A 57,671-nucleotide genomic window follows, 5' to 3' on the forward strand; every position below is an offset into this window, starting at 1 on the left:
GAGACCCAGATCGAGTTCGTGGCGCGCCACCTGGTCGACGATCGTCGCCGTGTTGTGCACTTTCAGATGCAGGCTGCTCTCGGGATGACGGGTGAGGAAGTCGGCAACGATCAGCGTCGCCAGGTAGTTGCCGATGGTCAGCGTCGCACCGATCTGCAGCTTGCCGTAGCCGGCGTGGCCTTCAAGACTGCTTTCGATCGCCGCCGCGCGCTCGATCAGCTCGACGGCCTGCGGCAACAGCGCCTGCCCGAGCTCATTCAGGCGCAGGGCCTTGCCGAAGCGGTCGAAGAGCTGCGTGTCGTACTGCCGCTCGAGTTCGCCGAGCGCCGTGCTGGTCGCTGACTGCGACAGCGACAGCTCCTCGGCGGCACGCGAAACGCTCTCGTGCCGAGCCACCGCCACAAAAACCCCGATCTGCCGCAAAGTGAATCGCATATCTACAGTTTAGATATAGTTTATTGAGAAAATCTGTTTTACAAATATAACACAGGGAAATACCATGAGCTCATCAACCGCACACTGGGGTCAAGAACGATGAGCACCTTTTCCGCCCAACAAGTCCTTTCGGTCCATCACTGGAACGACACGCTGTTCAGTTTTCGCACCACGCGCGACCCCGGCTTGCGCTTCATCAATGGTCAATTCGTGATGATCGGCCTGCCGCAGGAAGAGCGGCGCCCGCTGACCCGCGCCTACAGCATCGCCAGCGCCAACCATGACGAATACCTCGAGTTCCTGAGCATCAAGGTGCCCAATGGCCCGCTGACCTCGAAGCTGCAGCACCTGGCGATCGGCGACGAGATCGTCGTCAGCCGCAAGCCGACCGGCACCTTGGTGCTGCGCGATCTGCGCCCCGGCAAGAACCTCTACCTGCTATCGACCGGCACCGGTCTGGCGCCATTCATCAGTCTTATCCAGGACCCGGAAACCTATGAGCGTTTCGAGAAAGTGGTGCTGATCCACGGCGTTCGCTGGCAGCGCGATCTGGCCTACGGCGACTTCATCGAGAAGGAGTTGCCGCAGCACGAGTTCTTCGCCGATCTGGTGCGCGACAAGCTGATCTACTACCCGACGGTGACCCGCGAAGCGTTTCGCAATCAGGGCCGGATCACCGACCTGGTCAATAGTGGCCGCCTGTTTTCCGACATCGGCCTGCCGCCTTTCGACCCCGCACGCGACCGCGCCATGCTTTGCGGCAGCCCGGCAATGCTCAAGGATTGTTGCCAGTTGCTCGATAGCCGCGGATTCGAAGTCTCGCCGCACATTGGCGCCCAGGGCGACTATGTGATCGAGCGGGCTTTTGTGGAGAAGTAATCGCGGCAAGAACAAGGCCCCCTCTCCCCAACCCCTCTCCCACCAGGGGCGAGGGGCTAAGGGCGATGCTGGCGCGACGCCCAGGCTTTGCCCCGCACGAAAGTCGCACGGATGCTATGCGCTGCTACACAGGCGCGGCTGTAACGATGCCCTTTCAATTGCATCGCCGTTGACAGCTTGCCGGCCACTGGCCGTCAGTCTCGGGTAGACTTGCGCCTTTCGGGCGCCATTCAGCGGGCGCCTGCCGACCGCTTTTCCACCTCCGGATTGACACGCAAGGCCATGGCTCAATACGTATTCACGATGAACCGCGTGGGCAAGATCGTCCCGCCCAAACGCCAGATCATCAAAGACATCTCGCTCTCCTTCTTCCCCGGCGCCAAGATCGGCCTCCTGGGTCTCAACGGCTCGGGCAAATCCACGGTTCTGCGCATCATGGCCGGCCTCGACCACGACATCATCGGCGAAGCAACGCCGATGCCCAACCTCAAGATCGGCTATCTGGCACAGGAGCCCGAGCTCGACCCGGACGCGAGCGTCCGCCAGGAAGTCGAATCCGGCCTGGGCGAGGTTTTCCAGGCGCAAGCGAAGCTGGAAGAGGTCTACACCGCTTACGGCGAAGCCGACGCCGATTTCGACAAGCTCGCCGAGGAGCAGGCCCGCCTGGAGGCGATCCTGGCCACTGCCGGCTCAGACGTCGGCAGCCAGCTCGAACTGGCCGCCGACGCGCTGCGCCTGCCCCCCTGGGACGCGCAGATCGGCAAACTCTCCGGCGGCGAAAAGCGCCGCGTCGCGCTGTGCAAGCTGCTCCTCTCGCAGCCGGACATGCTGCTCCTCGACGAGCCGACCAACCACCTCGATGCGGAATCGGTGGAGTGGCTCGAACAGTTCCTGGTGCGCTTCCCGGGCACGGTGGTCGCCGTCACCCACGACCGCTACTTCCTCGACAACGCCGCCGAGTGGATTCTCGAACTCGACCGCGGCCAGGGCATTCCCTGGAAAGGCAACTACTCGAGCTGGCTGGAGCAGAAGGAAGCGCGCCTGGAAACCGAGGCCAAGCAGGAAGCCGGCCGCATCCGGACCATGAAACAGGAACTGGAATGGGTACGGCAAAGCCCGAAAGCACGACAGGCCAAGAGCAAGGCACGGCTGTCACGCTTTGACGAACTGAGCAGCGTCGAATACCAGCAGCGCAACGAAACGCAGGAGATCTTCATCCCGGTCGGCGAGCGGCTGGGCAAGCAGGTGATCGAGTTCAAGGAGGTCAGCAAGTCCTTTGGCGACCGCCTGCTGATCGACAAGCTCAGTTTCAGCGTCCCGCCCGGTGCCATCGTCGGCATCATCGGCCCCAACGGGGCCGGCAAATCCACCCTCTTCCGGATGCTGATCGGCGCCGAAACCCCGGATTCCGGCGAAGTCGAGATCGGCAGCACGGTCAAACTCGCCTACGTCGACCAGAGCCGTGATTGCCTGGACGGCGAGAAGACCGTTTTCGAGGAGATCTCGGGGGGTGCCGACGTGCTCACCGTCGGCAAGTACGAAACGCCGGCGCGGGCCTACATCGGCCGCTTCAATTTCAAGGGTTCCGATCAGCAAAAACGGGTCGGCCAGCTCTCCGGCGGTGAGCGCGGTCGCCTGCACATGGCCAAGACGCTGATCGCCGGCGGCAACGTCCTGCTGCTCGACGAGCCGTCGAATGACCTCGACGTCGAAACGCTGCGCGCCCTCGAAGACGCCTTGCTCGAATTCGCCGGCAGCGTGCTGGTCATTTCACACGACCGCTGGTTTCTTGACCGCATCTGCACGCACATCCTGGCCTGCGAAGGCGAATCGCAATGGTCCTTCTTCAACGGCAACTACCACGAGTACGAGGAAGAGAAAATCCGCCGCCTCGGCGCGGAGGCCGCCAAGCCGAAGCGGATTCGCTACAAGCCGATCACGCGCTAGCTGGCAGCTGCGGGCAGCAGGCGCTACGCCCGCGGCTAAGCGCTGCTAGCCGAGACCCTTGAGGAAGTCGCGGCGTTCGGGCTCCGAGTCGATATGTTCGGCGAGCTTTCGGTACAGTTCCCCGAGGTCGCCGGAATCGTTTGCCGCCCGCTTGATGAGCACCTTGGCGAGCGGCCCGACGTACTGCGCGAGGCGCTTCTCGGCGGTGGCAAGCGTCACCGGGTCGAAGACGACGCGGCCGTCTGGGCTGCTGTGGTGTCGGCAGGACGGTCGCGCTTGTCGTGGGCGCTTGGCGGCTACTGGCGGGATCGACGCAGACGGTGCTTTCTCCAGCCGCTCGATGCGCTTGAGGAATTCAAAGCGCTCGCTACCCTCGGGAATATTGTCCGCCAGCTCGGAGTTGAATTCCTCGACGCTCCTGGCGTGCGAGGCACTCTTGCGCACCAGATGCTTGGCCAGCGGGCCGATAGACTTGACCAGCGACGACTCGATCTCGGCCAGAGTTTCCGGGGGCAGCGTCATCTGTGGCGCCGCCGGCGCGCTGTCAACGGCAACGCTGTGCGCGGGTTTCTCCGCCGTTTGCCCGGCTGCGCTCCCCGGCCGGCTCTTCAGGAAAGCGCTCACCAGGGCGCCAGCGAAGTCGCGCGCGCTCTGGTAGCGCTCGTCCGGCTTTTTCGCCAGTGCGCGCGCGACGACGCGTCGAAGGCCGGCGGCAGCGAAGCGACGATCGACGACGGCGCCGCGGGGTCGACGTGCAGGACCTTATGCATCACCGTGACCGGCGTTTCAGCGACAAACGGCCCGCACCCGGTAAGCAGCTCGTAGAGGATCACCCCGGCCGCCCAGAGGTCGCAGCGGCCATCGGTGGGCAGACCGAGCAGCTGCTCGGGGGCAATGTGCGTCGGCGTCCCGACCACCGAGCCAACCCGGGTAAGCGACGCTCTCGACCCTGGCGACGCCGAAGTCCATGACCTTGATTTTCATGCCGCTGAGCACCATCAGGTTGCCGGGCTTGATATCGCGGTGCACGACGCCGCTTTTGTGCGAATAGTCGAGCGCGGCGAGCAGTTGCTTCATCACCTCGAAAACGTCGATCAACTCGAAGCGCCCGCGCTCGCGCATCAGCTTGCGCAGCTCCTTCCCCTGCACGTACTCCATGACGATGAACGCCATCCTCTCGTCCTCGCCAAACTCGTAGACGCCGACGATTCCCGGATGATGCAGCTTGCCTCCGGCTTGCGCCTCGCGTTTGAAGCGCATCACCGCCGAATCCACTTCGACGTTCGCCAGGTACTCGGCAAGAATCGTCTTGATCGCTACCGGGCGCTCGATGACCGGGTCAAAACCCTCGTAAACCGTGCCCATCGCGCCCTTGCCGAGCTCGCGACGAATTTCGTACTTGCCGATGCGTTCCGGGATAGTCATGGCCTGGCCACTCCGCGTTCAGGATTCGATCAGTTTGATCGCTTTTTGCAGACTGCGGCGCATGCGGTTGAACGAGTTGGCCAGCACGCCGATTTCATCACCACCCTGCGCCGGGAACTCGGGAACGTCGAAGTCGCCCGTCGACACCTTGTCGGCTGCCGCCGACATGGTCGAAATCGGCTGGATGATCAACAGCGAGAGCATCAGGTTGAGGACCACGAAAGTGGCCAGGAAGACGCTCCCCAGCGAAATCATGAAGGTCGTTGAAGGTGCGCTGAGCATTGGCCAGCGGCAGCGACATCGGCACCGAGACGACCTGCGCGCCAATGGTTTCCATATGTTTCCAGCCGAAGCCGTTACTGTCGCCGTAGATCTTGATCATCGACGCGGGCGCCGCCGCGGGCACGCTGTGGCAGGCAAGACACGCCGGGTCCGTGATGGTGATCGGCCGCGCGATGTAGAGCATGCGGCCGGTTGGCGTGTCACGCTCGCCGACCAGCTCGGTGACGCTCTCGTCGCCACGGAATTTCTGGACAATGTCGCTCTCCCAATCGACCGCGCGGTCGCGCGGGTTGGTGGGATTGAGCGTGGCCTCCTTGTAGCTGAAATCCGGGTACTTGCTACGCAGCTTGTTGAAGACCTCGGTGGCCGCGTAGGCCGGTACCGTCTGCGGCAGGAAAGTCGTCGCCAGCTGCGCCGTCAGCAGCGGTTTGACCTGCGCCACGGTGTAGCTGCGCACCGACAGCGCCGACTCCATCATCAGGCCAGCGCTGCGCAAGGTTTCCTGCTTGGCGTTCTCGTCCAGCAGTCGGTGCGATACGTAAGCCGACACCGCCATGCCGGCGCCGAAGACCAGCAACAGCACCAGATTGAATTTCAGTCGCAGACCCATGATCGCTTCCCCTTGTAGAAATGAGCAAAGGAAAATCAGCGCCGGCACCGCGAGTCGGGGCAGCTCTGTCTGTCGGTCTCGCGCGCGCAGATGCGCATTTTTCGTGCCACGGCGGACGGCGGTCCGCCCGTGCTGCAAGGTACAAGCTAGCGGGGGGGAAAGGCAAGGAGAATCGTTCCGCCTGGTGAAGCCTGCGCCTTCCTGTGCTCGAATGGTCTCACTTGCAGCGCGCTTCCCCCGCTCCGCATGGCGCTCTCATTCGAGGTCGCGCAGACGCTGTACGGCCTCTTCAACCCGCCGCACGGCGATCACTTCGATGCCGGCCAGGGGCTGTCTGGGGGCGTTGGCTTCGGGGATCACGGCGCGTGTAAAGCCGAGCTTGGCCGCTTCGCGAAGGCGTTCCTGGCCACGTGGCGCCGGACGTATCTCACCCGCCAGACCAACTTCACCAAACACAATAAGTTTCTCTGGTAATGCCTTGTTTTTAAGTGAAGAGACGATCGCCAACAAGACCGCCAGATCCGCAGCAGGCTCGGCGATCTTGACGCCGCCGACGGCATTCACGAAAACGTCCTGATCGAAGCAGACGATCCCGGCGTGGCGGTGCAGAACGGCCAGCAGCATCGCCAGGCGCTGCGCATCGAGACCCACCGTCAGTCGCCGCGGATTGCCGTGCGCCTGGTCGACCAGCGCCTGGATCTCGACCAGCAGCGGCCGGCTACCTTCCTGGGTAACCAGCACGCAGGAACCGGGAACCTCGCTGCCGTGCGGCGACAGGAAAATCGCCGACGGGTTGCTGACACCTTTCAGCCCACGGTCGGTCATGGCAAAAACGCCGATCTCGTTGACCGCGCCGTAGCGATTCTTGACGGCGCGAATCAAGCGGAAGCTGGAGTGCGTATCACCCTCGAAATAGAGCACCGTGTCGACGATGTGTTCGAGGACCCGCGGCCCGGCCAGAGCGCCCTCCTTGGTCACGTGCCCGACGAGGATCACCGTGATCCCGGTCTGCTTGGCCAGCCGGGTAAGTTGCGCAGCGCATTCGCGCACCTGCGCGACCGATCCCGGCGCCGAATTGAGCTGCTCCGACCACAGCGTCTGGATCGAATCGATCACCGCCACCTGCGGCCGTTCGCTTTGCAGCGTGGCGAGGATTTTTTCAAGATTGATCTCGGCGAGCAGGCGCAAGTCGCCGGTCTCCAGCGCCAGCCGCCGCGCGCGCATGGCAATCTGCTGGCCCGATTCTTCGCCACTGACGTAGAGCACATTGCGCGCCGGAGCCAAGGCCGCAAGCGCCTGCAGCAGCAGCGTGCTCTTGCCGATTCCCGGGTCGCCGCCGATCAGCACCACGCCGCCGGCCACCAGCCCGCCGCCCAGAGCACGATCAAACTCGCTGATGCCGGTCGGCAGGCGATCTTCCTCGCGCGCTTCGATGGCCGAGAGCGTTTGTAGTCCTGCCGTGCCGCCAAGCGCCGCGAAGCGCCGCTGCTGGCTAGCAGCGGCAGCTTCGGCAATGGTCTCGACGAGCGTGTTCCAGACGCCGCAGCCGGGGCACTGGCCTTGCCACTTGGCGGCGCTGGCACCGCATTCGGTACACGAAAAAACCGTCTTCCGGGCGCCCCCCCCTGCCCTGGCCAAGCTCAAACCTCGACGACCGGCACCCGCCGGGCCAGAGCACAGAACAGCTCGTAGCTGATGGTCCCGGCGGCACTGGCGACCTCGTCGGCTGGCAAGCCCTCGCCCCAAAGGACGACCGGACTATTCACCCCGGCGTCGGGCAACGCGGTGAGGTCGCAGGCGAGCATGTCCATCGACACCCGCCCCAGGGTCTGCGTGCGCCGGCCGGCGACGATGATCGGCGTGCCGCCCGGGGCGTGCCGCGGGTAGCCGTCGGCGTAGCCGCAGGCGACGATACCGACTCGCGTCGGCCCTGGCGCGACAAAGCTGCCACCGTAACCGACGCGTTCGCCAATGCCGATTTCCTGTACCGCCAGGATGCGGCTGTGCAGCGTCATGACCGGTTTCAAGCCAAAGCTCGCAGCATCCTGGTCGGCGAACGGACTGCCACCGTAGAGCATGATCCCCGGCCGTGCCCAGTCGTGCGCGGTCTGCGGGTAGCGCAGGATGGCCGCCGAGTTGGCCAGCGAGACCGGAAAATTCGCAGCTGCCGGCCAGTCCGCGGTCATCGCCAGGAAACGCTCCAGCTGCCAGGCGATGCAGCGCTCGTCAGCGACGCCGTCCGCTTCAGCGAAAGTGGGTCATCAGAGTCAGCGGGCCGAGTGCCGGCGAAGCTTCGAGTTCGCGCCGCACGGCCGGCAACTGCGCGGCCGTGATCCCCAGGCGATTCATACCGCTGTTGAGCTTCAGATAGATCGGCAGGCGCATGCTCGGCGTCGCCAGTGCCGCCTGCCGCAGCAACTGTACCTGCTCGAGGCGGTGCACGACGACACTCAAGTCGTAGGCCGCGCAAACACTCAGATCGGCGGCCTCGAAAAAGCCTTCGAGCAGGAGAATCGGCTGCCGAATGCCGGCCTGGCGCAGGGCGATGGCCTCGTCGAGATCAAGCAGCGCGAAACCGTCAGCGACGTCGCCGAGTGCAGCAGCAGCGCGCAGCAGGCCATGCCCATAGGCGTTGGCCTTGACCACCGCCCAGGCTTTCGCCTCGCGGTGCTGACGAGACGCGTATTGCCTGGCGACAAGATAATTGTGACGCAGCGCCGGGAGGTCGATGCGCGCCTCGATCGGGCGCGGCATCAGGCAGGCAGCTCTTTGAGCTTGTTTCTGGCAAACTCGACGAAGCTCAGAACCACCTGCGAGCGGAAGCGCTCCTTCGGATAGACCAAGGACAGGCTGCGGGTCAGGGGCGGCCGCAAGGGAATGGCGACCAGCGTACCCAACTGCCGCTCCTTTTCGAAACTTGCCCGCGAGACGATCGAGAAGCCCAGCCCGGTCGCCACCACCCCCTTCAGAGCTTCCGGACTCGACAGTTCCATGACCGTCTTGAGCTCTTCGGGCTCGACGCCGCAGGCGCGCAAGTACACGTCGGTCACTTCGCGCGTGCTCGAACCCGGCTCACGAGCAACGAAGTCGTGCGCCAGCAGGCTGCGCGCCTCGACTTCGCGGCAGCTGGCCAGCGGGTGGCTGGGCGTGCACACGATTTGCAGTTCGTCGTCGCCACAGCTTTCGCATTGCAGGCTCGGCAGGCTCACCGGTGACTCAATCAGGCCGATATCGAGCGTATGCGCAGCGATGGCGTTGCTGATCACGTCCGAATTGCCGACCGTCAGCCGGACGCGCACCTGTGGATAACGCACATTGAATTCGCCGAGGATCGGCGGCAGCAAGAACTCGGCAATCGTCGTACTGGCTCCGACAAGCAAGCTGCCGCTCATTTGCCCGGTCATTTCGGCGACACGAATATCCAGTTCTGCAGACAGTCCGAGGATGCGCTCGGCGTAGTCGAGCACCAGATCGCCCGCCGCAGTCAGCGAGATGCGCCCGCCACCGCGATCGAAAAGGCGGGTGTTGAAGCGCTCTTCGAGCTGCTTGATCTGAAAGGTCACGGCGGGCTGGGTCATGTGCAAGGCCTCGCCCGCCTTGGTAAAAGACAGCTGCTTGGCCACAGCGTGAAAAACCTGCAGGCGACGATCCGCCATGAGTCCTCTCCCCCCTCACGGGTTATTTCTTGTATTCAAACACAAAACCGAGGCGCCGGCCAGCGCGAGCGGACTCTCCCTGGTACGACACGCGCGCGCTGCCGACGGCCGCGCTAACAAGTCACTGTCTTTCATGGTATAAGCCCAGCATATCAAGAACAGCCCCCCCATAGCGATCAATGCCCTTCGGCTTCTACATCATCATGGCCGCGCAGTTTTTTTCCGCGCTGGCCGACAATGTCCTGCTCATTGTAGCCATCTCCCTGCTGCGCGACATGCAGGCGCCGAGTGAATACGAGCCGCTGCTGAAGACTTTTTTTACGGTCTCTTACGTGGTCCTCGCCGCCTTCGTCGGCGCTTTTGCCGACTCGATGCCGAAGTGGCGGGTGATGTTCATCAGCAATGCCATCAAGATCGTCGGCTGCGCGATGATGTACTGGCAGGTGCACCCCCTGTTGGCCTATGCCGTGGTCGGTCTCGGTGCGGCCGCCTACTCGCCGGCCAAGTACGGCATCCTGACCGAATACCTGCCGCACCGTCTGCTCGTCGTCGCCAACGGCTGGATCGAAGGACTGACCGTCAGCGCCATCATTCTCGGCGTCGTCATCGGCGGCCTGCTGATCCGGCCGGACATCGCCGAGTCCCTACTGAGCCTGGATCTTCCGCTGCTGAACACCGGCGTCGATACGGTTGGCGAGATGGCGATCTGTTTCGTTGCCGTTTTCTACGTCCTCGCCTCGCTGTTCAACCTCTACATCCCCGATACCGGCGTCGACCACCGCGTGCTGCACAAGAACCCCTTGTACCTGCTGCGCGAATTCAACCATTGCCTGCTACTGCTCTGGCGAGACCGCCTCGGCCAGGTCTCACTGGCCGTCACCACCCTCTTCTGGGGTGCCGGCGCCACCCTCCAGTTCATCGTCATCAAATGGTCGGAAAGCGCCCTGCAGCTCGATCTTTCGAAGTCGAGCATGCTGCAGGGGGTGGTCGCGGTCGGTGTCGCGCTCGGCGCCGTCGGCGCCGCACGAATGATCACCTTGCGCAAGGCGGTGCGGGTAATTCCGCTGGGCATCGCCATGGGCATCATCGTCATGGTGATGAACTTCGTGCACCACACCTGGCTGGCGATACCGCTACTGATCCTGATCGGCGCCCTCTCCGGCTTCTTCGTGGTGCCGATGAACGCCCTGCTGCAGCACCGTGGCCACATCCTGATGGGAGCCGGCCACTCGATCGCGGTACAGAACTTCAACGAGAACCTGTCGATCCTGGCGATGACCGGCGTCTACTACGTAATGATTCGCTCGGAGATGTCGATCTACCTGGTGATCACGCTATTTGGCCTCTTCCTCAGCACTTCGATGTTTCTCGTCAAACTCCGTCACCAGGCCAACCAACGGCAGCATGATGACGTGATTCACCTCGACGACAGCGCGCACTGAAATTCGTTGACGCACTGGGCCGCAGCAGCACAGCCAGCGTTCGCTTGCGACTCTACTATGATGACCGCAATAGCACACATGAAGTGTTGGATATTCTTCCGGACATCCTTATAATGCGCACACTTCATGCATAGATTGGGCAATTCATGTCAAAGATCACCATCGACCGCTACGATCTTGCACTTCTCGACGCACTGCAGAGAAAAGGCAACGCCACCAATGCAACCCTCGGCGAGCAGATCAAGCTGTCCGCGTCGCAGATCAGCCGTCGCATCCAGCGGCTCGAAGAAGACGGCATCATCGCCGGCTACGTCGCTTTGCTCTCGCCCGCCGCACTCGGCCTTGGCGTGACTGCCTTTGCGCAGGTGATCCTCGAGAGCCATGGCGACAGCGCCAGCGAAACCTTTGAAAGCGCGGTGGCGGCGATGCCGGAAGTCATCGATTGCTACTCGATCAGTGGCGACGCCGACTACATGCTGCGTATCCTCGTTCCAGATCTGGCTTCGTTTTCCGAACTGATGGTGAAAAGCCTGCTCTGCCTGCCCGGTGTCGCGCGCATCAAGACCAGCATCGCCCTGCAAAATGTCAAACAGACGCACGTCCTGCCGCTCGGTCACCTGACGCAGCCCAGCAAGCCCCGCCAGCGCGTCCGCTACGCCGACGCCGAGAACTAAGGCGATCTGCCGAAACAGGACCTACTGTCTTTTTCTTTTTACTTTTCCGGCAATCGCCTAAGACGATTGCCGGAAAGGGAATCGCCTAAAGCAGCAGCGGCGCATTCGGCAGCTCGTTGGGCTTGTCGTCCGGCACCGGGAAGTGCTCACGCAAGGCTTCGGTAATCGTTGTCAGCGCCAGCAGCACACCGTTCTCAAAATCCCCGGCGCGGAAGGCGTCTTCCATCTGCCGGCAGACCGCATCCCAGAACGGCCGACCGACGCGGCGATCGATGCCCCGGTCAGCGACGACTTCGACCCGCCGGTCGATCAGTTGCAAATAGATCAGTACGCCGCTGTTGTGCTCCGTATCCCACACGCGCAGCTCGGAAAACAGATCGATCGCCCGCAGCCGCGGAGTTTGCCCGCGCCAGAGGTCGGGCAGCGAGAGATTGCCTTCGACCACCAGCCGCAACTCGCCCAGATGCACGGACTCGGAAGTCGCGATCACACTTTCGAGCCGCTGCAACAGTGGTCGCGAAAACACGCGCCGGACCCACCAGTCGGGCAGGATCGTGTGGCGCAGCAGTCTTGTCAATTCCATCACCAGCCTCCCGAAGCGCCGCCGCCACCAAAACCGCCACCACCGCCTGAAAAGCCACCGCCACCACCCCTTTTACTCCCGCCCCCTCGCCCACCACCCCACGACACGCCGCCCGGAATTCCCCCCCGAGCGCCGGCGATACCGACCAGCAGCGAAACGAAGAAAGCGACGATGGCGATGATCGCCGCGAACAGGAGCGACGAGAGCAAGAAGGAGGCGATCACGCCAGCAGCGGCAGCGACCATGCCGGCCGCCAGAAAACGCCCGAAAATGGCGCGCAGCATACCGCCGACGACAAACACCAGGATAAAGCCGGCAAAGAGCAGGGTCTCGAAACGGTCGCCGCTGTCGGCGTGCTGCCTGGACGCGCGTGCGACGGGAGCCGGCAAGGGCTCGCCGGCGACCACCTTGAGCATCGCCTCGACGCCGGCATCAACGCCGCCGTAAAAATCCCCCTGCTTGAAGCGCGGCGTGATGAGCTCGCTGATGATGCGTTTCGCGGTCGCGTCATTGAGCGCGCCCTCGAGGCCGTAGCCGACTTCGATACGCAGGCGTCGGTCCTCCTTGGCGATCAGCAGCAAGGCGCCGTCGTCGACTCCCTGGCGACCCAGTTTCCAGGCCTCGACGACGCGCAGCGCGTACTGCTCGATAGCCTCGGGTTTGACCGAGGCGACGATCAGGACCGCGATCTGCGCTCCTTTCTGGCGATCGAGCGCTGCCAGCTTGCCGTCGAGCGCGGCCCTTTGCTCGCCGGTCAGCGTGCCGGTCAGGTCGGTGACCGGCGCCGCCAGCACCGGTATCTCCTGCTCTGCGCCGGCGGCAAAAGCGACGCCGAACAGCAAGAGCAGGCGCAACAGCCAGCCGAGCAGGCGGTGGGCAGGCAGGCGGGACATTGCTCAATCCGCTTTAGTTCACGGCTGCCGGCGAAGGCTTGCCGGCGCCCAGCAGGCGCCGAAAAGTCGACTTTCGGTGCCGTCGAGATCGCTTTCTCGTTGTCGACCGTGAAGTTCGGCTTGACCGCGTAGCCAAAAATCATCGCCGTCAGATTGTTCGGAAAAGTGCGCACCGAGACGTTGTAGCCCTCGACCGCCTTGATGTAGCGATTGCGCGCCACCGTAATCCGATTCTCGGTTCCTTCGAGCTGCGCCTGCAGGTCACGGAAAGCGGCATCCGCCTTCAGTTGCGGATAATTCTCGGCGACCACCAGCAGCCGTGACAGGGCGCTGGACAAGCCGGCCTGCGCCTGCTGGAATTTGGCAAAGGCGGCCGGATCATTGACCAGTTCCGGCGTTGCCTGAATACCGCCCACCTGCGCCCGCGCCTGTGTCACCTGCGTGAAGACTTCCTTCTCGTGGCTGGCGTAGCCCTGTACGGTGCTGACCAGGTTGGGAACCAGGTCGGCTCGCCGCTGATACTGGTTGATGACTTCAGACCAGGCCGACTTCACCGCCTCGTCTCCGGTCTGAAAGCTGTTGTAGCCGCAGCCCGGAGCAGGCTGGCAAGCAGGGCGAGGACAGCCAGAAAACGAATGCGCATGACGGTTTCCTTTTACGGGAATAGACAGACTGAAGACCAAGACGGGGAATTCGGGGGTGTGCTCCCCCCTGCCCGTCGAACGATTCCGGCCATGACCGTTAGCCGACAGAGAAGCAGAGGTCGTCGCCGCGCGCATCAACATCCGCGCCCGGCACAGATCCTCCCAGGCCTTGGCCTTGTCCTGCAAGGTGCGCAAGAGATACGCCGGATGATAGCTGACCACGACCGGAATCGCCACTTCGGCGCTGTCCGCATCACGATACTCGAAAGTCTTGCCGCGCAGGCTGGCCAGCGAGCCGATATCGCCGAGCACGGCATTCGCCGCCGCCCGACCCAGGAGAACGATCAGACGTGGCCGGATCAGCGCGATCTGGCGCCGCAAATAGGGCGCACAGGTGGCGATCTCGGCGCTCTCCGGCGTACGATTGCCGGGCGGGCGACACTTCACGGCGTTGGCTATGTACACGTTCTCGCCGCGCTGCAAGTCGATCGCCGCGAGCATGGCATCGAGAAGTTTGCCAGCGGGTCCGACAAAGGGCTCACCGCGAGCGTCTTCCTCGACCCCCGGGCCTTCACCGATGAACAACCACTCGGCACGCCTGTCGCCAACGCCAAGCACCGCCTGCCGACGCTCCTGGCAAAGGCCGCAGGCTCGACACTCGGCAACGCTGTGCTGCAATCCGTCCCAGTCCAGACGCGCAATCTGCTGCTCCCGGTCGACGGCCGGTAGCGCCGCGTTACTGGCGACCGGCGCTGGCGCGAGCAGCTCGACCGCCTCGCCCACTTCGCCCAGCGGCGTCACCTCGATCGCCGCTGTCGCGACGCTTGCCGCGGCCGGAATCGCGGCTGGCGGTGGCGCGAGCGCTGCCTTGCTCGCTCGCCCAGCCACCGCTTGCTCGCGCAGCCGCCACTGCGACGACAGGCCCATCTCGTGCAACAACTGCCCGCGCGTCAAACCCGTGCCGTGAGGATTTCCGTCGCTCATGCCGAGACCTCTTCAAGGATGTGCTGCAGGACCAGCGCGTCTTCGCGTCCGGCTTCGGCCGCGTAGTAGCCGCGCCGTACCCCGATCTGCTGAAAACCAAAATGCTGATAGAGAGCCAGGGCCCTGGCATTTGACGGCCGCACTTCGAGCAACAGCACTGTCGCTCCGGCACGACGCGCCGAACGCATGGCGTGGCGCAGCAGATACGCGCCAAAACCGGCTCCTTGCCGCTTCTCGCTGACACTCAGGTTCAGCAGGTGCGCTTCATCCACCGCCAACATCAACACGAAATAGCCGATCAGTTCAGCGGCGACTCGGCAGCCCCAGACACTGTAGCCGGCGGCGATGGAATCGACGAAGTTGCCACGCGTCCAGGGAAACGGATAAATGCGCCGCTCGACGGCCAGCATTTCGTCGATATCGCCATGACTCAGCGGCAGCACCTCCACCTGTGCCGCGAGCACCGCGTTCACGCTTTGCCGCCATTGGCCAGACGCTCGGCCACCGTCTGCGCCACTTTGTTGCGCACATACAGCGGCGCCGCGTCTGCCGCGTCGACCGTCTCCCCGCGCACCAGACGTACCGCGGCGATGCGTGCCACGGCCCCCGCGTCGGGCATCAATTCCGGCTGCCACTCCTGCACGCACGCGGCCAGGCGCTCACGCAAGAGCGGATACGCTTTTAGTCCATTGCCACACGCCAGCCAGCCGGTGGACTCCGGAAGCGGCAGAACCGACGGATGAGCGACAGCCACCGCCGCCAAGGCGACGCCATCCGCATAGCAAGCGTAATAGACCTCGCCCATGCGCGCGTCGAGCACGACGATGACGCGTCGGCCCGCGCTGCTCAAGGCCATGGCCTCGAGGGTGCCGACCGGAACGACCGGCAGCTGGTGTGCAACGGCCAGCCCCTGCGCGACACCACAGGCGACCCGCAGACCGGTGAACGAGCCGGGGCCAGCCGCGAAGGCGATCGCGTTCAAGTCGGCAAAGCGCAGCCCCGCTGCGTGCAGCGTCGCCCGGATCAGCGGCAGCAGCGTTTCAGAGTGCGCAACGCCGATCGGGCAGGCACGGCGCAGCAACTCGCCCGCATGCCACAGGGCGATGCTGCCAAGCTCGGTCGAGGTCTCGATGGCAAGCAGATTCATGGCGCGCATTTTACTCGTACTGCTCGCCGACGTCGCCTGGGTCGCACGGCGTGGCGCGATGCCGATCCCCGTTTGTTTCGCGTGGCGTGTGACCCCGCTTCAGGATGGATTTGTTCTCTCACGTAGCGCCTAGGGAATCGCACCCGCTTGCCTTAAGAGCCCCTCAGGAAGGCGTCGAAATCGGCCACCGGTAGCGGCCGGCTGAAGAGGTAGCCCTGATAGGCGTGGCAGCCCTGCGCCGCCAGCGCGTCGCGCTGCTCGACGCTTTCCACACCTTCGGCGATCACCGCCAGGCCAAGCGTGCTGGCCAGCGCGATAATCGTGCGCGCGATCACTTCGTCGTTGGGATCGGTGAGCAAATCCCGCACGAAGGACTGGTCGATCTTCAACTGATCGAGCGGCAGGCGCTTCAGATACGACAGCGACGAATAGCCGGTGCCGAAATCGTCGAGCGAAAAACCGACCCCGTGGCTTTTCAGGGTGCTCATCCTGGCGATCATTTCCTGGACGTTGTCGAGCAACATGCTTTCGGTCAGTTCGAGCTTCAGCTGCTGGGGATTCGCGCCACTGCTGGCGAGAACAGCCAGTACCTGGTCGACGAAGTTCGGCTGCCGGAACTGCCGCGCACTGACGTTGACCGAAACCGTAAACTGCTCCCGTCCTGGCTGCGCCGCCCAGACCGCCAACTGCGCGCAGGCGGTTTCCAGCACCCACAGGCCGAGCGGCAGAATCAGACCGGTATCCTCGGCGAGGGGAATGAACTCGGCCGGTGAGACGAAGCCACACTGCTGATGCGGCCAGCGAACCAGCGCTTCAGCGCCGATGACGGCGCCGGCGGCATCCACCTGCGGCTGGTAGAAAAGGAGCAACTGCCGCTTTTGCAGCGCTTCGCGCAAGTCTTTCTCCAGGCTGGCGCGCTTGGTCACCACCGCCTGCATTTGCGGATCAAAGAAGCGCAAGGTATTGCGGCCCTTGTTCTTGGCTTCGTACATCGCCAGATCCGCCCGCTTCATCAGTTCGTCGATGCCGTGGTGCCCACTCCCAAACAGGGTGATGCCAACGCTCGCCGTGTTGTGATACTCATGGCCGTCCAGATCGTAGGGGCAGTAGAGCGCGGCGAGGATTTTCTCGCCGATGCTGCTACTCTGAGCAATGGCTTCCCGCGCACGTTGGCCAAGATCCTCGAGCATTACGACGAATTCGTCGCCCCCCAGGCGGGCAACGGTATCGCGTTCGCGAACGCAGGCTTTCAGCCGCTTGCCGACCTGCTGCAGCAAATGGTCGCCCATGTCGTGCCCGAGGGTGTCGTTGAGCATCTTGAAGTTGTCGAGGTCGATGAACAGCAGAGCACCTTGCCGGTCCCTGCGCGCGCTTGCCGCCAACGCCTGGCGCAGACGGTCGTGCAGCAGGCGGCGGTTGGGCAGTCCGGTCAGTGCGTCGTAGAAGGCGAGATGCCGAATCTCTTCCTGGGCCGCCTTGCGGGTGGTGATGTCGGTCAGCGTGGACACGTAGTTGGTCACTTGCTCGTCGCTGTCCCTGACTGCCGAAATGGTCAGCCATTCGGGGTAGATCTCGCCATTCTTGCGGCGGTTCCAGATCTCGCCCTGCCAGGTTCCCGAGCGCTCCAGCGTGTCGCGCATCGCCGCATAGAAAGTGGCCTTATGGCGGCCCGAACTGAGCAGTTTGGGCGTCCGGCCGAGACAGTCGTCGGCGCTGTAGCCGGTGATCTCGGTGAACGCCTGATTGACGCGCAGAATGACACCGTTGGCATCGGTGATAAACATCCCCTGCTGAGACTCGAAGGCCGTTGCGGCAATCCGCTCCTGTTGTTCGGCCTGCTTCCTGTCGGTCACGTCGTGCGATACGACGACCACGCGGCTCACCTGACCGCTCTTGTCGTTGATCACTTTCCCGGCTGACGCCATGTGCCGAACCGTCCCGTCGTGGTGCATCAGGCGGTATTGCAGTTCCTGGCCAACGCCGGTCTTTACCGTCTGCCTGAACGCTTCGATCACCCGCTGACGATCATCCGGATGGACGTCGGCGAAGGACTCGCTGCCCAGCAACTCTCTGCCAGCGCCAAAGAACTGCCGATACGAAGGACTGTTGTAGAGCCGTCGCCCTTCGAGATCGAGGACCGCAATGTGCTCGCCGATACTCTCCGAAATCAGGCGGAAGAACTCGCGTTGCTCGCGCAGGCTGGCTTCCAGCGCCTTGCGCTCGGTAATGTCCTGGGTGGTGCCGACGCTGCGCAGCGGCTTGCCGGTGTCGTCGAACTCGACCTCGGCGCGCTGTGCGATCCAGCGCTCCGCTGCACCGACCACGATGCGCAGCTCGACGGCGAAGGGCTTCCCTGCCAAGGCTGATTCGCTGGCTTGCTGCAGCGCCTGGCGATCATCGGCATGCACCCGCGCCATGAAGGCTTCAAAGCTGCCGATCGTGCCTTCGGGAACGGCAAAGATGCGGCAGGTCTCGGCGGACATTCTGATCCGACCGCTGCCCAGGTCGATGACCCAGCTGCCCACCCGGGCGACCGCCTGCGCGCGCTGGAGCTCGGCTTCGCTGGCCTGGACCTCGGCGGTGCGCTGCGCCAGATCGCTGCCCAATCGGCGCACGTCATCAATGCGTTGCCGGTACGAGCGCGTCAGGAAAATGATCAACAGCATCGCAACGACGACGCAGGTGATCTGCACCAGGCCGTAGAGGATGCTCGGCGTTGGCGGTTGGGGCGGCAGCAGTGCCGAGAGATCGGCCACCACAAAGCCAAGAATCGCGGTCGCCGTCAGGGCCCCGAGGACGACTGCCGTGCGCGTGCCCAGCAGCCAACCGCCCATCAGAATCAGCACCGGGTAGGCTATTATCAGCAACGCCCGGACCCCTCCGAAGAACGGCGACAGGAGGGTCACGGCCAACCACAGGCCCCAGACCAATGCCGCCAGCGCAGCGCGCACCCGACCGCTGTTGAGCAGGCACAAGGCGCTCGTTGCCAGCAGCACCATGGCTGCCGGCGCGACAGCCCGCCGGGGCTGATCCGGGATGATCAGCAGCATGGTCAGCAGAATGCATGTCGCCGCAAGAACAATGGCCCAGGCGGTGTACTTGAGGAAGCTTAGCGAAGGCAGCCAGCTGCGTGGCTGCTCATCGCCTTGTTCGAACAAGTGCGAGAACGGCCCTTCCCCACCGTTTGCCGACGCCGCTCGGCGAATGTCCGGGGGGTCAGCCTGCCGCTGCGTGTTTAGCAAGTCAAGCCCTTGTCGTCTCAGCGAGTTCGCGGAAGAAGCGATAGCAGCCACGACCCGCTTTCTTGGCGTGGTACATCGCCGTGTCAGCGTTCTTCAACAGCCCACTGACTTCGTCGCCGTGCTGCGGATAGACGGCGATGCCGATGCTCGTCGAAATCGCGATGCGGTGCGGACCGATGACGAACGGACGCATGAGCGCGGCGAGGATTTTACGGGCCACCACCGCAGCATCGGCAGCCTGGTCGATCTGCGCCAGCAGAACCACGAATTCGTCACCGCCGAGACGTGCGACGGTGTCCGAATTCCTCGGCACGCAGCCGCGCAGACGCAGGGCGACCTCCTTGAGCAGCAGATCACCGACATCATGACCCAGGGTGTCGTTGACCGGCTTGAAATCGTCCAGGTCGAGAAACATCACCGCCAATGTTGCTTGCTCCCTGCGCACCTGCGCCAGCGACTGGAACAAACGGTCGCTGAGCAGCATGCGATTGGGCAGATCGGTAAGCTGGTCGTGGTGGGCAAGATGCTGAACACGCTCGTCGGTGGCCTTGCGCGCGGAGATGTCCTGCATGACGGCGACAAAGTGGTGAATATTTCCGTCGCTACCGGTCACTGGCGAAATTGTCAGCGCCGCATCGAAGTGGCTTCCGTTCTTGCGCCGGTTGACGAGCTCGCCCGTCCATACCCGTCCGGCCAAAATGGTCTGCCACATGCCCTCGTAGAAGCGCCGGTCCTGCTTCCCCGAGTTGAGCATCGCGCCGGGATTACGGCCGACGACTTCCGACATCGTGAAACCGGTGATCTCCGTAAACGCGGGATTGGCCCAGATGATCGCCGCCGCCACGTCGGTGATCAGGATGCCGCTGGCCACTGCGTTGAGGGCCGCGTCGAACAGGCGCAGGCGTGATTCGAGTTTCTGGCGAACCAGCGCATGCCGTATCGCCCGTCCCAGTGCATCCTGCTGGAACAACTGCCCCTTGCCCAGATAGTCCTGCGCCCCTGCGTGCAGAGCTGCCTCGGCGAGTTGATGGTCATCCTGACCGGTGAGGACAATGATCGGAACAGCAGGAGCCGATGCACGCATTGCTTCCACGGTGGCGATTCCGGACGAATCGGGCAAGGACAAGTCGAGCAGTACCACGTCGGGTTTGCTGACCGTGGCGGCAGCAATCCCGTCGGCGAGTGTCGACGCCCAGATCACGGGGTCCTCCTGGCCCATGCTGCGCAGGCCAGCAAGGCGCACATTGGTTCGGATCAGTCCCAGATCGCCGGGATCGTCTTCGATCACCAGAATCGAGATAGGCCGTCGGGTCGACTCGTTCATCCGCTACTCTCCGTCTCTCCCTCGTCGAGCATCGCCGGGCTGATCCGCAGCATCTGCTCGTTGTTCAGCATGGGGATGCCCGCTGCGCGTTGGTCACTGCTCTTTGCTCATCGATTTTCTGGCAACCTTACCAGAGAGAGCCAATAGTCGCTCAGTTGACGGATCTCGACGATGAATTCGCTGATATCGAGGGGCTTGGCGATGTAGCCGGCAGCACCGAGGCGGTAGCTGTCGCGAACGTCGCGATCGACTTCCGAGGTACTCAGAACGACGACCGGGATGTCGCACAGGGCAGGATCGCCCTTGATCGCGGCAAGGAACTCGCGGCCGTTCATGCGCGGCATATTTAGATCGATAAAAATCAGGTCGGGACGGACAGCCAGGGCAAAACGCCGACCCTGCCGGTGCAGATACTCGAGCGCCTCACGACCATCAAGAACGTGCTGCAGATCGACGCGAATGCGGTTTTCGGTCAATGCCAAACGCAGCAGATGCGCGTCAGCCGGCTCATCCTCGGCGAGCAGAATAACAAAGGGGAGGCTGCGTTTTTTAATCATCTATATTTCGGTTCAGCCTGTCGACAGCCCTCGACGGCCCGGACCGGTTCCCTGGCCACGCGACGACCGTCGCTCGAAAACCCGGTGAGGGGCAGTGACACGCAGAAGCGACTCCCCTGCCCATCGCCGGCCGACTCGGCCCAGATACGTCCGCCATGATGCTCGGCAATCTTGCGACACAGCGCCAGGCCGACACCACTGCCTTCGTAATTGGCGCGGCTCTGCAAGCGCTGGAATACCTGAAACAGACGGCCGAGCTGTCCCGGGTGAATTCCGACGCCATTGTCGGCAACGCTCAGGCACCACTGGCCGCGCGCCACCCGGCTGACTACCCGGATCTCGGGGCAGCGCCCGGCAAGGCGGAATTTGGCGGCGTTGGCGATCAGGTTCTGCAGCAGGCGCAGGATCTCGTCGGGACGCACCCAGGCGCGTGGCCAATGGCCGCGCACACGGATCTTGGCTTGCGCCTCGGCGATCGCCGGCTGCAGGAAAAGCAGGGCTTCGTCGACGATGGCTCGGGTTTCCAGCCACGCGGGGGGCTCACCCAAGCGACCGACCCGAGAGTACTCGAGCAATGCAACAAGCATCTGATCGAGGCGGCGGGCGCCGTCGATAGCGAATTTGAAATGCTCGCGCTGCTCGTCGTCGAGCTGCTCGGCGAGACTGATGCCGAGCAACTGCATGTAACTGGCGACCATTCGCAAAGGCTGGCGCAGATCGTGCGAAATGGCGTAGCTGAACTGCTCGAGTTCAGCGTTCGAGCGCCTCAGCTCCTCCTCGACCTGCTTGCGCTCAGTGATGTCCTGGGTTGTTCCCAGGCAACGCAGCGGCGTGCCGTCGGCGGCGCGGCTCAGATCTGCCTGTTGGCGAACATGGCGCACCGTCTCGCCGACCATGATCCGGTGTTCGTGCTGGAAGACCGTGCCGGCGGCCATGGTCGCCTGCCATGCCTCCTCGACCGCGGGGCGGTCGTCCGGATGGACGCGCGCCAGATAGCTCTCGTAACTACCCCGCGTCCCGGCGCACAGGCCAAAGATGCGGCAGGTTTCCGCCGACAGGCGCATTTCGTCGCGGCCCAGCTCGTAAGTCCAGCTGCCGACATGGGCGACCGACTGGGCACGGATCAAATTACTCTCGCTCTCGCGCAGAACCCCCAGGGTCGCGTCCAGCTCCTGCACTTTCTGATGAAGGTCTGCCTGCAGGCTTTCCTGCTCGCGCATCAGGCGATGTGCGCGGATGGCGGAATGCACGGCAACGAAAATCCGCTCGGCGCTCAGTTCCGACTTGAGCAGGTAGCCGTCGATCTGGTAGTCGCTGACCACCTGTCGCTGTGGCGCGTAGCCCGGTTGACCAGTGATCAGAACGATCTGCACAGTACGCCGGGCCAAACCGTCGCGGATGTAGCGCACCAGATCGAGACCGGCGCGGTCGCTTTCCATGACCACGTCGAGCAGGATCAGGGCGATGTCCGGATGGGCAGTCAGCGCCAGTTTCGCTTCCTCCGCCGAGAACGCATCGAATAGCCGCAGGCCACGTCCGTCAATGCGTACGTCGTCCAGGGCCAGGTGGAGAACGGGGTGCACGTCAGGCTCGTCATCGACCAGCAGCACTTTCCAGGGTTCACCGGCGGGCGCCGGGTCGACCGATGCCGCGGTGGACAAGCCGGCAAGCAAGTTGGCATCATCGATGATCTCGGGCATTACGAAGACTCCTGTACAAAACCGGTCCGCAGGCGGAGAACAGGGGGCCGGCAACGGCGCCGACCACGGTACACGGTACACAGCAGACTATTACGACACCAGCGCAGATTTCTTTAGGCGATGGCCTGGAATGAACGACCCGGATGGCGCCGAATTTTCCGAGCCGGCAGAGACCCGCTTCGACGCGCCTGCGCACACTCCTGTGAGCAGCGCGCGCCTGCTGCCTGGAAAAAGACACTCTGTTACAATCTCGCTCTTGTTCGACGCCGGCTGCCAGCGCTTGGCCAAGCCCGTGTTCAGCGGTTTTCTTCTCCCGTATAGAGGCAATCATGCAAGCCACAGCAAAACCGAAAAACCCCAATTTCTCGTCGGGACCGTGCAGCAAGCGTCCCGGTTATGACGTCAATGCCCTGTCGCTCGACACCCTCGGCCGCTCGCACCGCTCGGCGCTTGGCAAGAAGGTACTGGCGCTGGCTTGTGCGGAGACCGCGCGACTTCTCGGACTGCCCGAGGCTTACCGGGTCGGCGTCGTTCCCGGATCGGATACCGGCGCCGTCGAAATGGCAATGTGGTCGCTGCTTGGCGCACGTGGCGTCGATGTTCTGGCGTGGGAGTCCTTCGGCTCGGGTTGGGTCACCGACATCGTCAAGCAGCTGAAGCTTGCCGACGTGAATGTACTCAAGGCTGACTACGGCGATATCGTCGACTTCGCGCAGGTCAATTTTTCCAACGACGTGGTGTTCACATGGAACGGCACGACTTCGGGCGTCAAAGTGCCAAACGGCGACTGGATCCCGGCCGATCGCGCCGGCTTGACGATCTGCGACGCCACCTCGGCCGTCTTCGCCATGGATCTGCCGTGGGACAAGCTCGACGTGGTGACCTTCTCGTGGCAGAAAGTCCTCGGCGGCGAAGGCGCCCACGGCATGCTGATCCTGAGCCCGCGCGCCGTCGCCCGTCTCGAATCCTACACCCCGGCGTGGCCAATGCCGAAAGTCTTCCGGCTGACCTCCGGCGGCAAACTCAACGAAGGTATTTTCCGCGGCGAGACGATCAATACCCCGTCGATGCTGTGTGTCGCCGATTACCTCGACGCCCTGCAGTGGATCGAGAGCATCGGTGGCGTCCAGGCGGCGATCGCGCGCAGCGAAGCCAATCTCGCCGTGATTGCCGATTTCGTCGCCGCCAATGACTGGATTTCCTTCCTCGCCAAGGATCCGGCAACGCGCTCCAACACCAGCGTCTGCCTGAGTCTCGAACTCGACGCCGAGCGCGTCAAGAAACTGGTCAAGCTGCTCGACAGCGAAGGCGTCGCTTTTGACATCGGCTCGTACAAGGACGCACCGGCGGGAATCCGCATCTGGTGTGGGGCCACCATCGAGACCGCCGATCTGCAGGCGCTGATGCCGTGGCTGGCCTGGGCCTACGCGCAGAGTCGCGGCCTGAGCCGCCGCTGGCGCAACTTCATCATCCCAACCTCCAATTTCGAGCGACACTTCCATGTACAAGGTCAGAACCTACAACAAGATCGCGCTCAGCGGTCTCGATCGTTTCCCGCGTCAGGCGTATGAAGTCGGCAGCGACATCGCCCACCCCGACGCCTTCCTCCTGCGCAGCCAGAAGCTGCAAGGCATCGAAGTGCCGCAGTCGCTCCTGGCGGTGGCGCGCGCCGGCGCCGGGGTCAACAATGTGCCGGTCGCCGAGTACGGCAAGCTCGGCATCGTCGTTTTCAACACCCCGGGGGCCAATGCCAATGCGGTCAAGGAACTGGTCATGGCCGGCATGTTGCTGAGCTCGCGTGGCCATCGTCGACAGCATGAACTTCGTTCAATCGCTCAGCGAGCTCAAGGATCCGGCGGAAATGTCGCCGCGCGTGGAAAAGGAAAAATCGCGCTTTGCCGGCAACGAGCTCAAGGGCAAGACCCTGGGCATCGTCGGCCTTGGGGCGATTGGCTCGATGGTCGCCGAAATGGCACTGGCGATGGGCATGAAAGTGGTCGGCTTCGACCCGGTGCTGTCGATCGACGCCGCCTGGCGCCTCTCCAACGAGGTCAGCCGCATGGAGAACCTGCAGTCGCTGCTGGCACGTTCCGACTACGTTTCGATGCATGTGCCGGCCGTCGATGGCACCCGGCACATGATCAACAGTGACACCCTGGCGGCGATCAAGCCCGGCGCAGTCCTGCTCAACTTCGCGCGCGACACGATCGTCGACGCGCGGCCGTGCTGCAGAGTCTCGCCGCCGGCAAGCTCGGCAAGTATGTTTGTGACTTTCCCGAACCCTGTCTGCTCGGACACCCGCAGATCATCGCCCTGCCGCACATCGGCGCCAGCACCGAGGAATCCGAGGAAAACTGCGCGGTGATGGCCGCCAATCAGCTCGTCGACTACCTGGAAAACGGCAACATCGTGAACTCGGTCAACTTCCCGAAGATCAGCATGGAGCGCAGCCCGGGCACCGCGCGCATCGTCTTCTCGAACGACAATGTCTCCGGGGTGCTTGGTCAGGTCCTCTCGGTGCTCGCCGAAAACAAGGTCAATGTGGTCGACATGATGAACAAGAGCCGTGCCGAACTGGCCTTCAACATCGTGGACGTCGAAACGCTACCCGGTGACGACGTGCTCCGCGCCATCGCCGCGGTCGAGCACGTGATTCGCATCCGGGTCATCTGATCGGCAGGCCCACCGACAGCCCTGGTGGGCCAACATTGCGCTTGCCCGCAAGCCGGCGCCAGGAGGAGCCGCCGCCAGCGGCGCCACCTGGCGGCTCGGCCGCTTCAGGGCATCCTCAGCGCCTCCTTGGCCGCCCTTTGGCCATCCTTTTCGCCAGGGTATCGACCAGTTTGCGCAAGGCCGGCTCGGCGATCAGGCGCTTGGCCTTCTTCGGCGTCCAGCCATTGCCGCTCGCGGTGGCTCTCCTCCCACTCTTCTTCGGGCACGCTTTCGCTGACCGCCATTGGGAAGACGGTGACGGTGCACACGCCACCCCATTTCTTGTAGTCGTAGTCGCCGATCGCTTCGTCGTCGAGCTGGCCACGAATACCCGCCTCCTCCAGGGCCTCTTTTTCGGCAGAGTCGCGCAAGGACAGCTCGGGCTCCTTGACCCCTTTCGGGATCACCCAGCGCGTCGCCTTGCGCGAGGCAATGAGCATGATCTGCAACTTGCCGTCGAGCAGGCGATAAGGCAGGACCGCCGACTGGGTGTAGAAATAGTCCGGAACGGGCCGGCTTTCGTCGTCCTCCTCCGGGTCGTCTTCGTCATCGGCGGCCGGCAGCTCGTCGGGGACCTGCCCGGGTCGGGTCACCGCGACCAGCGTCGCGCAGCCGCGCGTCAGCTTCGGCCAATCGGCAAATACTTCCAGCTGCGCCAGCGCCGACGTCGGCAGGACCTTGCCGTCGTCCGGGATGTCGAGCTCGCCTTCCGCCAGGTAGGCGACCAGATCCTCCAGGCCGGGATTATGTCCAACCAGCATCACGCGCTCGGCGCCCGGCGGGCAATCAGCCAGCGCCGCCAGCAGGAACTCGGTGGGTGCGGCATAGATGCGCTCGTCCCAGCTGACCTTCTTCGCCGCCAGCCCCATCGCCTGGCAAGCCGCTTCGGTGGTCGCCCGTGCGCGCGCGGCGGGCGAGCTGAGGACGACATCCGGACGCAGCTTCAGGTGCCTGATCAAGGCCCCCATTTTCCTGCTGCCGAGACGACCGCGGTCTGACCAGCGGGCGATCGAAATCGTCCTCGCCGGTACTCCAGTCCGATTTCCCGTGCCGCAACACCAGTAATGTCTTGCCCTTCATTCTCAAACTCCTTCTGCGTGCAGCGATTGGTGGCAAAGAAATGGGTCGCCGAGCGAACCCCGAGCAGCGCCACGCGGTCGCGCCGGTGGCACAGCCATGATAACGAAAAGCATCACCGCTCGGCAGCAGCCAAGCCTGCGCTGGCGCGGCGGTCACCGTGTCAGCCGGAGGGTGCCGAGGCGTGGTCACGGCTGGTGCACCGCTGACTCAGGCGCTACCGGCACGCAGCGTCTCCAGCGGGGCCGTCAGCAACAGTCGCGACGCGGCAAACCAGCCCGCCGCAGTGACCAGGGTCGCGCAGCAGACAATGGCCGCCAGCGGTAGCCAGAAATTGATCGCCACCTCGAAGTGGAAGGCCTCGCGCGCCAGAAACTGCCCGATGGCGATGGCTCCCAGCGAGGCAATCAGGCCGGACAGCGCGCCGATCGCTGCGAACTCGGCCAGCAAGGCGCGTCGCAGCTGCTCACGACGGGCGCCGAGGGCGCGCATCACCGCCAGTTCGTAGCGTCGCTCCTGCGCCGCCGAAGCCAGCGCCGCGTAGAGAACGATGACCCCGGCGGCGAGCGTGAACAGAAAAATGAACTGCACCGCCTGCGCTACCTGGTCCATGATCGACGTCAGCTGGCGCAGAATGGCGGCGACATCGATGACCGTCAGATTGGGAAAATCGGCCAGCAGCTGGTTGATCAGCTCCGCCTTCTCGGTGGGCAGGTGGAAGCTGGTAATCCAGCTCGCCGGATAGCCCTGCAAAGCTGCCGGCGGCGTCAGCACGAAGAAATTGACGCGCATCGTGTCCCAGTCGACCTGGCGCAGGCCGACCACGCGCATGGCGACCGTCTCGCCAGCGACTTCGAAGTCGATGCGGTCGCCGACGGCCAGGCCCAGCGTTCTCGCCAGCCCCTCCTCCACCGATGCCGCGGCCTCGTCATTCGCCCTGCGGCCTTCACCTGAGCATCCTGGCCATCGGCCGCGAGATCAGCGGCCGAAAACCAGCGTCCGCCACTCACGCTGTTGCCCTCGGGCAGGTCGGCACGCATCGACAGATTGAATTCGCGTTCGATCAGGCGTTGGGCGCGATCGTCGCTGTAGTCGGCGGCACTGACCTTGGCACCGTTGATGCGTCGTCAGGCGTCCACGAACCATCGGCGCCAGCTCTGGAAACAAGGCCCCTGCGGCCAGCACGGCGCGCACTGGCGCCACCTGTTCGGGCTGGATATTGACCACGAAACGGTTCGGCGCATCTGGCGGAACGGCTTTCTGCCAGGCCTCGAGCAGATCGCCGCGGATCACGGTCAGCAACATCAGGGCCATGAAACCGAGGGCCAGGGCGACGATCTGCACGACGCTGGCGGACGCCCGTCGTTCGAGGCTGGCCAAACCATAGCGCCAGCCGATGCCGCCAGACCTGCCGGCGCCGCCGCGTGCTGCCGCTGCCAGGCGGATTGCCAGACGGGCAATCAAGGAGAACACGGCCAAGGCGACAGTGAAAGCACCGACCACGTAGGCGCCCAGCGCGACTTCGCCGGCGACCCAGAACATCAGCGCCGCGAGAGCCACGAAACCGAGCAGATAGCCACCCAGCAAGCCGGCTTGCGGGCTTCCCAACTCGCCGCGCAGGACGCGCAGCGTGGACACCTTCTTCAGCTGCAGCAGGGGCGGAACGGCAAAACCGAAGAGCAACAACAGGCCCACCGCCACGCCCTGCACGACCGGTAGCCCGCCTGGTGGCGGCAGCGATGTCGCCAACAACTGCGCCAGCCAGGCGTGCAGCGCGAAATGCGCCAGATAACCGATGCCGCAGCCGACCCCGGCGGCGAGCAGGCCGAGGACGGCGAACTGCCCGAGATAGAGATGCAGGAGCAGCCGCTGCGTCGCCCCCAGGCAGCGCATCACGGCACAGGGGTCGAGATGCCGCTGCACATAGCGCCGGGCGGCGAGGGCCACGGCCACCGCCGCCAGCACCACGGTCAGCAAGGCCGAGAGACCGAGGAACTTCTGTGCCCGATCGAGCGCGGTACGAATCTCCGGCCGACCGTTCTGCGCGTCTTCCATGCGCTGACCGCGCTGCAGGCGCGTTTCGATGTCCAGCTGATAGCGCTTGACGAGCGCCGCGTCGCCGGCCACCAGCAGGCGATAGCCGACGCGGCTGCCGACCTGCAGCAAGCCGGTCGCCGGCAGATCGGCGAGGTTCATCAGCAAGCGCGGGGCGACGCTGAAGAAATTGATGCCGCGATCGGGTTCCAGGGTCAGCACGGCAGCAACGCGCAGCGACGATTGCCCGACGCTTAGCTGGTCGCCGACACGCGCCGCCAGCGCCGACGCCAGACGCTCGTCGATCCAGATCTCACCGCTCGCGGGGATGCCCTCGGCCGCTGCGTCAGGGACGTTCAGTGCTGGCGCAACGCGCAGCGAGCCGCGCAAGGGATAAGCGGCGCTGACCGCTTTGACCTCGGCCAACTGCAAACGCATGTCGGCAGCGTCGCCATGACTGACCATGCTCGGGAAAGTCCATGTTTCGGCCACCTGCAGGCCACCTGCGCGCGCCTCGTCGGCAAACGTCGCCGGCCACGGCTGGTCGGAGACCAACAGCAGGTCGGCGCCGAGCAACTGGTGCGACTCGCGTTCGAGCGCCTGGCGCACGCGATCAGTAAAGAAGCCGACAGCGGTCAGCGCCGCCACCGCGACGACCAGCGCCGCCGCCAGCAGGCGCAACTCGCCGCCGCGCGCGTCGCGGCGCAGCATTCGCCAGGAAAAGGAAACAGCGAGCGGAGGTTCATTCCGACAAGGTACAAGATTCAGCGCTTGCGGCACAAGAGGAAAAGCCATGCGCAGCGCGTCCGGCAAGCCTGCGCTGCGTCTTGCCGAGGGCTGGCAGCCGAGAAGGTCTGTTGCCGCGTGCCACGAGAGCACGCTGGCCCTGGCGGGTGTTAGACTGGAACTCTGCGACATCAGGGGGAGCGCGGTGATGAAGACCCGGATACGTAGCCAGGCCTGCGGCTTACTGCTTCTGGCTCTTGCCTCGGGCGTGCCGGCACAGGCCGGCGAACGTGCCCTGCGCGTCGCCATTCTCAGCAACTCTCCACCGATGTCCTACACCGATGAAACGGGCAAGCCGGCGGGTTTCAACGTCGGCGTGGCGCGCGCCTTGTGCGAGGAAATGAAAGTCCGTTGCGAGCTGACCGTTGTCGAACTTGCTGATGTCGTCGATGCGGTGGCTGCCGGAGAGTTCGATTTTTCAGCGGTCAGTCTGCTCGCCACGCCGGCACGTCAGGCCAGGGTCCTCTTCTCGAAACCGTACTACCACTCGAACAGCATCTGGTTTGCCAAACCTGGCGTCGAGCCAGGTGCGGCGACCGCTCGGGTGGCGGCGGTCGCCGGCAGCGCGCAGCATCGCTATGCCAGGGCGCAGGGCTGGAACGTCAGCACGGTCAATCATCACTCCGAACTTCCGGCGCTGCTGAGCGGGGGGAAGGTCAACGCGGTGCTGATGCCGATGGCCACCTCCCTGACCTTGCGGGAGAACCCCTTGATCCAGCCCCTCGGCCTGCAGACCACCGTCTTGCAGGCGCCCGAACTGAGTGGCGAGGTATGCTTTAGCGTCGATCCGCGGAATCCGGAACTGCGTGACCGCATCAATGCCGCATTCGACCAGATCAAGCGCGATGGGCGCTTCGATCGCCTGAACACCGAGTACCTTCCCTTCCGCTTGCAGTAGTCCAGGAAACGACCGTTGACCGCTCTCCTCCGCCCGCCGATCTGCAGCCCTGTCCGGATCGCCGGCTTGCGACGGGGCTGCGAATCGCCTCGCTTCTGCGGCGTTGCCACAGGCGGCTGCAAAGGCGCTCGCCAGACACTTGAATGGCCCACTGCTGGCGCTTTGCTGCGCCGCTCTCCTCGCAGCGGGCAGCGCGCTGGCGCTCGAATTGCGGGTGGTTATTTCGCGGGCGGCGGTGAACCCGCAGCCGGTCGCTGGGCAAGCGACGGCCAGCCGATCGACACTGCTCGCCGATTTCAATCTCGCCCTGGCGCGCGAAGTCTGCCGCCGCTTGCGCGCCAGGTGCGAATATTCCTACGCCCCATTCGCCGAGATCATTCCCGGAATCGAGAGCAAGCGTTTCGAACTCGGCTTCGGGAATCACTTGCGCACCGCGGCTCGCGAGGCGCAGGTCGCGTTCAGCAATCCCATCTGGCGTTCCTCCAGCCGCCTGCTGGCGTTTCCAGACACTGCGCTGCGCTCGCCCGCATGGCCCGCCAATCCACAGGCGAGCTCACTATCCAGACGCTGCGCGAGGTTCGCGTGGCGTCTGTCCGCGGTTCCCAGCAGCACGCTTATCTGCAGCGTGTCGCGAAGACGCAGGACCTTGAGCTAATCGACCTGGCGACGGTCGGCGAGTGCCTCCTGGCCCTTGACAATCAAGAGGCCGATTTTGCATTCGTGCCAACCCTGATTGCCTATCTTGCGCTCGACGCCAGCGTACGGCCGACGCCCATCTTCGTTGGCCCCGGCCTGGTCGATGATGGACTGGGCGGCAGCGTGCATATCGTCCTCGCGCGCACGGACGAAAAGCTTCGCCAGCAGCTCAATCTCGCGCTCGATGAGATGCGCCAGGATGGCAGCTACCCTCGCCTCTGGCGGCGGTATTTTCCCTTCGACATGTACTGATGAGCGACTGGCGAACATCGCTGCGTCACTGGACGCAGCGTAGCTGGCCTGCCGGAAAGGCTCTTGCCTTGCTTGGCGCGCTCTTCGGGCTTGCTTTCGTGGTGCAGATCGTCTGGCTGGCGAGCGATCAGCGGCAGGTGCTGGCGAGTTCGGCGCGCCTGCTGAACAACACCGTCCCGAGTACGCTGGAACAGTTTCGCCTGGCGCGTAACATCGAACAGCTGCGCCTCGACGGCGAGCGCGTTTTTTCGGGCCGCACGCCCGTCGCCCGCCAACAGGCCTTGTTCATCGTCAGTCTGCTGAGCAGCCACCCGGCCATGCTCGCCGACCGCAGAACAGCGACGCTGGCCAGTGAAGTTGAAAGCTTTCTCGTGCTCGCCGCACGCGAGGGCATGACCGAGCAGCGTTACGCCGAATGGGAAACGCTCTCCAATCGCTTGAGCCTCCTGGCCGACGACTTCTCGATCGAAGGGCGCCAACCTGGCCACCGACGATTTGCAGCTGATGTCGGCGACCATGCTGCGCAGCCAGTTCAAGCTGGCGCTGGTGCTGGCACTGGTCGCCGTCTTCGTTGGCGGTTTTCTGTTCCTCATCCATCGTCATTTGATCCGTCCCCTGCAAAAAATGGACGAGGCCTTGTGCGAGCTGCGTTCCGGGCATGCGCCAACGCCCTTTTCAAGATCCTCGATGACCGAGATCAGGGCCCTCGAGGGCGCCATCGGCCAGTTGCGTGACGTCATGCACGAGAACCAGCAGGCTCGCCAGGAACTGCACGTTCAGGCGACGACCGACAGCCTGACGGGGATGTTCAACCGCCGCCATTTCATGGCTCTTGCCGAGGAAGAGCTCAAACGTGCCCACCGCTACGCGCGACCGATCTGCGTCGGCATGGCTGACATGGATCATTTCAAAGACATCAACGACCGCCACGGACACGCCGTCGGCGACCGGGTTCTGAAGTCCTCGCCGAGTTGTTTGGCCACACCCTGCGCCAGTCGGACTGGGTGTGTCGCTACGGCGGCGAGGAGTTCGCCTTCCTGTTTACGGAAACAACGCTCGAGGAAGCACATCGCCTTGCCGAGCGGCTGTGTCAGCGTACGGCGGACAACTGGATCGACCTGGGCGAAGACAACAGCCTGCCGGTGACTCTGAGTCTGGGTTTGGCAGACGCTTCGGGCGGCTCGCTCGAGGCGGCTCTCAAGCGCGCCGATGCAGCTCTTTACCAGGCGAAGAAACAAGGGCGCAACCGGGTAGTCATTGCCGGTGAGGCGACGACCACGCCCCCGGAAGCGGCGCACGAGAACGGCGACGACCTTGAGCCGGCAGAGGAACGCTGGCTTATCTGAGCCGCGTGCGGCACCAGGCGACGCTGTGCCTGGATCGGCCCGCCCGGTCGCCAGACGCCCGGGCCTTGGCATCGAAAAAAGGCCTGAAAGTGGTCGTCGAGGCTTCGCCTTATCCGCAGGCGTGCAATGCGAGAAGCACCGTCTCACCCGGCACGCAAGACCACCTCGACCAGGTGTTCGCGATGATCGTCCACCAGATGAATGCCCTGCTCGCCTCGTTCTTCGCCATCAACCGTGACGGTCATCGGAACCTGCGCACCCTGCTCGCCAATACCTTCCTGCGTAACGGCAATGTGATAAACCGTCTCCCGGTAACGGTAGTGAATCCTGAATGCCGGCCAGTTCGCCGGCACGCACGGAGCGAGAGTCAGCCTGTCCCCCTCCAGCCTGACGCCGAGAAGGGTTTCGACGATCAGCCGATACATCCAGCCGGCCGAGCCGGAGTACCAGGTCCATCCACCGCGCCCGGTGTGCGGCGCGAGCGCATAGACGTCGGCTGCCATGACGTAGGGTTCAACCTTGTAGGTGGCGACACCTTGCGCCGTAGTGGCATGATTCACCGGGTTGATCATGGCCGTGAGTTCCCATGCGCGCCGCGCGTCGCCCAGGGCGGCGAAGGCCATGGCTGCCCAGATCGCGCCGTGCGTGTATTGCCCGCCATTCTCCCGCACGCCCGGTACGTAGCCGCGAATGTAGCCGGGGTCGAGATTCGACTTGTCGAAGGGCGGATCGAGAAGCTGGATGAGCCCGTGCTCGCGGCGCACGAGCCGCAGGTCCACCGCCTGCATGGCCATGCGCGCGCGTAGCGCGTCGCCCGCCCCGGAGAGCACCGACCAACTCTGCGAGATTGAATCCAGCTGGCATTCGGCGTTGCTTGCCGAGCCGAGCGGTGTACCGTCGTCGAAGTAGCCGCGACGGTACCACTCGCCGTCCCAGCCATGACGTTCGAGATTCTGGCGCAGCCGCGCGCCCTCGGCCGTGCAACGCTCGGCGAAGACCGCGTCGCCGCGCGCACGCGCCAGGGCGGTGAAATGTCCGAGCACTTCACAAAGGAAGAAGCCGAGCCAGACACTCTCGCCCTGGCCGCCGATGCCGACCAGGTTCATGCCGTCGTTCCAGTCGCCCGAGCCGATCAGCGGCAGGCCGTGCTTGCCGAAGCGCAGACCGTGCCGGATGGCGCGCACGCAGTGCTCGTAGAGGCTGGCCGCCTCGGCGGAGCGCCCGGGCAGGTCGTAGTAGGAATCGTCGCCGGCGTTTACCGGACGGCCTTCAAGGAAATGCACCTCTTCATCGAGCACCCCGGTGTCCGCGCTGCTGCTCACGTAGCGGCACACTGCCAGCGGCAGCCACAGGTAGTCATCCGAACAATGCGTGCGCACGCCACGGCCCGACGGTGGATGCCACCAGTGCTGGACATCTCCCTCCTGAAACTGCCGGCTGGCGCAGAGCAGCAGATGTTCGCGCACCAGCCCGGGCTCGCAGTGGATCAGCGCCATAACATCCTGCAACTGGTCGCGGAAGCCGAAGGCGCCGCCGGATTGGTAGTATCCGCTGCGCCCCCAGAGACGGCAGGCCAGTGTCTGGTACACCAGCCAGCCGTTGGTCAGGACATTCACCGACGCGTCGGGTGTTTCCACCTGCACCGCGCCGAGCGTGTGCTTCCAGTACTGCCACACCGCTTCGAGTGCGCCGCGCGCGGCCAATGGGCCGCGAAAGCGCTGCACAAGCTCGCCGGCGTCATCGGCGTTGCGCCCGACGCCGAGCCGGAAGACGATTTCACGCGCCTCCCCGTCGGCCAGTTCGAAGCCGACCTGGATCGCGCCGCAGGGATCCAGACCCGCGCCCACCCTGCCGGACAGGTGCGCGCGGCGCATGGCAGCCGGATCGCCGAGCGTGCCGTTGCGCCCGAGGAATTCCGTACGGTCGCCGCTCAGGCTGCGCTGCGTGTCATCGACGTCGAAGAAAGCAAGCCGATCGGCGAATTCCGCGCTATAGGGATTTCTGGCGAACAGGGCGCCGCTGCGCCGATCGATCTCGGTGGCGACATGCATGGCCGTTTTCGCGGGCACATCCCCCAACACCCACTCGATATAGGCGGTCGCGGACAGTTTGCGCGGCCGCCCCGATTCGTTGCGCACTTTGAGCACCGAGAACTTGACCGCGGCGTCGATGGCCACGTAGATCCATAGTTCGGAGCGAATGCCGCCGGAGCAATGTTCAAAGACGCTGTAGCCGAATCCGTGCCGGCTCACATAGGGCGCCGCGGCACGCACGGGTAAGGGCGTCGGCGACCAGAAGTGGCCGCTCTCTTCGTCGCGCAGGTAGAGGGCTTCACCGCTGGCGTCGCAGACCGGGTCGTTGTGCCACGGAGTGAGACGGAATTCGTGCGCGTTCTCGCTCCAGGTGTAGCCGACGCCGCTCTCCGAGACAACCGTCCCGAAGCCCGGATTCGCCAGAACGTTGACCCACGGTGCCGGCGTCACCTGGCCGGGCGCCAGGGTGATGACATATTCGCGCCCGTCCGGGGTGAATCCTCCCAGCCCGTTGAACAGGATCAGATCGCTGCGCGCCGTCTCACTGGCGCCAGTCGTGTCGGGCCGATCCTCACTGCGCTGGGCGCGCGTCACCACAAGCCGGGGTACGCGCGGCTCTGCGAGCCGACGATAGTCGAGTTGTTCGGCCAGCGTTCCCCGGCCGTCCGCGATGACGGCACGCGCGACCGACTGCAGCAGAACGCGGTCTTCGCTGCTTAGGTGCTCCGCAGACCTCACGAAGATGCCGCCCGGCCGGTCCATCACGCTCGCTTCGACGCCCGAGGCGATGAATGCCAGGATCTGTTCCTGCAAGCGCTGGCGATAACCGGCGTGATCCTCGTTCCAAATCACCAGGTCCACCGCCAGTCCCTTCAGGCGCCAGTACGCGTGCGCCTGTACCAACTGGCGCACGAGATCGATATTGGCAGCATCCCCGATCTGCAGCAGCACGATCGGCAGATCACCGGAGATGCCGTAACCCCACAGCCCCGACTGCCCGCGGCGATTCGTGCTCAGCACAGCCGCGTCCGCGCGCAGCGAAGGGTTGGCGTAGATGACGGAGCTGGCCAGACGCGCGTAGAGCTGCGCATCGGCCTCACTGGCGTTGAGCTGGCGAAGCACCACCTGGCTGTGCGTCCAGGTCAGATCGAAGACGCGGTCCGAGAGGTGCCGGTCCTGGTATTTCTCGACCAGGCTCAAGGCCATGTCGCGGGAGCTGCCGATGCCAGAAACGATGTCGATGGTGGCCGTTTGCTCGGGATCAAGCGCCAGCGAACAGCGGATGGCGACGATCGGATCGAGCACCGAACCCTCGCTGCCGGAAAGCGCCGCGGGGTCGCTCATCACCAGGGGCGCAGCAGAACTTCTGCCACGGCCGATAAAGCGCAGGCGATCGGTCTCGTAGGACACCTCGCCGATATCGGCCCCGTGCGCGGTCATCAGGTGGAACATCCAGGGCGCCTGCTCGCCGCGCGAGCGGGGCCGACGGGTGCACAGGATCGCGCAGCAGTCGCGCAGAATCTCGGTCTGCACGAACAGATTGCTGAAGGCCGGATGCAGGACGTCGGCGGCCGGCGGCGCGATCACCACTTCGGCATAGCTCGTGACGTCGATTACCCGGCGTTGTCGCGATCGGTTGGTGATGCGCACCCTGCGCAACTCGATGTCATCCTCCGGCGAGACGATGATCTCGGTGTGCGTTTCAAATTCGCCGTCTTCAGCGCCAGCAGCAACGGCAGCAACGGAATCGCGGCGGCGAAACTCGGCTCGCCCCTCGGAAAAGATCGCTTCATAGTGCTGCGGGCGCTTGGCCGTCGGCTGATAGGCGGTCGACCAGAAGGCAGCGCTCTGGGCATCGCGAACGTAGCAGACAGTGCCCCAGTGATCGCCGCTGGGATCTTCGCGCCAGCGCGTGACGGCGAGATCCTTCCAGCGGCTGTAGCCGCCGCCTGCTTGGCTGACCATTACGTGATAGCGGCCGTTCGACAACAACTGCACCTCCGGGATCGGATTGTCGGGGCTGCTGAACACCCGGATCGGCGTTTCCGCCGCAAGCGACGGCGAGCGGATCGCCGAGAGTTGGGCGGTGTGCGTAAACAGGGCCGTCGTCCTGGGAATGCGCTCCTGAAGCAGCAGCATGACCGCCTGGAACAGCGGCTCCGCTTCGAACCGCCGCTGCATCGGACGCTCCAGCACTAGATAGGCCAGCGCGAGAAGACTCATGCCCTGGTGATGGGCCATAAAGGAACGCACCACCACGTGCGATTGCCCGCGGCGCTGCCGTGAAGGCGTGTAGTCGATCGCTTCGAAGAAACCGAACCTGCCCATGAAGCCCTCGGCGGCGAGCCGCTGCAGATTCAGGCAGGCCTGCTCGGGCGCCACCATCAGCGCCAGGGCCGAGGCATAGGGGGCAATAACCAGATCGTCTGCCAGTCCGCGTTTGAGTCCCAGGCCGGGTACCCCGAAGGCACGGTACTGGTAGTTGAGATGCACGTCGACCGTGTTGTAGCCCGATTCCGACAGTCCCCAGGGTACGCCGCGCAGCTGCCCATACTCGATCTGCCTGGCAACCGCCCCTTTGCAGGTCTGGTCGAGCAGCGTGTTGTCGTAGGTCGGCATCACCAGCAGCGGCATCAGGTACTCGAACATCGAACCGCTCCACGACAGCAGAACCGGTTCTCCGTCGCTGCCGGTGAGCAGGCGCCCCAGGGCGAACCAGCTCTCCTGTGGCAGTTGCCCCTGCGCAATCGCCACGAAGTTGCACAAGCGCGCTTCCGAGGCCAGCAGGTCGTAGTAGCCCGAGTCAACACGCCGCTCGGCGACGTTGTAGCCAATGCTCAACAGATGGCGTGACTTGTCGTAAAGGAAGTCATATTCCATGCGCGCGAATTGCAGGCATTGCAGTGCCAGTTGCTCGATCGCTGCCATCCTGTCGCCGGCCCGGCCATTACCTGCCATGGCCAGTTCGCGCAGCGTCGGTATTGCAGCGCCAGCGGCAAGCCCCTCTTGCGCACCCGGTAGCGACTGCAGAACTTGCCGCGGAGCAAGGAAGCAAAGCTCGTCCAGGGCCTCGCGGCATTGACGCGCAAGCGCCGGCGCCCAGCCCTCGTCGCGAGCTTTTTCTTCCTGCTCGGGCGCCGTGATCTCCCCGCCATGCGGACGTCCCGCGACCAGGGCGGCAAGTTCGGCGGCGCTGCTCGCCAGACGCGCGAGGCATGCGCGCGCCGCCGTGAGGCTCTCGGGACGGGCAGCCGACGCCGATTCCAGTTCCTTCCGAAATGCCGTCGCCTGCGCCGCAGCCACTTCGTCCGCGTCGCCGAGAAGAATCCTGAGCGTGTCGCCCAGGCCTTCGAACAGCTGCACCGGTAGTATCCTGTCGTCGGCAAGGGCCAGCAGACCCGCGCGCAGGGTCAGCAGATGGCCGGCAAGGTTGCCGCTGTCCACCGTCGAGATATACCGTGGCAGCAGCGGTTGCAGCGTTTGCGTGTCGTACCAGTTGTAGAAGTGCCCGCGGTGTCGTTCCAGAGCGTCCATCGTATTCAGCGTATTCGCCGCACGCTCGAGGACTTTTCCGGCCACCAGGTAGCCGAAGTCGTAGGCCGACAGATTGGCCAGCAGCGCCAGCCCGATGTTGGTCGGCGATGTGCGATGCGCCACCGCGGCAACGCGATACTCCTGGACATTGTCCGGCGGCAGCCAGTGGTCGTCCGGGCCGACGAAGCGATCGAAGAACGCCCAGGTGCGGCGCGACAGCGCACGTAGAAAGAGCGTTTGCTCGCCGCTCAGGCTGGCCTTGCGAGGCGCCAGCGGGCGGCTGATCCACCAGGCAATGAGCGGCGAGGCGAACCACAGGAGCAGGATCGGCCCGGCCACCGCCAGCACCGCCGGGCTCGATGCCGCCAGGTACATCGTCGTCACCGCGGCCATCGCCGGGGCAAACCACATCGTCCGAAAACAGGCTGCAAGCGTGCCACGGTCGCGCTCGCCCGCCTCGCGATCCGCTTCCCCCGACGGATTCCATTCGAGCAATCGCGAGCGTGTCAGCAGCATCCGCCAGGCCGTGCGCGTAATCGCCTGCAGGCTGAAGAATGCCTCGTACGGAAGGCAGGCGAGTTCGAACAGGAGCTGCATGAAGTGCCGGTAAGCCGAGCGCGTGATGCTTGCCAGGTGCTGCCTCAGGAGCGCCTCCTCGGGCTTGCGGAAGACGTCGAGGAGAGTGGCGCAGAGGGGCGGAAGCAGCATGATGGCGATCGCTGCCAGGGTCCACAACCAGGCCGGCGCAAGCAGCGTCCATCCCGAAAGCAGGAGCAGCGTCAGCGCCGCGGGGACGAGACTGCGCCGCAGGTTGTCGAAGAGCTTCCACTGCGACAGCATCGAGAGCGGGTTTTTCTGCCGCCTGTTGTCCGCCCCGACAGTCGCGCCCGGAACGCGCCTGCGCAGCCACCCCGCCAGCTGCCAATCGCCGCGGATCCAGCGGTAGCGCCGGCTCACGTCAGCGCTATAGCGGATCGGGTAATCCTCGTACAGGTGCACATCGCTGAGCAGTCCCGCGCGTGCGTAACACCCTTCCAGAAGATCGTGGCTAAGGACGCGATTCTCGGGGAAGCGCCCGCCAAGCGCTTGCTCAAAGGCATCGACGTCGTAGATTCCCTTGCCGATGAACGAGCCTTCGCCGAACACGTCCTGGTAGACATCCGAGACCGCGCGCGTATAGGGGTCGATGCCCGGCTCGCCTCCATACAGGCGCGCATAACGCGAGCGGTTCGTCGCCGGCAGGCCGATCGCCACGCGCGGCTGCAGGATACCGTAGCCCGCGGTGACTCGCCGCTTCGCTGCATCGTAGGCAGGGCGATTCAGCGGGTGTGCCATGGTGCCGACGAATTGCCGCGCCGCATCGCGCGGCAGTTGCGTATCGGTGTCCAGCGTCAGCACGTATTTGACGGACGACAGGAGCGCGCGATCGCCGACGACAAGCGCAAAGCCGTTCCCGGTGCCCCCGCGGAGCAGCGCGTTCAGCTCGGCGAGCTTGCCGCGCTTGCGCTCGTAACCCATCCAGAGCCGGTCCTCGGGGTTCCAACGTCGCGGGCGATGGAAGAGGAAGAAGAGGTCACCCCTGATCCTGGTCCCGTCACCGCCGTACTTCGCGTTCAGCTCGCCGATCCTCGTCCCGGCCAGAATGACCAGCGCATCGTCCTCGGGGAGCGACTCCTGCCGGGCATCGCGAAAATCGGTCAGCAGGCCGAAGTGCAGGCGTTCATCGCGATTTGCCAGAAACCTGACTTCCAGCGCCTCGACCAGATCCTCCACGCCGGAAGCGCTGGTAAGCATCGTCGGGACGACGACCAGAGTGCGTGCGTCGGCCGGGATACCTTCGCTGAAATCCATTCTGGGCAGGGGATGCGGCGCCACGAGCAGCGTTGCCAGCCAGTTCACCAGCGCTACGCCCAGTTGACTGGCAGCCAGCAGCGAGACGATGCCGATCGGCACCAGCAGCCAGCCCGGCGCCCCGGCGGCAAACGCCTGCGCCAGCAAGCTTGCCCCGACGATCACCGTGATCAGCGCGATGCCGCCCAGGTACACCAGTGAGGGGAAGCGAGCTGCCGTTTTGCGCAAGGCCTCGGCGCCGGAACGGCGCACCTGCGCCGCGCGCTCGAGTTGTGGCAAACCCTTGTCGATCAGGTAGTAGCCGACGTGCCCGGCGCGATGGCTATCGCCAGCGCCGCCGCCAGCAGCGATCGCGACTGCGCCCATGCGCGCCAGCTCGACCGCCTTGCGGGCGACCTCGCCCTCGGATAGGCAAGCCTTCTTCGCGATCCTCTCGATGGCATGGCGGTATCGATCGCGGGTGGCGAAATCCATCCGCCCATAGGCGCCGCCCGGATCCTCACGCAGGGTGTTCTCGACGACACTCTGGGTTTCGACGAAGGTGCGCCAGTCCGTCGCGCCGAGGACCCGGAGACTGCCGATGCTGTTGCTGATCGAGACCTGATCGGCGGCCTGCTGCTGGTTCTCCGCTTGCACGAGGTGCTCGATGGTCAGACCCGATTCCGACAGGCGCTGCTCGATCCAGGTCAGGGGCAGTGCCAGAGTGGGACCCCGTCCCTGCAGGCGCCGCGCGAGTTCGGCGACGAAGCCGCCGACCATCGGAGGATCCGAGGACGCCATCTCGGCGATCACCAGGATCAGGCTCTTGGGATCGCTGACTGCCGTCTCCGCCATCCGCTCGGCCCAGGTAGCGGCCAGGTTTCGCTCGGCCCAACTGGCTGCGATGCGCACGCCGACGCGACGCAGATTCTCGATCACTGCCAGGCGGAGCATGATCGGGATCGCCCACAACTCGCCCAGCCGCATCGGGCTGATGCCCTGGTAGGCCGCCACGAAGCCGCTCAAACTGTCAATATCCACGCGGCCATCGCCATGCGCAATGGTCTCCAGCGCGATGTCGTACACCCGCGGACGCCCGACCGAAGGCCCGTGCGCCAGGCGCGGGAGTTCGCGGCTGTAGCCCTTTGGCAAGTGCCGCTTGGCCGTGCGGATCTGCTCTTCGATGAGATAGAAATTGTCGAGCAGCCATTCCCCGGCCGGCATCATCCGGCGGCTCTCGGTGGCCGCCGTCGTCAGCAGCTGGCACACGTCAACCAGGGTTCTTTCGTTGTCTGCCAGCCGAGCCAGGAGCCGGTCCGGTGCCTGGCCAGCAATCAGCGTGTGCGCGGCCGCGAGCACCTCGCCGTGCAGCGCCATTTGATCGGCGCTGTACAACTCGGAGCGAAACGGGGGTTCTGCGTCGGGCAAGCTCGTCCGTAGCCCCCCTGCCCCGCGAAGCCGAGCCATCAATGGCCGAAAGTAGCTGCTGAGCTTGCTGTCGACGTTCAATTCGAGAGGTCCTTTTCTGAAAAGCGGAATCGCCATGCAGGGCAGCACGGCGAGGGATGTGTGCCGCCTACTCTCCCAGCAGTTCCGCCACCGGCTCGAGTTGCTCCACATGCTGAGCCACCACTTTCAGGATCACCGTCAGCGGGATGCTCAGCAGCATTCCCCAGATGCCCCACAGCCAGGCCCAGAAGAGCAGCGAGACGAATACCGCCGCGGTGTTCATCCTGGCAATCCGGCCGGTCATCCAGGTGGTGACGAAGGTGCCGACGAAAGTGGCGACCGCCAACGAAGCACCGGCGGGCAGCAGCGCCATCGACAGACTGCCGAACTGCAGGAAGGCGGCCATGCCGATGGCGGCGGCAGTAAGCGCCGGACCGAAGTAGGGAATGACATGCAGGAGGCCTGCGGCCACGGCCCAGGCGCCAGCGTTCTCGAGACCGATCCAGCGCAGTGCTAGCCAGGTAAGCAGCGCCACCAGCACATTGGTCGCCAGGAGCATGGACATGTAGCGCTGGACCGAGGCGTTGATGTCATCGAGGATGCGAACGGTGATCTTCCTGTTCGCCAGCGTCGGACCCGCGAGTCGCACCAGCTTCCTCTTGTAGGTGTCGCCGGACAGCAAGAGAAAGAAAGTCAGGAAGAGTACCATCGCTGCCTGGCCGATCAGTCCAACGGCGCCGACGGAGTTGGCCCACAGGAAGTCGCCGAGTTTGAAGCCGGGGGTGTCGATAATGACGCGCGTTGCCGGCCGTCGGGGGTTTGAATCAATACCTGCCGCCTGGCTGGTCGCCTTCTCGATCTCGCTGGCAGCGGTTTGCACCTTCTGCATGGTACTGGTCTCGCCCTTGCGCACACTGGCGAGGCCGGTCGACAACTTGCTCACCGCCGCAGGTACCTGATCGAGGATCGTCTGAAACTGCCCACGCAAGGAGTAGGCACCCAGAGTGAGCGCACATACGACCCCCACCATCACCACGCTGCTGCCCAGCGCGCGCGGGACCCTGATTCTTTCCAGCCAGACGACCAGAGGATTCAGGGTGTAGGCGAAAAGAAGTCCGAGCAGCAGGGTAATGACAAAAAGTTGAGCCCATTCCAGTGCGAAGACCACGGCTAGCGTGGCGAGGACGGCCAGCGACAGATTCTGCGTGCCCGACCCGATACGAAGCGTCGGCTGGGGCGCGTCGGACGCCGCCGTAGCTTCGCTGGCCGGGGACTCGGCATCGCGGTCCGCGGTGGATCGCGCGGCAGGCAAGTGCAAAGGCATCGCTAGGGCCCCGGATACTGCGGGTGTTTGGCGGCTGAGCGCACGCTAGTCACTCATCGGCCTGGCTGCGCGAGTTCGTTCGAGCGCGGCCGGCGCTCCGCGGCCAGCGCCGGATTGCATGCTCCGGCGGTGGCCGCGAATGGTCATCGTGCCAGCGCTCACTTGACCAGCATGTCGTTCTTGACGGAGGTGACGCCGCCGACGCTGCGGGTCACCGCAACCGCTTTGCTGATCGCCGCCGGCGAACTCACGAAGCCGCTCAATTGAACCGCGCCCTTGAAGGTCTCGACGTTGATCTCGGCGGACTTCAGGCTGGGCTCGTTGAATATGGCGGCCTTGACCTTGCTGGTGATGACGCTGTCGTCCACATACTCGCCGGTCCCCTCCTGCTTCGCGGTTGACGCGCATCCCACGGCGGAGACCAGCGTTACCGCCAGGAACAGTGCGGAAAGATACTTGCCAAGTTGTTTCATGATTGATTCTCCTGATTGAGGTTGAACAGAACTTCCAGATTCCGGCGCGCCATCGCTACGCCGCGCCTCGACAGCGACCTTCGCCAGGACTTTCGGCCTAGCGAAGGCCGCGTGAAACCGCGTGGTACACCAGCAACAGCACGCTTGCGCCGACAACGGCTACCAACAGGCTGTAGAGGTTGAATCCCCCGACGCCAGCCATCCCGAAAGTATTGAAGAGCCAGCCGCCGCCCGACTCGGCAGCGGGTCGAGTTCTCAACCGCAGCGTAGTCAAAATGACGAACACCGTCTGTGCGGTGGCGCACATCCGGCAGTGGGGGGAGGCCCGCGTGGCGAGCGACCCGGGGTGGTGTCACGCCCTGAAGCGGACGGCCCGTCCGTCGCGCCGACCAGCGCTGCGTGCGGACTTTGCCCGACGCGCAGGGCGAACGCACATGCAGGCACCGACACCCGCGCAAGCGCCTATGTCTCCTAGCGCACAGAACTTGACCCCCGTTTGCTACTAGACTCCCTACATCGACACTAGGCATCGCCTGTTTGATGACCAGGAGTCGCAGGACGAACCGAAGCTGGCTCGCCTATCAGCGGTATCAACCACAAGTCAGGAGTTCACGATGAACAAAGATCAAGTCAAGGGCGCAGCAAAAGACCTGGGCGGCAAGATTCAGCAAGAGGTCGGAAAACTGGTCGGCAGCACCGAGCAGCAGGCAAAGGGATTGAAAAACCAGGCTGAAGGCGAACTCCAGGAACATGTCGGCGACCTGAAAGAGAACCTCAAAGACGCCAGGGACGCGGTCAAGGACGCCTTGAAACCGTAGCCGCTATGGGCATCGCTGCCCTTCGCTTGAACGAAGAAGCCGCCATTGCCGGCTTCTTCGTTTCCTGTGCTCATAGGCGCGGCACGCGCTATCAAGGCCAGGCTGCCAGGCGAAATCATTGTTAATGGCAAAGCTATCTGCAGCGTCACTCTGACATTTCGATTCAGGTGACCGCACTCACTCAGGGACGGCAGGATGACTTACTGTGTTGGCGTACTGCTGGACGAGGGCATGATTTTTGCGTCGGATTCGCGAACCAATGCCGGTATCGACAATTTCGCGAAGTTCTGCAAGATGACGGTATTCGAGCGCAAGGGCGAGCGGGCGATAGTCCTCCTGAGTTCTGGCAATCTCGCCGGCACCCAGGCGATCATCAGCGTCTTGACCCAGCGCGGCGAAGATCCCGACAACAAGGCGTCGCTGTGGAATGCGCGCACCATGTTCGACATGGCCAATCTGGTTTCCGACGCCATGCGCGACATCGAACGGCGTGATGGTCCGTCTCTGGAAGCGAGCGGCATCAGCTTCAACGCGTCGTTCATCCTCGGCGGGCAAATCCGCGGCGAAGGGCAACGCCTGTTCCGCATCCATGCCGAAGGCAACTTCATCGAGGCCGGTGGCGACACACCCTATATTCAGACCGGTGAAACCAAATACGGCAAGCCGCTCATCGACCGGGTCATCGTCGGTTCGACAAACCTTGCGGACGCCGCAAAGTGTATTCTCGTGTCGTTCGACTCGACGATGCGCAGCAGCCTGTCGGTTGGCATGCCGATCGACCTCATCTGCTACGAACGTGACAGCCTCGAAATCCGAATGCGACGCCGTTTTGCCGAAGGCGACACCTACTTCACCTCCTTGCACCAGAGCTGGAGCGAAGGCACTCGCCGTGTGTTTCGAGAACTTCCAGCCCTGGTCTGGTGAGTCATTGCGGTCGCCAGCCAGCATCCCGGAGCACCTGCGCGACTTCCATGTCGTGACCTGCGAGCATGGTGGCAAGCGCATCCCCGCCGCCTACGTCGACCTCTTTCATGGCTGGCAGGCCCGCTTGTCCAGCCATCGCGGCTACGATCGCGGCGCCCTGATCATGGCGCGCGATCTCGCCGCGGCCCTGCAGGCACCCCTGGTGACATCGACGGTGAGCCGCCTGCTGGTCGATCTGAATCGATCGCTGTCCAGTCCACAAGCGTGGTCGGATGCAACGCGTGCGCTATCGCCGACGAGCAAGCAGGCGATCGTATCGCGCCATTACGCGCCCTACCGGCAGCGGCTGATGAACACGGTGGCGGAAGCGGTAGCGGCCGGGCAGCGGGTGATCCATGTTTCGTCGCATAGCTTCACCCCGGTCCTCGACGGCCAGGTCCGCAACGCCGACATCGGCCTGTTATATGACCCGGCACGACCAGGAGAGGTGGCGGTGGCGGCCCGCTGGAAGGCAGCATTGGCCGAACATTCGGCCGAATTGCGCGTGCGCCGGAATTACCCGTACCATGGGAAGAACGACGGACTGACCACTGCCATGCGCCGCTGCTTCGCGCCCAGCGAGTATGTCGGGATCGAGATTGAACTCAACCAGGCGTTGGTGCTCTCCCAGCCGCGCCTGTGGCGGCAATTGCGCCGCGCCGTAGTGACGACGCTGGCGTCGGCACTACGCTGACGACCCACGGCGTGCCTTGCTCTCCATGAACTCACCTACCACCAGGAAGCTCCCATGAAAATTCGCATCGGCTATGACATCGTCTATGCGTGCGCGCAACCGACCCCGATGATCCTGATGCTCGACATCCACTACTCACGGATGAATGACGTCGTGGTGCCTGCCCACCTGATGACCGATCCCGCGCTACCAGTGGTTGCCTATCGCGACGGCTTTGGCAACTGGTGTAGCCGAATCGTCGCCCCGCCCGGCGAGATCCGCATCTTTGCCGACGGCGTCGTACGCGATTCGGGCCAGGTGGACGATATCGCTGCGCAGGCGCAACAGATCGCCCTCCAGGACCTGCCGGAAGAGACGCTGGTCTTTCTGCTCGGCAGCCGCTATTGCGAAACCGATCGACTGTCCGCCGAGGCATGGCGTCTGTTCGAGCACACGCCGCCCGGCTGGGCGCGGGTGCAGGCGATCTGTGATTTTGTGCACCAGCACATCCAGTTCGGCTACCAGTTCGCCCGTTCGACCAAGACGGCCTGGGATGCCTACAACGAGCGCGCCGGCGTGTGCCGCGACTATGCTCATCTGGCGATCACCTTCTGCCGCTGCATGAACATACCGGCCCGCTACTGTACCGGCTATCTGGGCGACATCGGGATCACGCCGGTGCCCGGTCCGATGGACTTCTCCGGCTGGTTCGACGTCTACCTCGGCGGCCGCTGGTACACCTTCGACGCCCGCAACAACGTTCCTCGCATCGGACGCATCCTGATGGCGCGCGGCCGCGACGCCGCCGATGTGGCGATGGTCACCAGCTTCGGACCGAGCGTCCTCAAGAGCTTTCTCGTGCGCACCGACGAAGTGTCCACGGCCTAGTGCACGCGCGGCGCTGCCATGCCTAGCATCGTATCGTTGACCTGCTCGTCCGCCATCGGGCTAATGGCTCGCCCACGCCGGCGCGCGTTCGCGGCATGCCGGGCGCAAGCGGAGGCGCCGGACCTGGATGGACTACAGGTCCCGCCGACCACGTCCTCCTACTTGGCGGTGGACGCGCAAGCCGCGGCGGACACCCGCATGACCGCCAGCAAGAATGCGGCAAGATGCTTGCCAAGTCCGTTCATGATTGATTGTCCAGATCGAGGTTGAACAGAGCATCCCGAACGCCGCGCAAGGCAGCGTGGTACACCAGCAGCAGCGTGCTCGCGCCGACGACGGCCACAAGCAGGCCGGGAAGCTTGAATGCCCCGGCGCCGGCCATCCCGAAAGTATTGAAGAGCCAGCCGCCGAAGAGCGCGCCGACAACCCCGAGAACGATGTCCATGACGGCGCCCTGCCCGCTTCCGGCAACGATTCGGGCAGCGATGAGCCCGGTGATGAGCCCGGTGATGAGTCCCAGTACGGCCCATAGTAGTAAAGACATGATTGCCTCCTGTATCTGCAGCTGTCGGGCCTCACGATTTCCAGAATCCAGCGACGGGGCCCAACAATCGCTGAAGCATCACCACACCCGTTCGCACGCCTGTCAGCCGCACGCCGCCATGAAATTCCCCCGCAGGACTTGACACGCGACGCTGGCGGAATGAAGCCAGTGCAGGGTCCAGAGTCGGTCGCGATATGAGTCCGGTGAAGAAAGGGCCTGCCTCGGCGATCTGACGTAATGGGCAATGCCGCCCGGCGCATGGCCTTGATCGGATCAGGCGAGCTGTTATGGTCGCTAGTCCTTGTTACGCTCTTCAAAGCGCTTGATCTGCGCCTCGGCCTCGTCCTTGCTAGTGCCGTAGGTCTCCTGAATCCTGTCCACGAGTTCGACGCGCTTGCCGGCAATCAAATCGAGCTGCTCTTCGGTGAGGCAGCGCCACTGCGCTTTTATCTTGCTCTTGTACTGTTTCCAGTTCCCTTCGACGACCTTCCAGTCCATATCAAGCCCCTAGTGTTCATTACCCGAACGGCGAAATAGCCGACCGGCCATCATCATCCTGCGTCGCAGCAGGTGCTTCGCCACCAAGGCCGCGTACACGGCGACCAGCGGGGAACAACCCACACAGGTGGACGGATTTCCTGGCAACGCCAGCTGAGACGGCAAGTCTGGGCGCATGACCCAGCGCAGTCTGTACGGTGGCGTACCAGGCTAGCTTGCAGCGACCGTACCGCCGCTATTACTCGTGCTCCCAACGGAAATCGACCGTATTGAGCGCTGTTGCGTCGACGGCAACGGAGCGCTCGATCGCCTTGCCGGCGTAAGTGGCGACCACCCGATACTTGCCCACCGGCAATTTCGCCAGGAACCACGGCCCATCGGCGATCGCCTCGAGAAGCGTCTTGCCGTTCCCGTCAGCGATGGCAACCCGCACGTTGCTCAGAAATGCCCCGGACGCCATGGCGAATACCAGCTTCAGATTGAACTCACTGACATGTTCCCTGAGCCGCTGCAGCGACTCATCGCCCACACCGCCCGACACATAGGACAAACCACCAGCCTCGTGGACAATGGGTCCATCGCCAGCTCTGGCACCGGTCGCGAATGATCCAAAGGTGATCGCAGCGATCACCACGCCGGGGAGGAGAAATTTTTTGTTCATGTCGAAACTCCGATTGATGGGCCGAAGCCCTGCTGTGCATGTCAGGAGGAAGTTGCGCCGCGTCGTGCTTGCAGTGCGCATTGCAAAATCCGATCGCGTGCCATGTTGTGGCGACGAAGCCCCCGTCGTCTGTTCGTTAGCACACAGAAAACCGACGGAGACAATTGCGGCGGGGCGAGCGTCATGTGCTTCGGCCAACGCCGCGGTGACGGGCGGCAGATGCGTTTCCCCGCCGTCGCCGGACATCCTTCCATTGTGCCGGCTCCGATCGAGGCCATCACCGGCCAGCCGGGGGGGGCGCTTGACGACTGCGCTGGCGCTAAAAAGGTCAGTGGGCCGAGAACTTTGCTGCTGATACGCATCAACGGCGCCCTGTGGGCCAGGAAAAGTAGCCGCGCTAGGCGAGCGGAAAAAGGGGCTGCGTGGCGCATGGAACGCATTTTTGTGTACGCCAACGTACAGACCGTTCAGCCTGATACGAGTAGCTTGGGAACCGGTGACTTTGCGTCACCCCATTTGTACGATTCGCCCTATTCGCGCGAATCGTGCAAATTGGTCATTGGACCCATTCCGGAGGAAGCTACATGAACAGCATCATTTATCTCGTCGGCCTAGTCGTCATCGTCCTCTTCGTCTTGTCGTTTCTTGGCCTTCGCTAAGGAATAACGGCGTTCGCCACAGCTTCCACAAGCCGCGCCCGCAGTCGGGACGCGAACGCCAAAAGCCAGCACCCGCCGATAAGGTACGGCACGGCGGAAGCCGCGCGCAACTTCTCGACGACATCGGCCGCATCCCGGGCTTGTTCGATGTCCGCCAGCAGGATCACAAGTTGGCTGGAGGAACAGGGCAACAAGCGGGCGCGAGGCACCTGCCGGGGGGGCCAGGCGAATCGCGCCGGGCATCACTTCTTGCCGACGTCGTGGCCGATCACGCCGCCGACCGGGGCGCCGCCGACGGTTCCAACGCTGCTGCCATCCGGAAGATTTTCGACTCCGATGGCGTCGGCGCCGGCGTCGATGCTGGTATCTTTGTCCAGCGCCACCATGTCCGCACAAGCAGCAAGGCCGAACAGAACAGCCGCAGCGAGTGCGCTGAACCTAACTCTCCGAATCGTTTTCATGGGCTTGCCTCGTGGTGATGGAGGGGGTTTCTGGCGGGTCCTGCCGTCCGCTACCGCTACCGCTACGAACTGCGGAACAAAGCGTTCGTTCGGCCACGCGGACGCTGCTTGCAAGCGTCGCGCATCGCCACGGCGCAATTGCCGCACATTTGCCACACATTTTGCCACGCATGTGCCGGCCCGGATCACTTCAGGCTACGCAGAACCGCTGTCTCGGTCTGTCTGCCAGCGCACATAGTCGCCATCCAGGCGAGTGCTGGCTTGTGCCAGGCGGCACCGGGACCGGGGCGATCGGCCAGGCCAGCAATCAGCCAGCGCATAGAGAACACCGAATAGAGAACCTTCTCTGCACGCTGGCGCGCATGGTGCTTCGTCGACGGCTACCAGCGCTCAGGCGAGTTCGTTGATCGCGCTCTGGATGGCGTCGTCCACGAGCTGCCGATCAGCGGCGCCGTCGCCAAGGATGGTCTCCCATTGAAGGCGCACATAGCTTGAACGGCTGCGGCTCTTCAGCACCAGAGTTTGCCGTCCACGGGCCTCACCCGATGCGAAGTCGGTGGCGTAGCCGAGCAGGTCGTGCACGCCGTTTTTGCAGATTCCAGCCTGGACGGCGGCGATGATCGTCGCCATGCGCCGATGAAACTCCAGAGCGACTTCGACAGTGAATTGATGCTTGTCCATGCGGGTTCCGGTGATGGGTTGACAATGCGAAACAGGCGCGCAACAGGCGCGAAACAGGCGGCGGTGGCACGCGTGAGCCCGATCCACCGCTTCTCGCCATGAGCGTGCAACGAGCCTGCGCCGAACGCCCGCCTGCGTCCGTGCGCTGCTGCACATAGCCAATACGGGGGCGTGTATAGTCAACACCCCTTGAACCTTCAATGCCAGTACGTCTGCGAGCTCGTCCAAGCGCTGCCGCTGACTGCGTGAACCGCCATGCCCCTGCGTCCCCTCACTTCTGCCACCCATGACCCGCGCCAGAACCGCCTGCTCGCCGCCCTGCCGGCAGACGAATACGCGCGCCTCCTTCCCAGTCTGGAACTGGTCCCGATGCCACTCGCCGAGTCGCTCTACGAGTCCGGTATCCAGATGCGCCATGTCTATTTTCCCACCACCTCGATCGTCTCCCTGCTCTATGTCATGGAGGACGGCTCCTCGGCTGAAATCGCCGTCGTCGGTAACGAGGGGATCGTCGGCGTGTCCCTGTTCATGGGCGGCGAAAGCACGTCGAGCCGGGCCGTGGTGCAAAGCGCCGGTCACGCCTACCGCTTGAAAGGCCAGTTGCTGAAGGATGAGTTCTATCGCGCCGGCCCGATGCAGCGCCTGTTGCTGCGCTACACGCAGGCGCTTCTGACCCAGATGGCGCAGACGGCGGTATGCAACCGCCATCATTCGCTAGACCAGCAGCTGTGCCGCTGGCTGCTGCTCTCCCACGACCGCCTGCCCTCGAACGAGCTGATCATGACGCAGGAACTGATCGCCAACATGCTCGGCGTCCGCCGCGAAGGCGTTACCGAGGCCGCCGGCAATTTGCAGCGGGCCGGGATGATCGTTTATCAGCGCGGGCACATCACCATACTCGACCGGGCGGCTCTGGAGGCGCGCTGTTGCGAGTGCTACGCAGTGGTCAGGAAGGAGTTCGAGCGTCTGCTCCCCGAGGTGATCGCCCGCTAGGGCAAAGCGCAGGATCGAGTGTCTTCGCCGCCGCTCCTGTGGCATCGCACGCAGCACGTGTGGCATCGCACGCAGCGCGAGGCAGCCCTGCTGTGTGCGCTACCGCCCGGACAGTCGTCAGCTTTCACTCCACACTTCGTGCCATGACGTTTTCGTCCGGGCGAGACCGTTCGCTGCTGCTTCCCATCCGACACCGAGATAGCAGGCTCCCTCCGGTTGCCGGTTTCTTCCCTGCATCGTGAGGAGCGAGGTGCCAACAGCCATGGCCCCTGCCGCCGTTAATCGACTCATCGAGGCGCTGCCGTACAAAGACCGGCGACGCCTTCTGGCGGCCTGCGAGCCGGTCGAACTGACCTTTGCCGACGTTCTGGCCGAACCCGGCGAGCGCATTCATCACGTCTTCTTTCCCACGACGAGCTACATTTCCCTGGTCACGCCGATCGACGGTTGCGCCAGCCTGGAGGTCGGTCTGGTCGGCGACGAAGGCATGCTCGGGATCTCCCTCATCCTCGGGGTGGATATTTCGCCGCTCAGCGCGCTGGTCCAGGGCGCCGGCCTTGCGCTGCGGATGGAGGCAGCGCCGTTTCGCCGCGAACTCGGTTTCAGTCCACCACTGCAGTGGATGCTCAAGCGCTACCTGCATGTGGTGATGGGCCAACTCGCGCAATCCGCCGCCTGTGCCCGCTTTCATGTCGTGGAAGCGCGTCTCGCCCGTTGCCTGCTGATGACGCATGACCGGGCGCAGTCGGATGCATTTCATGGCACCCACGAATTCCTGGCCTCGATGCTGGGAGTGCGTCGGGTCGGTGTGACCAAGGCCGCCACCTCACTGCACAACCGCAAACTGATCAGCTACAGCCGCGGACATATCACGATTCTCGACCGCAGCGGCCTGGAAGCCGCTTCCTGCGGGTGCTACGAAGCCGACAACGCCACTTACGCGCGAGGAATGGCTTAGACAGCATCTTGATGCAGGCTTCATGCAGGCTTCATGCGGTCGTGCACGGAAGTACCGCGGCGACGCCAGAGTGACGAACACAGCTTCGTCCGGCCAGGGCCTGTTGTGGGCGGCAGGTTCGCAATCGCCTTGGCGAGGCAAACGGCAGCACGCCGCTCGATCGCCGACTATGTGCCCCAGCAGACAGACGCCGAAGGCGCTTCACCCTACGCTCAACCATCCGAGTCAGCATGCCTGCAATCGATGTCCGCAGGATGGCTGTCTGGAGCGGCCGAAATCGCGCTCGGGGAAGCCATTAGTGAGTAATGCTCGAGCGGGTGCGAAGGACCAGTAAGACAACATTCAAGAAAGAGGTAATTCCATGGAAAAGACGCAGAGAGTCACGCTCGGTGCAGTGGCCACAGCAGTACTGCTTGCCCTCGGTGGTTGTTCCGGCATGTCGACGCAGGGCAAGAACACCGCCATTGGTGCTGGTGTCGGTGCCGTCGGAGGGGCCGTTCTTACGGGCGGCAGTGTGCTCGGAACCGTCGGTGGCGCAGCCGTTGGCGGTGTTGTCGGCCACGAAGTCAGCAAATGACGATCGACCTGCAGCGCCCACCGCCCTGCGACCCGGCGCAAATCGGCCGCTCATCATCCTTGCTCCGCCACGGCCTCGATCAGTTGCTCACACCCGTCACGGGCAGATGGTCCACCAGGAGAGCGCAGCAATGAAACTCGAAAAAAAATCCCTCGCCACAGCCTTGCTCATCAGTCTCAGTGCCTTGCTGCTGGGCTTGTCCGCCTGCCAGAAAGAGGAGGGCCCGGCAGAGAAAGCTGGCAAGGAAATGGACAAGGCGGTCGACAAGATCGGCCAGCAGATCGAAAAAGCGGGTGAGAGCGTCCAGGACGCGGCCAAGAGCGACAAGAAATAGACTCGGCAACGGGGGCGCCGCGGTAAACCGCGGCGCCCCCGTTGCCGTCAAGCGCATCTGGCAAAAACACGGACAGCAAGAGGCTCCAAAAATGAAACGTCTTCTATTCGCCGCAGCGCTCGCCGCAGCGCTCGCCGCAGCGCTCGCCCCGGCGCTTGCGGCCGATGTGGCCCTGTCGGTAAGCATCGGTCAACCCGGCTTCTATGGTCACCTCAACATCGGTGGCTATCCGCAACCGCAGCTGATCTACCGGCAGCCGATCATCATCGAGCAGGCGGCGCCTTCACGGCGCCCGATCTATCTGAACGTGCCCCCTGGCCACGCCAAGAACTGGCGCAAACACTGTCGCGCCTACAACGCCTGCGGCGAGCGGGTCTATTTTGTGCAGAACAGCTGGTACCAGCGCGAGTATGTTCCGCAGTACCAGGAGCGGCATAGTCATCGTCGTGAGGAATATCGCGGCGACTACGGCCGCCGCGACGGCGGCGAGGACCGGGACGAGGATCGCGGCAAGCAGAAGAACAAGGGCCACGGCGAGCACGACAAGCACGACAACCAGGGCCGGGGGCACTGAGCTATCCGAGCGACGACATTGAGGTCGACAGCGTTAGCCAGAAGCCGGAAAGCGGACCGTGCTTGGCGATCCGATTTCTGAAGTGAGCCCTGCTCCCCTCCTCCGCGCACCTGCCTTCACGACCGCTGGCTCAGTTCTGCGGACAGGCCCTCGCAACAGCAGTACTCCGCGACCGGTCGCGCCGCTCGACAAACTTGAGCATCAGCAGCAGAAGCGTACCCACGGCCATCACCCCGGCCGCCAGGTACAGGCCCGCGGCGTAGCTGCCGAGGCTGCCGGCGAGCCAGCCGGTGACTGCCGGGGCGATGATCTGGGCCGCACCGTAGGAAAGCGTCATCTTGCCCATCATCTTCGCCGGACGCGTCGGATAGTAACGCCCGGCCATGGTCAATACCAGGCTCACCATGCCGATGAAGGTGCCGCCAAAGAGCAAGGCACCGGCCAGCGCAGCCACCAGGCCGTCGGCCATCACCGGCAGCAGGATGCCGACGATCTGCAGCAGGGCCGCCAGAATCAGCGCGTTCAGCTCACCGGTACGGCGGGCGATCAGGTCCCAGACGATGCACGCCGGCGCCGCAGCCGCACCAAGCGCCAGGAAAACCAGCGTGCCGCGTCCGGCCAGACCGGGCAGGTGGTCGATGATGGCGACGATGAAAGTCGCGCTGACCACGTAGCCGAAACCGGCACAGAAATAGGCGGCCATCAGCAGGCGCATGAAAGCCGCACTCGGCGGCTTATCGAGCATCTGCTGCCCGCCTTTGGTGACCGTGCTGCGATCGGGTGGCGGCAGCCAGCGCAGCGCCGGGATCAGCAGCAGGCTGCCGATCAGAGTGAAAGCGAACCACTGTTCTCGCCAGTCCAGCCAATCACTCATCAGCGCGACCGCGGCCGCACAACCGGCGATGCCCAGGCCGATTCCAGAAAAGTGAATACCGAGTTCGCTGCGATGATTGTGGCGAATCAGCCAGTTGAGAATCAGTCCGGTACCGAGCAGCATGCCCGCGGCGCTGCTCAACCCGGCGATGAAACGTGACAGTGCCCAGATCGTCACGTCAGTGGTCAGGCCCATGACCGCGGTGCTGAGCACGGCGACCACCAGGCCGATCCGGTACAGGCGATCCTTGAGCACCAGGTCGCTGATCAGCGACGCCACCACGGCGCCGCTCAGGTAACCGGCGTAGTTGATTGCCGCCAGCCAGGCCGCGGCCTCGACGCCAAGCCCGGCCTGTGCCTGCATCAGCGGCAGTAGCGGCGTGTAGGCAAAGCGCGCGACGCCGAGCACCAGCATCAGGCTGCAGATGCCGGCGCCAAGCACGTGTAGACGTTCCATACGTTCCAGGCGTTTTTGCTGCTCGTTCATGTGCAGATCCTTGCGAGTTGATGGCGCCACGATAACTGCTCTAAACTATCTGCACAATTGAATAGTCAAGAACGTTTCATTCTCTAAAGGAGATATATGGATGGAGCTGAGCGCCCTTCGTACTTTCGCCGCCGTCGTCGATGAAGGCGGCATTCTGGCCGCCTCGCGCAAGCTGAACACCGTCCAGTCCAACGTCACCAGCCGCATCCGCCGGCTCGAGGAAGAACTGGGCGCTACGCTCTTCTTCCGCAGCGGCCGCGGGGTGGCGCTGGCGCCCGCCGGACGAGTACTGCTTGACTACGCGCGGCGCATGCTGCACCTCGAACGCGAGAGCGGCGCCGCCGTTCGCCTGGTCGGCGATGGCGTTGGCGAGTTGCGCATCGGCAGCATGGAGACCTTTGCCGCCTTGCATCTGCCACAGGCTCTGAAAGCCGTTCGCGTCGGACATCCGCGCCTGGAACTGCGCATCGAAACCGATACCAGTGCGACGCTGGTCAACAAGGTGCTGACCCACAAGCTCGATTGCGCCATCGTCGCCGGTCCGATCGAGCACCCGGATCTCCGCTTTGATGAACTGCTCGTCGAGGAACTGGTGCTCGTACATGCCGCCGACGCCGATCCGCGCTTGCAGCCGCTGATCCTCTTCCGCGAAGGTTGCGCCTACCGCACCCGCGCCCTCGCCTGGCAACGCAGCAGCGGCCACGCCGTCGCCGAGGCCATGGAATTCGGCACCCTCGACGGGATTCTCGGTTGCGTTTCCGTCGGTCTGGGATGGACCCTGATGCCGCGGCGGGTCGTCGAACAATCGACGCATGCCGCCGACCTGGTCGTGCAGACACTTCCTGAGGAGATCAGCCAGGTGCCCACCGGCCTGATCTACCTTGCCGAGGCGCCGCCGATGGCGGCGCTGCAAACGCTTGCCCAGGCTGTTGCCGGCGCCACGAGATAGAGACCCCGGTGTCAGCCAGCGTCGCAGATACGTTCTTTAAAACAAACGTATGAAAGCTCCGCTTGCAAAAATCTCGAACAATGGCCACAACACCGGTCTGTCCCCGAACACTCGCCGGATATAGGGCATCTCGTTATACACAACTCACTCAGCATAAGTTGGCCGCCGGATGGGCCCTTGGCAAATTCCTCAACCCCACGTAGGAGGTAGACCACCGCACGGCAAGGGAGGCGACATGGACTTTTTCCTCCATAAGCACGAAGAGTCAATCCTGGGTGTGGTCGAAGGATTCGAGCGGATCATCTTCAAGGGCTACCTGACCTCGATGTTTCCGGATGGTGCGTTTGGCCGCTACCTGTCCAAGCGAGGCGTGCTGCTCAAGGATGCCGGGAAGTTCTTCGAAAGCGAAACCAAAACGCTCGTCGAACACGCCAAGACGAGCGCCGAAGAGGCGGGGCGTCCCTACCTCTTTCTCGCCTCCGCGCACACGCACGCGAGCGGTCGATCGAAGGAAGCGATGGCCCGGGCCATCGCTGAGCAAGACGGCATCAGCGAAGGCCTGGTCTGCATCTTCTCGGTCCTCGAACCGTGCCTCTCGTTCGCCGTCGCCGGCAATCGCAAGACACAACGTCTGGAAGTCGTCCGGCGCAATCGCCGCTGCCTGCACCTGTACTGGTATCTGATCGACCCGGTTTTTGGCTGGATGCACGTGCGTATCCAGACCTGGGCACCGTACGCCACTCAGATTTACGTCAATGGCCGGGAGTGGCTGTGTCGGCAACTGCCGCAAGTGGGTGTCGCCTTCGAGCGGAGTGACAACAAGATTCTCTGGGTGTCGGATTTCGAAGCCACCGCGGCACTTGCCGAGCAGTTCAACCACACCGACTGGCCTGCGTTCCTGATTCGCCAGGTGGCCAGCGTCAATCCGCTCTTGCCGGCCATCGCCGCGGCGAAGTTCGACGGCTACTGGTTTGGCATGGACCAGGCAGAAGTGGCCACCGATCTCCTGTTCAAGTCCAGAGCTGATCTCGAACGTATCCACCAGGACCTCGTCCATGCCGCCATCACCGGCTTCGGTGCCACGGACGTCATGCGCTTTCTTGGCCAAAAACCTCATCACCTCTTCACGGGCGAGGTCGTGATCGACAGCAAGAAGCGGCCCGAAGGTTGCCGGATCAAGTTCCGTATCCGACGCAACTCCGTCAAACTCTACGATCATCTCAACGTCTTGAGAATCGAGACCACCCTCAATAATCCGGCAGAGTTCAAAATCCTCACCTCGTCCGAAAATGCCGAGGGTCAGGTCGTCTGCCGGTGGTCGCCGATGCGCAAAGGGGTCTCGAATTTCTGGCGCTATGCCGAAGTCGCTCACGGTGCCAACTCGCGCCTGATCGACGCCTTGGCCAATGCTCCTCTTAAAGGTCAGGCGATCGAGGCCATCGATCGCCTGTGCCGGTCACAGAGCAAGGCCGGTCGGCATGTCGCCGCTTTCAACCCGGTCACCGCGGAGAACGTCGCTCTGTTCACCTCGCTCCTGGCCGGCGAGTTCGCCATCAATGGCTTCCGCAACCGCGATCTCCAGGGCAAGCTTTACTCGGCCCCTGCCAATAACCCCGCCGAAATCAAGCGGCGTACGCATCGAACCAGCCGCTTGATCGCCAAACTGCGCGGCCATGGCTTGATCGCCAAAGTCACCAACTCTCGTCTCTACCGGGTCACGCAAAACGGTGTGAAAGCCATGTGGGCCGCCGTCCGCTGCCGCCGTATCGACTTTCCAGCCGCTTTCAACATGTCAGAATCATTCGCGCAATAGAGACAAGTCCTGCGGGGGAATTTCATAGTTTCAAGCCACGCTCCCGGTCGCCGGGGAGCGTGTCGCACAGCAAGCCAGCCGCATCGCGTTATCGGCCGGTTTCAATCCTCGCTCCCCGTCGCCGGGGAGCGTGTCCGCTCGCGTCTAAGTGCTTGTACAGGCAGCGATTCCTGATCGCTTTCCGCGAACCTCGACGAGAACGGGGTACTGCTTTCAAAACCGAGAGACTCCACTACTACTTTCCCTTGAAAAACAACAACAAGCAGGCCGCGCGATCCTCCCGCCCATTCTTCACAGCTGGGGGTTCGCGCAGCGCTGCGGACAATCTACACGACCAGCGGCGCGTCGTAGTCGAGTGCGCGAAAGTGGCCGTACTCGCGCACTTCGCAACCACGGGTC

At 63.9% G+C, this 57,671-nt stretch carries 49 protein-coding genes and 6 pseudogenes (2 of these 55 only partly in view); 22 read left to right on the top strand and 33 right to left on the bottom strand.

Translation table 11 applies throughout. The features are described from left to right. On the bottom strand, nt 1–435 hold the beginning of the coding sequence (locus tag V5B40_RS03740) for a LysR family transcriptional regulator (protein WP_332353298.1). Its footprint begins 492 nt before the window's first position; 435 of the gene's 927 nt are visible here — the first part of the coding sequence; the start codon lies at nt 433–435; its stop codon lies off the left edge, out of view. A 99-nt stretch (nt 436–534) separates the two neighbouring features. On the opposite strand from V5B40_RS03740, the gene V5B40_RS03745 reads away from it, so the two are divergent. Both V5B40_RS03745 and ettA read left to right on the top strand, forming a co-directional pair. Next, nucleotides 535–1,314, top strand: coding sequence for a ferredoxin--NADP reductase (locus tag V5B40_RS03745; protein ID WP_332353299.1), 780 nt, complete (start codon nt 535–537; stop codon nt 1,312–1,314). Nucleotides 1,315–1,596: 282 nt separating this feature from the next. Continuing rightward, entirely contained in the window at nt 1,597–3,261 is a 1,665-nt protein-coding gene (gene ettA / locus V5B40_RS03750) for an energy-dependent translational throttle protein EttA (protein ID WP_332353300.1), read from the top strand. A gap of 45 nt (nt 3,262–3,306) precedes the next feature. Here the strand turns inward: ettA and V5B40_RS03755 are convergent, their stop codons facing one another. The 7 genes and pseudogenes from V5B40_RS03755 to V5B40_RS03780 all read right to left on the bottom strand — a co-directional run bounded on the left by V5B40_RS03755 (nt 3,307) and on the right by V5B40_RS03780 (nt 9,234). Continuing rightward, on the bottom strand, nt 3,307–3,885 hold the full coding sequence (locus tag V5B40_RS03755) for a hypothetical protein (protein WP_332353301.1): 579 nt from the start codon (nt 3,883–3,885) through the stop codon (nt 3,307–3,309). Then, complete coding sequence (locus V5B40_RS25115) at nt 3,882–4,157, bottom strand: hypothetical protein (RefSeq protein WP_434735837.1); 276 nt, start codon at nt 4,155–4,157, stop codon at nt 3,882–3,884. Before V5B40_RS25115 ends, V5B40_RS03755 begins: the two co-directional genes overlap by 4 nt. After that, on the bottom strand, nt 4,048–4,686 hold the full coding sequence (locus tag V5B40_RS03760; RefSeq protein WP_332353302.1) for a serine/threonine-protein kinase: 639 nt from the start codon (nt 4,684–4,686) through the stop codon (nt 4,048–4,050). Before V5B40_RS03760 ends, V5B40_RS25115 begins: the two co-directional genes overlap by 110 nt. 18 nt (nt 4,687–4,704) lie before the next feature. Continuing rightward, a pseudogene (locus tag V5B40_RS03765) lies at nt 4,705–5,578 on the bottom strand (c-type heme family protein). 255 nt (nt 5,579–5,833) lie between these two features. Then, nucleotides 5,834–7,216, bottom strand: a complete 1,383-nt coding sequence (radA, locus tag V5B40_RS03770; RefSeq protein ID WP_332353303.1) for a DNA repair protein RadA — start codon at nt 7,214–7,216, stop codon at nt 5,834–5,836. Between the two features lie 2 nt (nt 7,217–7,218). Next, a pseudogene (alr, locus tag V5B40_RS03775) lies at nt 7,219–8,332 on the bottom strand (alanine racemase). Continuing rightward, a complete protein-coding gene (locus V5B40_RS03780) occupies nt 8,332–9,234 on the bottom strand; it encodes a LysR family transcriptional regulator (protein WP_332353304.1) in 903 nt (300 codons plus the stop codon). Before V5B40_RS03780 ends, alr begins: the two are co-directional and overlap by 1 nt. A 179-nt stretch (nt 9,235–9,413) precedes the next feature. On the opposite strand from V5B40_RS03780, the gene lplT reads away from it, so the two are divergent. Together lplT and V5B40_RS03790 are read left to right on the top strand one after the other, a co-directional pair. Beyond that, nucleotides 9,414–10,676: a lysophospholipid transporter LplT gene (lplT, locus tag V5B40_RS03785; RefSeq protein WP_332353305.1), complete on the top strand. Its 1,263-nt coding sequence runs from the start codon at nt 9,414–9,416 to the stop codon at nt 10,674–10,676. 146 nt (nt 10,677–10,822) lie between these two features. Further along, on the top strand, nt 10,823–11,350 hold the full coding sequence (locus V5B40_RS03790; protein WP_332353306.1) for an Lrp/AsnC family transcriptional regulator: 528 nt from the start codon (nt 10,823–10,825) through the stop codon (nt 11,348–11,350). Between the two features lie 85 nt (nt 11,351–11,435). Here the strand turns inward: V5B40_RS03790 and V5B40_RS03795 are convergent, their stop codons facing one another. The 10 genes and pseudogenes from V5B40_RS03795 to V5B40_RS03840 form a co-directional block, all read right to left on the bottom strand. Then, nucleotides 11,436–11,933: a TPM domain-containing protein gene (locus V5B40_RS03795; RefSeq protein WP_332353307.1), complete on the bottom strand. Its 498-nt coding sequence runs from the start codon at nt 11,931–11,933 to the stop codon at nt 11,436–11,438. Then, on the bottom strand, nt 11,933–12,826 hold the full coding sequence (locus V5B40_RS03800) for a TPM domain-containing protein (RefSeq protein WP_332353308.1): 894 nt from the start codon (nt 12,824–12,826) through the stop codon (nt 11,933–11,935). Before V5B40_RS03800 ends, V5B40_RS03795 begins: the two co-directional genes overlap by 1 nt. Before the next feature lie 56 nt (nt 12,827–12,882). Then, nucleotides 12,883–13,469 (bottom strand): annotated as a pseudogene (locus V5B40_RS03805) (LemA family protein); the annotation flags it as partial. Between the two features lie 154 nt (nt 13,470–13,623). After that, nucleotides 13,624–14,454: pseudogene (locus V5B40_RS03810) on the bottom strand (uracil-DNA glycosylase); the annotation flags it as partial. Then, nucleotides 14,451–14,927 (bottom strand): ribosomal protein S18-alanine N-acetyltransferase, encoded by a 477-nt coding sequence (gene rimI / locus V5B40_RS03815; RefSeq protein ID WP_332353309.1) that lies wholly within the window; start codon nt 14,925–14,927, stop codon nt 14,451–14,453. The pseudogene V5B40_RS03810 and the gene rimI, both read right to left, overlap by 4 nt. Continuing rightward, nucleotides 14,924–15,610: a tRNA (adenosine(37)-N6)-threonylcarbamoyltransferase complex dimerization subunit type 1 TsaB gene (gene tsaB, locus V5B40_RS03820; protein WP_332353310.1), complete on the bottom strand. Its 687-nt coding sequence runs from the start codon at nt 15,608–15,610 to the stop codon at nt 14,924–14,926. The genes rimI and tsaB overlap by 4 nt, the downstream gene beginning before the upstream one ends. Nucleotides 15,611–15,753: 143 nt before the next feature. Continuing rightward, a complete protein-coding gene (locus tag V5B40_RS03825) occupies nt 15,754–18,843 on the bottom strand; it encodes an EAL domain-containing protein (protein WP_332353311.1) in 3,090 nt (1,029 codons plus the stop codon). A gap of 1 nt (nt 18,844) precedes the next feature. After that, nucleotides 18,845–20,167 carry a diguanylate cyclase domain-containing protein gene (locus tag V5B40_RS03830; RefSeq protein ID WP_332353312.1) on the bottom strand — a complete coding sequence of 441 codons (1,323 nt, stop codon included), beginning with the start codon at nt 20,165–20,167 and terminating at the stop codon, nt 18,845–18,847. Nucleotides 20,168–20,274: 107 nt separating this feature from the next. Beyond that, nucleotides 20,275–20,724, bottom strand: coding sequence for a response regulator (locus V5B40_RS03835; protein WP_332353313.1), 450 nt, complete (start codon nt 20,722–20,724; stop codon nt 20,275–20,277). Beyond that, nucleotides 20,721–22,424, bottom strand: coding sequence for a sensor histidine kinase (locus V5B40_RS03840; protein WP_332353314.1), 1,704 nt, complete (start codon nt 22,422–22,424; stop codon nt 20,721–20,723). Before V5B40_RS03840 ends, V5B40_RS03835 begins: the two co-directional genes overlap by 4 nt. 329 nt (nt 22,425–22,753) lie before the next feature. Between V5B40_RS03840 and V5B40_RS03845 the strand changes: the two genes are divergently transcribed. Both V5B40_RS03845 and V5B40_RS03850 read left to right on the top strand, forming a co-directional pair. Continuing rightward, nucleotides 22,754–23,995: a phosphoserine transaminase gene (locus V5B40_RS03845; RefSeq protein WP_332353315.1), complete on the top strand. Its 1,242-nt coding sequence runs from the start codon at nt 22,754–22,756 to the stop codon at nt 23,993–23,995. Continuing rightward, nucleotides 23,925–25,097, top strand: a pseudogene (locus V5B40_RS03850) (3-phosphoglycerate dehydrogenase family protein). Before V5B40_RS03845 ends, V5B40_RS03850 begins: the two are co-directional and overlap by 71 nt. Before the next feature lie 104 nt (nt 25,098–25,201). Here V5B40_RS03850 and V5B40_RS03855 read toward each other — a convergent pair. The 3 genes from V5B40_RS03855 to V5B40_RS03865 all read right to left on the bottom strand — a co-directional run bounded on the left by V5B40_RS03855 (nt 25,202) and on the right by V5B40_RS03865 (nt 28,958). After that, on the bottom strand, nt 25,202–26,095 hold the full coding sequence (locus V5B40_RS03855) for an NUDIX domain-containing protein (protein WP_332353316.1): 894 nt from the start codon (nt 26,093–26,095) through the stop codon (nt 25,202–25,204). 328 nt (nt 26,096–26,423) lie between these two features. Then, nucleotides 26,424–27,125: an ABC transporter permease gene (locus V5B40_RS03860; protein ID WP_332353317.1), complete on the bottom strand. Its 702-nt coding sequence runs from the start codon at nt 27,123–27,125 to the stop codon at nt 26,424–26,426. 66 nt (nt 27,126–27,191) lie between these two features. Continuing rightward, entirely contained in the window at nt 27,192–28,958 is a 1,767-nt protein-coding gene (locus tag V5B40_RS03865; protein ID WP_332353318.1) for an ABC transporter permease, read from the bottom strand. 82 nt (nt 28,959–29,040) lie between these two features. On the opposite strand from V5B40_RS03865, the gene V5B40_RS03870 reads away from it, so the two are divergent. The 4 genes from V5B40_RS03870 to V5B40_RS03885 all read left to right on the top strand — a co-directional run bounded on the left by V5B40_RS03870 (nt 29,041) and on the right by V5B40_RS03885 (nt 31,613). Next, on the top strand, nt 29,041–29,931 hold the full coding sequence (locus tag V5B40_RS03870) for a transporter substrate-binding domain-containing protein (protein WP_332353319.1): 891 nt from the start codon (nt 29,041–29,043) through the stop codon (nt 29,929–29,931). Between the two features lie 139 nt (nt 29,932–30,070). After that, entirely contained in the window at nt 30,071–30,586 is a 516-nt protein-coding gene (locus tag V5B40_RS03875) for a substrate-binding periplasmic protein (protein WP_332353320.1), read from the top strand. A 65-nt stretch (nt 30,587–30,651) separates the two neighbouring features. Further along, complete coding sequence (locus V5B40_RS25120) at nt 30,652–30,879, top strand: hypothetical protein (protein WP_434735826.1); 228 nt, start codon at nt 30,652–30,654, stop codon at nt 30,877–30,879. Further along, nucleotides 30,879–31,613 (top strand): hypothetical protein, encoded by a 735-nt coding sequence (locus V5B40_RS03885; protein WP_332353723.1) that lies wholly within the window; start codon nt 30,879–30,881, stop codon nt 31,611–31,613. The genes V5B40_RS25120 and V5B40_RS03885 overlap by 1 nt, the downstream gene beginning before the upstream one ends. On the opposite strand, the gene V5B40_RS03890 is transcribed toward V5B40_RS03885, so the two are convergent. Beyond that, entirely contained in the window at nt 31,555–31,809 is a 255-nt protein-coding gene (locus V5B40_RS03890; protein WP_332353724.1) for a hypothetical protein, read from the bottom strand. The two genes, V5B40_RS03885 and V5B40_RS03890, sit on opposite strands and share 59 nt — an antisense overlap. Here V5B40_RS03890 and V5B40_RS03895 point away from each other — a divergent pair. Beyond that, nucleotides 31,705–32,225: pseudogene (locus V5B40_RS03895) on the top strand (GGDEF domain-containing protein). The gene V5B40_RS03890 and the pseudogene V5B40_RS03895 overlap by 105 nt on opposite strands. Nucleotides 32,226–32,368: 143 nt before the next feature. Here the strand turns inward: V5B40_RS03895 and V5B40_RS03900 are convergent. The 4 genes from V5B40_RS03900 to V5B40_RS03915 form a co-directional block, all read right to left on the bottom strand. Next, on the bottom strand, nt 32,369–41,089 hold the full coding sequence (locus tag V5B40_RS03900) for a GH36-type glycosyl hydrolase domain-containing protein (RefSeq protein WP_332353703.1): 8,721 nt from the start codon (nt 41,087–41,089) through the stop codon (nt 32,369–32,371). 109 nt (nt 41,090–41,198) lie between these two features. After that, complete coding sequence (locus V5B40_RS03905) at nt 41,199–42,395, bottom strand: AI-2E family transporter (RefSeq protein WP_332353322.1); 1,197 nt, start codon at nt 42,393–42,395, stop codon at nt 41,199–41,201. A gap of 158 nt (nt 42,396–42,553) precedes the next feature. Beyond that, nucleotides 42,554–42,868 carry a BON domain-containing protein gene (locus V5B40_RS03910; RefSeq protein ID WP_332353323.1) on the bottom strand — a complete coding sequence of 105 codons (315 nt, stop codon included), beginning with the start codon at nt 42,866–42,868 and terminating at the stop codon, nt 42,554–42,556. A gap of 97 nt (nt 42,869–42,965) precedes the next feature. Continuing rightward, on the bottom strand, nt 42,966–43,127 hold the full coding sequence (locus V5B40_RS03915) for a GlsB/YeaQ/YmgE family stress response membrane protein (RefSeq protein ID WP_434735827.1): 162 nt from the start codon (nt 43,125–43,127) through the stop codon (nt 42,966–42,968). A 355-nt stretch (nt 43,128–43,482) separates the two neighbouring features. On the opposite strand from V5B40_RS03915, the gene V5B40_RS03920 reads away from it, so the two are divergent. From V5B40_RS03920 to V5B40_RS03935, 4 genes are all read left to right on the top strand, one after another. Further along, on the top strand, nt 43,483–43,686 hold the full coding sequence (locus V5B40_RS03920; protein ID WP_332353324.1) for a CsbD family protein: 204 nt from the start codon (nt 43,483–43,485) through the stop codon (nt 43,684–43,686). A gap of 195 nt (nt 43,687–43,881) precedes the next feature. After that, nucleotides 43,882–44,610 carry a peptidase gene (locus V5B40_RS03925; RefSeq protein WP_332353325.1) on the top strand — a complete coding sequence of 243 codons (729 nt, stop codon included), beginning with the start codon at nt 43,882–43,884 and terminating at the stop codon, nt 44,608–44,610. Between the two features lie 4 nt (nt 44,611–44,614). After that, nucleotides 44,615–45,343, top strand: a complete 729-nt coding sequence (locus V5B40_RS03930; RefSeq protein WP_332353326.1) for an N-formylglutamate amidohydrolase — start codon at nt 44,615–44,617, stop codon at nt 45,341–45,343. 54 nt (nt 45,344–45,397) lie between these two features. Then, nucleotides 45,398–46,210 carry a transglutaminase-like domain-containing protein gene (locus V5B40_RS03935; protein WP_169065570.1) on the top strand — a complete coding sequence of 271 codons (813 nt, stop codon included), beginning with the start codon at nt 45,398–45,400 and terminating at the stop codon, nt 46,208–46,210. A 241-nt stretch (nt 46,211–46,451) separates the two neighbouring features. Here the strand turns inward: V5B40_RS03935 and V5B40_RS03940 are convergent, their stop codons facing one another. The 5 genes from V5B40_RS03940 to V5B40_RS03960 all read right to left on the bottom strand — a co-directional run bounded on the left by V5B40_RS03940 (nt 46,452) and on the right by V5B40_RS03960 (nt 49,714). After that, complete coding sequence (locus tag V5B40_RS03940) at nt 46,452–46,754, bottom strand: GlsB/YeaQ/YmgE family stress response membrane protein (RefSeq protein WP_332353327.1); 303 nt, start codon at nt 46,752–46,754, stop codon at nt 46,452–46,454. Between the two features lie 294 nt (nt 46,755–47,048). Beyond that, nucleotides 47,049–47,252 (bottom strand): general stress protein CsbD, encoded by a 204-nt coding sequence (locus V5B40_RS03945; RefSeq protein ID WP_169065566.1) that lies wholly within the window; start codon nt 47,250–47,252, stop codon nt 47,049–47,051. A 238-nt stretch (nt 47,253–47,490) separates the two neighbouring features. Then, complete coding sequence (locus V5B40_RS03950; protein WP_332353328.1) at nt 47,491–48,159, bottom strand: carboxypeptidase-like regulatory domain-containing protein; 669 nt, start codon at nt 48,157–48,159, stop codon at nt 47,491–47,493. 655 nt (nt 48,160–48,814) lie between these two features. After that, nucleotides 48,815–49,033 (bottom strand): osmotically-inducible lipoprotein OsmB, encoded by a 219-nt coding sequence (locus V5B40_RS03955; protein WP_169068439.1) that lies wholly within the window; start codon nt 49,031–49,033, stop codon nt 48,815–48,817. Between the two features lie 390 nt (nt 49,034–49,423). Further along, a complete protein-coding gene (locus tag V5B40_RS03960; RefSeq protein ID WP_332353329.1) occupies nt 49,424–49,714 on the bottom strand; it encodes a hypothetical protein in 291 nt (96 codons plus the stop codon). A 255-nt stretch (nt 49,715–49,969) separates the two neighbouring features. Between V5B40_RS03960 and V5B40_RS03965 the strand changes: the two genes are divergently transcribed. The 5 genes from V5B40_RS03965 (at nt 49,970) to V5B40_RS03985 (ending at nt 53,150) form a co-directional block, all read left to right on the top strand. Next, the gene (locus V5B40_RS03965; RefSeq protein ID WP_332353330.1) at nt 49,970–50,707 is read left to right on the top strand and encodes a Crp/Fnr family transcriptional regulator; all 738 of its coding nucleotides are present in this window, start codon (nt 49,970–49,972) and stop codon (nt 50,705–50,707) included. A 262-nt stretch (nt 50,708–50,969) separates the two neighbouring features. Beyond that, nucleotides 50,970–51,665, top strand: a complete 696-nt coding sequence (locus V5B40_RS03970) for a Crp/Fnr family transcriptional regulator (protein ID WP_169068436.1) — start codon at nt 50,970–50,972, stop codon at nt 51,663–51,665. A gap of 361 nt (nt 51,666–52,026) precedes the next feature. Next, nucleotides 52,027–52,242: a glycine zipper 2TM domain-containing protein gene (locus tag V5B40_RS03975; RefSeq protein WP_169068435.1), complete on the top strand. Its 216-nt coding sequence runs from the start codon at nt 52,027–52,029 to the stop codon at nt 52,240–52,242. Nucleotides 52,243–52,372: 130 nt separating this feature from the next. Further along, a complete protein-coding gene (locus tag V5B40_RS03980; protein WP_332353331.1) occupies nt 52,373–52,576 on the top strand; it encodes a hypothetical protein in 204 nt (67 codons plus the stop codon). Between the two features lie 91 nt (nt 52,577–52,667). Beyond that, complete coding sequence (locus V5B40_RS03985) at nt 52,668–53,150, top strand: hypothetical protein (protein ID WP_332353332.1); 483 nt, start codon at nt 52,668–52,670, stop codon at nt 53,148–53,150. 130 nt (nt 53,151–53,280) lie between these two features. On the opposite strand, the gene V5B40_RS03990 is transcribed toward V5B40_RS03985, so the two are convergent. Further along, the gene (locus V5B40_RS03990) at nt 53,281–54,510 is read right to left on the bottom strand and encodes a YbfB/YjiJ family MFS transporter (RefSeq protein WP_291996071.1); all 1,230 of its coding nucleotides are present in this window, start codon (nt 54,508–54,510) and stop codon (nt 53,281–53,283) included. A 100-nt stretch (nt 54,511–54,610) separates the two neighbouring features. Here V5B40_RS03990 and V5B40_RS03995 point away from each other — a divergent pair, with 100 nt between their 5' ends. Further along, on the top strand, nt 54,611–55,459 hold the full coding sequence (locus V5B40_RS03995; RefSeq protein WP_291996072.1) for a LysR family transcriptional regulator: 849 nt from the start codon (nt 54,611–54,613) through the stop codon (nt 55,457–55,459). Between the two features lie 235 nt (nt 55,460–55,694). Continuing rightward, entirely contained in the window at nt 55,695–57,272 is a 1,578-nt protein-coding gene (locus tag V5B40_RS04000) for a hypothetical protein (protein ID WP_332353333.1), read from the top strand. Between the two features lie 326 nt (nt 57,273–57,598). On the opposite strand, the gene cas2 is transcribed toward V5B40_RS04000, so the two are convergent. Continuing rightward, on the bottom strand, nt 57,599–57,671 hold the final stretch of the coding sequence (cas2, locus tag V5B40_RS04005; RefSeq protein ID WP_332353334.1) for a CRISPR-associated endonuclease Cas2. 218 nt of this gene lie beyond the right edge of the window; the window shows 73 of its 291 coding nt (coding positions 219–291); its start codon lies beyond the right edge, outside the window — the gene reads right to left on this strand; it ends in the stop codon at nt 57,599–57,601.

The organism is Candidatus Accumulibacter meliphilus, from assembly GCF_036625345.1.
Lineage (GTDB): Bacteria > Pseudomonadota > Gammaproteobacteria > Burkholderiales > Rhodocyclaceae > Accumulibacter > Accumulibacter meliphilus.

Coding starts and splice junctions, on each gene's coding strand:
- V5B40_RS03980 (WP_332353331.1), top strand. CDS start 52,373: ATGAAACTCGAAAAAAAATCCCTCGCCACAGCCTTGCTCATCAGTCTC.
- V5B40_RS03970 (WP_169068436.1), top strand. CDS start 50,970: ATGGCCCCTGCCGCCGTTAATCGACTCATCGAGGCGCTGCCGTACAAA.
- V5B40_RS03940 (WP_332353327.1), bottom strand. CDS start 46,754: ATGTCTTTACTACTATGGGCCGTACTGGGACTCATCACCGGGCTCATC.
- V5B40_RS03990 (WP_291996071.1), bottom strand. CDS start 54,510: ATGAACGAGCAGCAAAAACGCCTGGAACGTATGGAACGTCTACACGTG.
- V5B40_RS04000 (WP_332353333.1), top strand. CDS start 55,695: ATGGACTTTTTCCTCCATAAGCACGAAGAGTCAATCCTGGGTGTGGTC.
- lplT (WP_332353305.1), top strand. CDS start 9,414: ATGCCCTTCGGCTTCTACATCATCATGGCCGCGCAGTTTTTTTCCGCG.
- V5B40_RS03760 (WP_332353302.1), bottom strand. CDS start 4,686: ATGACTATCCCGGAACGCATCGGCAAGTACGAAATTCGTCGCGAGCTC.
- V5B40_RS03835 (WP_332353313.1), bottom strand. CDS start 20,724: ATGATTAAAAAACGCAGCCTCCCCTTTGTTATTCTGCTCGCCGAGGAT.
- V5B40_RS03870 (WP_332353319.1), top strand. CDS start 29,041: ATGCGCAGCGCGTCCGGCAAGCCTGCGCTGCGTCTTGCCGAGGGCTGG.
- V5B40_RS03745 (WP_332353299.1), top strand. CDS start 535: ATGAGCACCTTTTCCGCCCAACAAGTCCTTTCGGTCCATCACTGGAAC.
- V5B40_RS03905 (WP_332353322.1), bottom strand. CDS start 42,395: ATGCCTTTGCACTTGCCTGCCGCGCGATCCACCGCGGACCGCGATGCC.
- V5B40_RS03975 (WP_169068435.1), top strand. CDS start 52,027: ATGGAAAAGACGCAGAGAGTCACGCTCGGTGCAGTGGCCACAGCAGTA.
- V5B40_RS03955 (WP_169068439.1), bottom strand. CDS start 49,033: ATGAAAACGATTCGGAGAGTTAGGTTCAGCGCACTCGCTGCGGCTGTT.
- V5B40_RS03845 (WP_332353315.1), top strand. CDS start 22,754: ATGCAAGCCACAGCAAAACCGAAAAACCCCAATTTCTCGTCGGGACCG.
- V5B40_RS03920 (WP_332353324.1), top strand. CDS start 43,483: ATGAACAAAGATCAAGTCAAGGGCGCAGCAAAAGACCTGGGCGGCAAG.
- V5B40_RS03935 (WP_169065570.1), top strand. CDS start 45,398: ATGAAAATTCGCATCGGCTATGACATCGTCTATGCGTGCGCGCAACCG.
- V5B40_RS03995 (WP_291996072.1), top strand. CDS start 54,611: ATGGAGCTGAGCGCCCTTCGTACTTTCGCCGCCGTCGTCGATGAAGGC.
- V5B40_RS03950 (WP_332353328.1), bottom strand. CDS start 48,159: ATGTCCGGCGACGGCGGGGAAACGCATCTGCCGCCCGTCACCGCGGCG.
- ettA (WP_332353300.1), top strand. CDS start 1,597: ATGGCTCAATACGTATTCACGATGAACCGCGTGGGCAAGATCGTCCCG.
- tsaB (WP_332353310.1), bottom strand. CDS start 15,610: ATGCGCGCCATGAATCTGCTTGCCATCGAGACCTCGACCGAGCTTGGC.
- V5B40_RS03925 (WP_332353325.1), top strand. CDS start 43,882: ATGACTTACTGTGTTGGCGTACTGCTGGACGAGGGCATGATTTTTGCG.
- V5B40_RS03780 (WP_332353304.1), bottom strand. CDS start 9,234: ATGGCGGATCGTCGCCTGCAGGTTTTTCACGCTGTGGCCAAGCAGCTG.
- V5B40_RS03985 (WP_332353332.1), top strand. CDS start 52,668: ATGAAACGTCTTCTATTCGCCGCAGCGCTCGCCGCAGCGCTCGCCGCA.
- V5B40_RS03960 (WP_332353329.1), bottom strand. CDS start 49,714: ATGGACAAGCATCAATTCACTGTCGAAGTCGCTCTGGAGTTTCATCGG.
- V5B40_RS03945 (WP_169065566.1), bottom strand. CDS start 47,252: ATGGACTGGAAGGTCGTCGAAGGGAACTGGAAACAGTACAAGAGCAAG.
- V5B40_RS03965 (WP_332353330.1), top strand. CDS start 49,970: ATGCCCCTGCGTCCCCTCACTTCTGCCACCCATGACCCGCGCCAGAAC.
- V5B40_RS03910 (WP_332353323.1), bottom strand. CDS start 42,868: ATGAAACAACTTGGCAAGTATCTTTCCGCACTGTTCCTGGCGGTAACG.
- V5B40_RS03840 (WP_332353314.1), bottom strand. CDS start 22,424: ATGCCCGAGATCATCGATGATGCCAACTTGCTTGCCGGCTTGTCCACC.
- V5B40_RS03830 (WP_332353312.1), bottom strand. CDS start 20,167: ATGAACGAGTCGACCCGACGGCCTATCTCGATTCTGGTGATCGAAGAC.
- V5B40_RS03800 (WP_332353308.1), bottom strand. CDS start 12,826: ATGTCCCGCCTGCCTGCCCACCGCCTGCTCGGCTGGCTGTTGCGCCTG.
- V5B40_RS03865 (WP_332353318.1), bottom strand. CDS start 28,958: ATGCTGCGCCGCGACGCGCGCGGCGGCGAGTTGCGCCTGCTGGCGGCG.
- V5B40_RS03795 (WP_332353307.1), bottom strand. CDS start 11,933: ATGGAATTGACAAGACTGCTGCGCCACACGATCCTGCCCGACTGGTGG.
- V5B40_RS03900 (WP_332353703.1), bottom strand. CDS start 41,089: ATGGCTCGGCTTCGCGGGGCAGGGGGGCTACGGACGAGCTTGCCCGAC.
- V5B40_RS03790 (WP_332353306.1), top strand. CDS start 10,823: ATGTCAAAGATCACCATCGACCGCTACGATCTTGCACTTCTCGACGCA.
- V5B40_RS03885 (WP_332353723.1), top strand. CDS start 30,879: ATGAGCGACTGGCGAACATCGCTGCGTCACTGGACGCAGCGTAGCTGG.